Below are 56,145 nucleotides of genomic sequence, written 5' to 3' on the forward strand. Positions count from 1 at the left end.
GGCGCAGCCGTGTCGCGAGGTGGTCGATCTTGAAGCTCCGGTCGAGCAGTACCGCGTCGTCGGTCCCGTTCTGCAACAGCGTCAGGTGCTCCAGCATCTCCCCGATCAGGGCATGCTGACGTCGTGTCAACGTCTGGTGCATCGTCACCAGAACGGCCGCCTGCGATTCGTCGTGCACCCGCAGGAGAGAGGCAGCCCCCTGCACTTGCAGATTGCTGACCAGCTCCAGCACCTTGTTGAGCGGGTCGCCGCCCTCCCAGACAGGCTCTTGAGGCAGCGGAGGACGCTTCCCCCGGCACAGCTCCTCGGCCGCCCAGATGAGGCTCTTCTCCGTAGCCTGCAGAGCCTCCGCTACGCGATGCAGGTCGGCCTCGCGGCTGAGTTGCAGGGACGCCGCCACCGCGTGCACGCGCACACCACCCACGATCCCCGCGACGACCATGCTCCCCGCGAGACCAATGGCGATCTGCGCGAGGGTGAGGTGAAACGCCCAGGCGGAGAGGACGGTCGCGCAGGCCAGAACGATGACGCAGGCCAGCGGCAGGTACAGGGCGCCAGCGACCTCGTCGAGGAGGTTGCGGTCTATCCGGGCTCGGCGGCCTCGTCTGCGGCGGTGGTTGGCCGGGCGGGCAGATGGTTGGGGGGAAGGCATGGGGTCCTCGTAATCGGGTTCCAGCAGGGGGATGTGCGAGGCGACCGGTGCGGATCAGGTGAGGGGGAGGATGGCTTGCACGGTCTTGCCCACGACCTCGCCGTCGACGTCGCGCTTCACGTCCCAGCGCAGGCGCCCTCGGTAGTGCGCCACCCACCACAGCCCGGTCGGCCTGCCGTTGGGCTCTCCGGACAGGCTGGCCGCCTTCTCGAAGTCCGGGAACTCGGGATTCGCGTCGTCCACCTCGACGAGGAGCTCGCGGGTATCCCCAGTCACGATCAAGTGGAGCGAAACGCGGCCGTCGGGGAAGGGCTTCCCATGGCGTACGGCGTTGTCCACCAGCATGTCGGCTACGCGGGTCGCGATGTCCGCATTGCCGCGCCAGCGGCCCGTGCTGAGCCAGGGGCGAGCCCGAAGGCGTGCGTTGGGGCCCGCTCCTCCGTTGGCCAACAGCGCTGTACTCCACTCGAAGGCCGGCTTCTCCTCCTGTTGCAGGGGAAGCAGTGTGACGGTCGCTGTCTGCGGGTCCTCGCTGACCGTCGCGTCGGTCAGGGGTACCACTACGTAGTTGGTCAAGGTTTTGGGGTGCTGGATCGGCACCTTCACGGGACGCTCCCAAGTTCACGTTGTGCTCGGTCATGCACGCTCAGCGAGGGGTTGGTGATCTAGCGTTCACCCTGATCACGTGGCCTTGCCATGGCTTACTGCATGGCCTCTGCAGCACTTCCGGGTGGCGGTCGTGGCCTCGGGGTAGCTTTGAAGTGGCTTCTGTTTGGGACGTGTTGCTGTGAACCGGGTATGCGGGGTCCCCTTCGAAGGAAGGGATCGATCCGTGAGCCGCCCCGACGCGGCGCCGCAAGAGTTGGGGGCGGGATGAGAAGCGACCCGAGGACGCTGCTCGCGAAGCTGTGCGATCGGGCCAACCTCACCTACCGACGGTTCGATGAGAGGTTCAACGAGACCGGCGTCCGCCTCTTCGGGCACAGCCCCAACAATCCGACATGCGGGGAGACGCAGTTCCGGCGCTGGACCGGCGGCAAGCTCGTCGGGTTACCCGGACCGGAGACTTGCCAAATCCTTGAGGCGATGTGGCCGGGATATACGGCAGAGCAACTGTTCGCACCTCCGCCCGCGGACGATCCCCAGGCACCCGCGTTTGACCTTGAAGAGCGAGTTCAGATGACCGCACGTGAAGCCCATGACGGCGCCGATGCGACCGCCGCGGCGTCAATCTCTGACAACACCATCGACGAACTGCGTGACCAAGTGGTGAGCCTCGCCCGGTGCTACCACGCTATGCCAGCGGCGAAGGCGTACGAGGTGGCCGACGACCTCCGGCGAGAGGTCGAGCGGCAACGTGACCGGACGCAGATTCCGGTCCAGCAGCAGACCCTGATGATCCTGAACGGGCAGACGGCCGCTCTCCTCGCGGTAGCGGCGTTCGACCTGGGCTACTTCGCCAGCGCTCGTACGTTGGCTCGAACCGCAGCTGTGTACGGCGAGAGCACGCGATTCGTGCCCTTGCAGGCCTACGCCGACGGCACCTTGGCGTACATCGCTTACCACTCTGGCGAGCCCAATGAGGCTCTGGCAAAGGCCCAACGGGCGTTGTCGCACGGTGGACTTGGGGACATTGCTCAGCGTCGGCTGCACGCCATCGCGGCTCGCGCGTACGCCTACCTCGGCGACATCGTTTCTGCGCGTCAGGCCATCCAGCTCTCCGAAGAAGAGGGTCGGGACGTTCACGATGACCTGCATGACGCTGTGGGTGGCGAGTTCGGGTTCTCCTCAGAACGACTCGCCATGTCCAACAGCACAACCGCCTTGCTGATGGGCGATGCTGAGCAGGCCGAAGTAGAAGCCAGCCGGGCCCTGGCCCTCCTCGTTGAGAGGGCGCAGGGTGAGCAGTCCACCCATGTACGAGCCGGGGCGGCTGCCGACCTCGCCCAGGCCCGCCTCTTGTCCGACAACGTGGAAGGTGCGGCCGCCGCTCTGACGCCAATCTGGGAAGTGCCACCTGAGCAACGCAACACCGGGATTGTCGTGAGGACGGCGCGTATCGGAAGGCATCTTGCGCAGCCGCGGTACCACGGCTCACAGCTCCCAGCGGAACTGCGCGAACAAATCGAGGACTTCACACGATCCTCGCCGCCGTATCGGCTTGGCCCGACCGTCCCCCTCCTGGCTATCACTTCCTGATCATAGGGAGGCGAGGATCTTCGCTTCCTTCTCTGGGGCGATCCCGTGCTCGGCCCACCTCGGGTGGTCCACGGGACGCCCGTTCGCTGCAAGCCAGTCCCAGGTGTCGCGGATCGTTTCGGCGATTGGTCGGCAGCGTAGGCCCGCGGCGACCGCCCGACTGGAATCGACTTTCCAGACGCCGGCGTAGGTTCGCCACAGCGGCAGCTCGGTCCACTGCTTGACGTCGTGGTCGTTCAGGACGTCTTGGGCCGTCCACACCGGTCGTCCCGCGCCGCCGGTGACCGTCAGGCATGTGTTGATGAAGTGCTCGAAGGTGACGCCGTCCGGGTGTGTGATGTTGTAGCCGCCGCTGGTACTGCTCGCGACCTGGTCGAGGGCGAACGCCGCTACGTCGCGGACGTCGACCGGTTGGATCCGTTGCTCACCCGGTGCGGGGGCGAGGAATCGTCCGCCCCGCTTAGCTCGGGCCAGCCACCACGGGAGGCGTCCGACGTACTCCTCGGGACCCAGGATGACGCCGGGCCGGAGCAACACCGCGGCGTCACCGAAGGCCTCGGTCACGGCGCGCTCCCCGCCCGCCTTCTGGAAGCCGTATTTGGTCGGGCTGCCGTCTTCGCCCGTGTAGCCGTATGTCTCGTCCGCGTCCGGCGGGCAGTCCAGCAGCGGAGAATCATCGGCCAGAGGCTGGTGTGGCCAATCCTGGTAGACGGACACGGTGGAGATGTGCACCCAGCGGCGGGCCGCTCTGCGCAGAGCGGTGGCGGCCAGGAGGACGGTGCGAGGGGAGAAGTCGGAGCTGGACGTGTCGATCACAGCGTCCCAAGGCCCGAGCTGGGCAAGGGCTTGCAGGTCCTCGCGGACCGTACGGTCCCCATGTGCTGTCTCGACGCCTTCAACGTCCCGGCCTGAGCGCCCGCGGTTGAAGGTGGTCACCGACCACCCCCTCGCGAGCGCACCCTCCGCGATGTACTTACCCAAGAACCACGTGCCGCCGATGACGAGAATCCTCATGCCCCGATCCTGCCTTGTCGGTCGGAGGAGGGACAGGCTGCCCTGGCAGACGGTCCTCCTTAACCTCGCGCTTTCGTCAGTGGGTCTGTACGGGCCTTGATCAAATAGGTGGACAGTGCTGCTGACCTGACCCTATGAGGGCTGGGGCTTCCCCTCCCGGTTCGTGCGGCGCACTCTGCAGAGGGGAGCCGAGTCCGGGTCAGGAGGCCCGCGATGCAGGCTTACGTCGGGATCGATGTGCACCGCCGCCGGTCGCAGATCGCCGTCATGGACGATGGCGGCCGGACGGCGGTGAACCGGAACGTCCCCAACGGGCGCGAGACGGTGCTTCGACACCACGTGGGCTTGGGAGTTCGACAACGATATCGTCGATCGCGACTGGTTCCACGATGCCTGGTCGATCTTGACCGAACGGATCCGCAGGCTCCGTAAGCCCGAGCTCGATGCCCTGGACGATTGGTTCCGAGCGGCGACAGCACCGATCAAGCCGCTCGGTATGAGCCGAAATGTGATGGCCGAACAAGCTCGGTGGTGGCAGTTCCGCTACCCGCTGCTGGTGATTGGGGATCCGGCTGAACAGCTACCGCCGACATGCTCCCCTGCGCCCATCAACATCCAGTGACACCCACTGAGCGCCGGGACATCCGCCCCGGCGCCGGAGCCGTCACCGAGCCCTGGTGGAGGCACCCTGTCCATCGACGATCTCCGGTGGTAGAAGTGGGCAGCGGCGTGTACTTGGGGGAAACGGCGCACCGGGGGGGGTGCCCCTATGACTTTGGTCAAGGGGTAGTCGGGGTTGGTGGTTGGTAGAAGGTGCCGTCGCGGAGCATCGCGAAGAGCACGTCGGCTCGGCGTCGGGCGAGGCAGAGGAGCGCTTGGGTGTGGTGCTTTCCCTGGGCGATCTTCTTTTCGTAGTAGGTGCGGGAGGCGGGGTCGGCCAGGGCGGCGAACGCGGAGAGGAAGAAGGCCCGTTTGAGCTGCTTGTTTCCCCGTCTGGACGGCTGTTCGCCTCGGATGGAGGACCCAGAGCTGCGGGTGGCCGGGGCGAGGCCGGCGTAGGCGGCGAGGTGGGCGGCGGACGGGAAGGCGGTGCCGTCGCCGACATCGATGAGGATGCGGGCTCCGGTCCTGATGCCGATGCCGGGCATGGACGTCAGGACCTTGGAAAGAGGGTGGGCCTCCAGCAGTTCCTCGATCCGGTGGGCGAGGATTTTGCGCTGGTCGAGCACCGCCTGGAGTGAGTTGGCGAGGCTCGGCACGATCAGCGCGGCCGCGTCTGTGCCCGGGACGACGACGGTCTGCTCGTCCAGTGCGGTGAAGACGTCGTTGATCAGACGCTCGGCCATGCGGGGCGCCTTCGGGCGGATCAGGGCGATAAGTCGTCGGCGTCCGGCCTTGCGGATCTGGGCCGGCGAGCCGAACTGGTCCAGCATTCTGAGGACGGCCGGGTGCTGCATGCGCGGGCCGATGACTCGTTCCAGGTGCGGGTGGATCTGGGTGAACAGGCCGCGGAGCCGGTTGGAGAGGCGATTTGCCTCGGCGGCGAGGTCGTCGTCGAAGCCGACGATCATCTGGAGCTCGGCGATGGTCTCGTCGTCGAGGTCGACCGAGCGAAGCGTGTGCGGCATGGCCCGGGCCGCGTCGGCGATGATGAACGCGTCTTTCGCGTCGGTCTTGGCCTCGCCGGGATAGAGGTCGGCGATCCGCCGCATCGTTAATCCGGGCAGGTAGGCGACGTGGCAGCCCAGGTCCCGGGCGACTGCCAGCGGCAGGGCCCCGATGGAGGCCACCTGGTCGACGACCACGAGGACGGTGCCGTGTCTGGCCTGCAGCCTGGCGAAGACCTCGCGGAGCTTGGGTTCGCTGTTGGGTAGCCGTTTGTCGAAGGTCTTCTTCCCGGCCGGGGTGAGTGCGGTGGCGTGGTGTTCGCCCTTGCCGACGTCCAGTCCGAGGTAGACGTCGATGTCGCTGGTGTCGATCACGTCGTGGTTCCTTCGGTGCTGTTCACCCGGCCTGCCACGGCACTGATCGCCACATCCACATTACGAAGAGCCTCCCGACCTGCGGAAAGGTCGGTGGTCATGCCCCTAATCAGTGGTCTGTCAGCGCCTTCGGAGCTGGTGACACCACCCCCCGGGCCATGCACTCGACAAGGGGAGGTAGTCATGCCAACTCCGAAGGCCGGTAACCCCGTTGCGGGGCTACGAAGACGGTAATGGGGGGGGTAGGAGTGGACGCATTGCCGCAGGGCGGTGGCCAGAGGGGCGCGGACGGTGTGTCCGTGTCGCAGTATGTGCCGCCGCCGTCGGTCGTGCCGCACAACCAGTTCGACACCCGGACACCCCTGCAGCAGGTCTTCTACTGGACGCCGGAGCAGTGGGAGCAGTTCACCTGCGAGTGGGTCCGCATGCGCAAGGACGAGTTCGGCTACCTCGGCGTGGAGGTCCTGGGCGGGACTAACGACCGCGGTGCCGACGTCGTGGCCTTCATGAGCGAGCAGCGGCTGAGCGGTGTCTGGCATTGCTATCAGTGCAAGCACTACGCCGACGACCTCACGCTCGACGACGCGCTGCCTGAGATGATCAAACCGTTCGTGGCGGCGCTGGAGACGAGCCGGACGCTCCCCGCCCGGTACATCTTCGTAGCACCTAAGATCCATCCCCGGCTGAAGGACATGGTGCTGACCCCGACCGCGCTGAAGGAGCGGTTTCTCACGTACCTGGACGGGCGGACCAAGCCGGTCGCCGCGTTGTCCCCACAGACCCGGGCGGCCGTGCGGGCGTTAGTGGAGAGCACAGACTTCTCGCTGTTCTGGACCGTGAACCTGGACGAGGTCCTGGAGGTCTACAGCAAGTCGCCGCTGTTCGCCTCCCGCTTCAACCTGCCGCCCACCGGCAAGCCCCGCAAGCTCCTTCCCCCTCCCGAGCCCCAGGTCAACGAAGCGCGCTACCTCCAGCAGCTCCTGGACGTTTACCAGGAGAGGTTCGGCGAGGACATCGCCACCGTGCAGCACGCCTTCGAGTATCCCGATTCGGGAGAGCATCTTGGGCGGCAGAGAGTGGCGTTCTTCGACGCGGAAGCCCTACGCATGTATGCACGAGAGAGCATCGCGGGGGACACCTACGAGGAGCTACAGGACGACGTGCTGACCAACCTGATCGAGGTGGCCGCCATCGACTACGCCTCGGGGTGGGAGCGCCTCCAGCAGGTCCTCAAAGCCTCTGGGCAGATGGCCCTCACCGGATCGCCCCTGCTGCACCTATTCCGCAACAGCCAACGTCAGGGCATGTGCCACCAGCTGGCGAACGTCGACAAGCTGCACTGGTGCAAAGGAGGTTGCCGATGAACCCGCTCAACAGTCCGGTCGAAGTGGGGATGCGTACGTTGGTCCTCCTGGCCCACAGCCATCCTCACCCACTAGACCTCTCCTGGCTGGTGGTCCTGGACCACGCCATGCTGCACAGCAGTCAGTTCGACGGTCCGCCCAGCCTCCACCCCCGCCTGCCCGCCCAGCCGGGCGAGCTCGGCATGAAACGGCAGATGATGCAGGAAGGGCTGGAGGTGCTGCTGCGCGCCGGCCTGGCCACGGTGGAGGCGACCGAGGGCGGGCTCGTCTACCAAGTGACCCCGCGCGGCTCGGGGTTCGTCGGCATCCTTGAGGCTCCGTACGTCGGCGAACTGCGTCAGCGCGCGCAGTGGGCCGTGGAGCAGTTCGCCTCGGCCACGGACGCGGTGGCGGCCACACGCGACATCACGACCCGCTGGCACAACGAATTCACCACCGACATGCAGCACCTGGGGGTCGGCCGTGGCTAATTTCACCCTGACCCATCTGACGTACGCCGGTGCGGGCCTGCCGACGGCCAGCGTGGAGTTCGACCCCAAGTTCACGGTGATCTACGGCTCCTCCAACACGGGCAAGACCTTCCTGGTCGACTCCATCGACTACATGCTCGGCGGTCATGTCCGTCCCTCGATCCCGCGTGCTGAAGGATACGGACAGATCCTGCTCGGCCTGCTGCTTCCCGACGGCAGGCCTCTCACACTGGTCCGCAAGCCCGGCGGCAAGAGCATTCACGTGCACCAGGACGACCTGAGGGAGCTGTCCCACGCCACCCCCGACGCGATCGTCTCGGCCCGCAGGATCCGCAGCCGCCGTGACATCTCGCACTACCTGCTCAGCAAACTGGGACTGGACGACACCTACGTTCGCACCAACGAGGGCGGCAACACCGAACTGCTTAAGCTTGCCGACCTGACCCACCTCAGCGTGGTCACCGACACCCGCATGATCGATCCGAATCCGCCCTCGCAGCGCACCCGCGGCACCGCGGCCATGACCACCGCACGCTCGGTCATGAAACTGATGCTGACCGGAGAGGACGAGCCCCCGGCGACCAAACTCCCCAATGCTGCTCAACGGCGCGTTCAGCGGGGCAAGATCAACCTGATCGATTCGCTGGCACTGGACTTGCACGCCAAACTCTCCCGCGACCAGACCCCCGACGAGCTGCGAGATCAGCTGGCCCGGTTAGAGGACAGCCTCAACGACATGGCCCGCTCGCTGGCCGGCGAGTCCGAGCAGCAGGCCCGCGCCGTCGCCGCCCGTGCACACCTGGCCGAGACGGACGCCGAGCTGGAGGCACGCCTGGGTGAGGTACTCGACCTGCTGGGGCGATTCGACACCCTGCGTCAGCAGTACGAAACAGACCTCGCTCGTCTGGAGATGGTCAGCGAGGCGGGCAATCTGCTGGGCTACTTCCAGGTCGGCCGCTGCGTCTTCTGCGGGGCGGACCCCGAACACCAGCAGGCCCAGCACGGCCATCAGGAGACCACCCAGCTGCACGAGGCCGTGCTCGTCGAGTCCGCCAAAACGCACTCCCTCCTCGCAGACCTCCGGCTGACCATTGAAGGGCTGGAGAGCCAGCGCGATGAGCTGGCCGAACGCCGCACTGCCCTGAGAGAGCAGGCGGCCGAGGCAGACCGGGCCCTGGCGCAGATCGAAGCCCGACTGGCCCCTCTCCGCGAGGGGCTGGAGGACACTGTCGGCGAGCGGCTGCGCGTTGAACGCGACCTGGAACTGCGGGCCCGGCTCGATGAACTGGAAGAGCACCGCTCCCAGCTGGTAGCCCAGGGCGCCCTGCCGTCCAAGCGGCGGGAATCCCTGATCGCGGGCAGAATCCTGTCGTCGTTCGACGGGATCTTCCAACGCACCCTGGATTCCTGGCGGATCCCCGAGGTGGAAGGCGCCGGCTACGACCCCTACAGCGGGGACGTCAGTGCCGGCGGAACGGCGCGCGCCGGCCACGGCCGAGGCATGCGCGCTCTGTTGCACGCCGCATTCTCTATTGCCCTGGCCCGCTACTGCCAGGACCGCAGACTCCCACATCTCGGCTTCCTCGTCCTGGACTCGCCCCTGGTGACGTACAAAGAGCCGGACTTTGACGCCGACCGCATCCCCCCGAACGTGATCGACCATTTCTACCGCTCGTTCCTGGCCTTCCCCGGCCAGGCCATCGTCGTCGAGAACGCAACGCCGCCCTCAGACGTCCTCGAGCATGCACGGATCATCACTTTCAGCGGCAGCGGAGCCCGCCCCGGCTTTTTCCCGCGCGTCCCAGCACCGCCAACCGGACCTGAGACGCACCGAACCCGCAGGGAGTGAAGCGCCGGATGGCCCGGCATGCCGATACCGTGCTGACCGGGTGGCCCCGAGGTGGAGCGGCGGCATGTCAGGTGCCCTCAGCACTGTGAAGCTGTCACGGGCTTTCCGCCGACCACCACGCACGGAGAACAACGGGCAACCGTCGAGCGGCACACTCACGGTAACGGCCCTGGGGCTGGGGCCTCTCAGGCATCGGCTCTGAGAGCGTCGCCCCGCGGTTCGAATGTCCACGCCTCCGTATTCGCTCACGGCAGACGGGAATGATCCTCGAAAGACTGGAACTCGTTCTGGGGCTATGTCAACGTACAACACTCACGTAGGCAGGCCAATGAGTGGCTTGACGGTGGATTTGGCGAGGTGCTCATCCTATTTCGACTGGCCGTTCAATATCGCAACTTCAGCCCAGGCTGCCGGTCGTAGGTCGCCGATGCCCCTTGGGTCACGTGCGAGGCGCATGTTTGGCAGGCCGAGTATGAGTCTCGATGGGGTAATGCCACGGACGTGATTTCGAGTCGGCGCTGGGCAGGCGGTGGCGCAACATAGCCGACGATCGCCGGTTGGCCAAACCGGCGATCGTGAAGACCATTGAGTCGTTCGTGGCGGCTTTGCTTGGCCGGGGAGCCCAACGGACTCAGCGAGGCGGCAGGTAGATAGAAGGAGGGGAAGCGGGCGGCTACCACTGGCCGCTTCCCGTCGGTCTGCAGCCCCCGCTTCGCTGACTGCGGTGACACAGATGCTCCACGCTGCCTTGGCGGATGACGCGTGCCGTCCACCCCATGGGCGGAGTCGCAAGTGGAGCGCTGACAACCGTTGCACTCAACGCTTCCGTCCCACTCAATCGAGAAGACTTCGATGCCACGACCTCCCGCACTCAAACTTGCCGAAGTCCTCACAGAGATCCGCATGAGCCCGTCCGCGTTCTATCGCCTTCGGGCCCGAGGGCTGGCTCCTCGGATGATCAAGTTGCCGAATGGAGAACTGCGCTGCCATCGCGCCGATCTGGATGCGTGGTGGGATGCGTGTGAAAGGGATACGCCTGAATGGCGATGAGCTACAAGGTTCGATTCTGGGAGATACGCGAGCGGGCCGATCGTCGCTCGAGTTTCGAGGTCCGCTGGACGGTCAACGGCCGGGAGAACTCCGAGTCCTTCCGCACCAAGGGACTTGCGGAGAGTCGACGGTCCAAGCTGATGACCGCCGCTCGCGACGGCGAACCCTTCGATACCCAGTCCGGCCTGCCGGCCTCCGAGATCCGGGCTCTGAAGCAGCGTACGACGTGGTACGTCCTCGCTCGGGCATACGTTGAGCAGAGGTGGGGGCGGACCCCAGGGAACACCCGCCGCACGATCGCGGAAGCCCTGGCCACGATTACCCCCATGTTCGTCGAGGGGGGTGCTGTCTACCGGGAACCTCGCGTACTGCGTCGAGCCCTGTACTCGTGGGCCTTCAACAAGAACGCGTGGCAGGACGATCCCCGAGAAGAGTGGCAGGTCGCACTCAAGTGGCTGGAGCGCCACTCACTGCCTGTCAGCGAACTGGAGGAGCGGGACGTCTTGAGGCGGGGTCTCGACGGACTCTGCCGGAAACTTGATGGGACAGCAGCTGCCGCGAAGACCGTGAAGCGAAAGAGGGCAGCGGTCAACGAGGTGTTCGAGGAAGCAGTCGAACGCGGTTACTTCGCGCACAACCCGCTCAATGGCCTACGTTGGTCGGCGCCGGAAGTCGATGACGAAGTCGACCCCGACTGCGTGCCGAATCCTGCTCAGGTTGCTCGCCTGCTGTCTGCTGTGAAGGCCCTGCCCGGCCGTGGCCCTCACCTGTACGCCTTCTTCGGCTGCATGTATTACGCCAGCATGCGCCCGGCGGAGGTCATACACCTCCAGAAGTCACAGTGCCGGCTCCCGGCGACTGGGTGGGGACTTCTGAACCTGAAGGGCGGCGTTGTGACCGCAGGTAAGGAGTGGACAGACGACGGCGCTGTACACGAGATCCACTCTTTGAAGCGCCGGGCAGCCAAGGCCACGCGACCAGTCCCGATTCCTCCCGTCCTCGTCCGTATGTTGCGCGAACACATACGACAGTTCGGAGTTGCCCCCGACGGACGTGTGTTCCGCAACGGGGCGGGAAACTACATCGATGCCTCGGCGTACAACATCACCTGGGGGCGAGCACGCGAGGCCGCTCTTACTCTTGACGAGCAATCCCTCAACCTGGCGAAGCGCCCTTACGACCTGCGCCACGCCGGCATCTCGTTCTGGTTGGCCTCCGGCGTCGACCCAGCGGAGTGCGCGCGCCGAGCGGGCCAGAGCATCCAGGTCCTCTTCCGCTACTACGCCAAGTTCCTTGCCGAGACGAGGAATCACGCCAACCGGCTGATCGAGGACTCCATGCGGCGCTGGGAGAACCTGGCCGAAGACCCGGAGGGAGTCTTAGTGGAACCTTGGCCCGGAAATGCCCCGGAACTACTGGTCGAAGGTGGGATAGCGGTGGGAGATATCGGGAGTAAGGGCGTGTTTCGACTCGCCACCTAGTTGTGCTCCGAGAGGGGCGTCTGGCAGGCATATGCCCTGGTCAGGCGCCCCTTTTGTTGTGCCTAGAAGAAGCCCAGCTTCTTCGGGGAGTACGAGACGAGAAGGTTCTTCGTCTGCTGGTAGTGGTCCAGCATCATCTTGTGCGTCTCGCGGCCGATCCCGGACTGCTTGTAGCCGCCGAACGCGGCGTGTGCGGGGTAGGCGTGGTAGCAGTTCGTCCAGACGCGGCCCGCCTGGATCGCGCGGCCCGCACGGTAGGCCGTGTTGATGTCCCGGGTCCACACACCGGCTCCGAGGCCGTACAACGTGTCGTTCGCGATCTTGATGGCGTCGTCGAAGTCGTCGAAGGAGGTCACCGAGACTACCGGGCCGAAGATCTCCTCCTGGAAGATCCGCATGCGGTTGTCGCCCTCGAAGATGGTCGGTTGGACGTAGTAGCCGCCCTTCAACTCGCCGTCGTACTCGATGCGTTCGCCGCCGGTGAGGACCTTCGCACCTTCCTGCCTGCCGATGTCCAGGTAGGAGAGGATCTTCTCCAGCTGGTCGTTGGAGGCCTGGGCGCCGATCATCGTGTCGGTGTCGAGGGGGTGGCCCGGCTTGATCAGTTCGGTGCGGGCGACCGCCGCCTCGAGGAACTCGGCGTAGTGGCCGCGCTGGACCAGCGCCCGGGACGGGCAGGTGCACACCTCTCCCTGGTTGAGCGCGAACATGGTGAAGCCCTCGAGGGCCTTGTTGCGGAAGTCGTCGTTCTTCGCCCATACGTCGTCGAAGAAGATGTTGGGCGATTTGCCGCCGAGCTCCAGGGTGACCGGCTTGATGTTCTCGGAGGCGTACTGCATGATCAGCCGCCCCGTCGTGGTCTCGCCGGTGAACGCCACCTTCGCCACCCGCGGGCTGGACGCGAGCGGCTTGCCCGCCTCCACGCCGAAGCCGTTGACGATGTTCACCACGCCCGGCGGCAGCAGGTCGGCGATCAGGCTCATCCAGTAGTGGATGGAGGCCGGGGTCTGCTCGGCGGGCTTGATGACGACCGCGTTGCCCGCGGCGAGGGCGGGGGCGAGCTTCCACACCGCCATCAGGATGGGGAAGTTCCACGGGATGATCTGCGCGACCACGCCGAGCGGCTCATGGAAGTGGTACGCCACCGTGTCGTCGTCGACCTCGCCGAGCGAGCCCTCCTGCGCGCGGATCGCGCCCGCGAAGTAGCGGAAGTGGTCGATGGCGAGGGGGATGTCGGCGGCCAGTGTCTCGCGCACCGGCTTGCCGTTCTCCCAGCTCTCGGCGACCGCCAGCGGTTCGAGGTATGCCTCCATCCGATCGGCGATCTTCAGCAGGATGTCGGAGCGCTCGGTCACCGAGGTGCGGCCCCAGCCCGGTGCGGCCGCGTGCGCCGCGTCGAGCGCCCGCTCCACGTCCTCCGCCGTGCCGCGCGCGATCTCGGTGAACGGCTGCCCGTTCACCGGCGAGGGGTTCTCGAAGTACTGCCCGCGGGCCGGCGGTACGTACTCGCCCCCGATGAAGTGGTCGTAGCGCGCCTGGTAGGAGACGATCGCGCCCTCGGTGCCGGGCGCCGCGTAACGGGTCATGCTGGCCTGCCTCCTTCGAAGCGCTGCCCGCCGTTGGGCAGCTCTCGCGGGGAGGCTAGGGACGGGGACGTTGCAACTACGTTGCCGTGCGTCTGCGGAGTCGGCCGGTACCGTCGGCTCGACTCCAGTACCGCAAGACGGGCCCGGACCGCCGTCGCCGGCGTCCGGCCTGCGAGGGTGCTACGCCGGCGTGGCTCTCCGGCGGCCTGTGACGCCGGGCCAGTCGGCCGGTGCCGCCAACTCGCCCTCCAGCGCGGCGAGTCGGGCGCGGACGGCCGCTGTCGGGCGGACCGCCGCGAGCGCCCGCCAGACATCGAGGTCGTCCTCGCCCCACGGCGCGTGCGCCCAGTCCGCCAGCAGGTCTGGATCGCGGCGGGCGATCAACGCCGTGCGCAGGCCGTCGGCGAGGCGGTGCCTGAGCCGCACCACCGCCGGGGCCTGGGAACCCGGTAGCAACGGCCCCGCGTACGCGGCCGCGGCCGCCGTCACCGCACCGGTCTCCAGCCGCCGCTCCACGACGGCGACGTCGCACTCGACAGGAACCGTCAGCCGATACGGCCGCGATTCCAGCAGCCCCGGCCCGAGCACCCTGCGCAGCCGGGCCAGTTCGGCACGCAAGGTCACCGGCGTCACCGACTCGTCCTCGTACAGCGCGCACAGCAGCTCGTCGCCGGTCAGGCCCTCCGGGTGCCGGGCCAGCAGGACCAGGATCTCGCTGTGCCGGCGGCTGAGCCTGATCCTGCGCCCGCCGGTGAGGAGTTGGGCCTCGTCCCGGCCCAGTGCCGTCAGCTCGGGTGTGTCGGCGGCGGGCTGCTCCGGCACGAGCAGCGCCAACTGGGACTCGGCCGCCCGTGCGACCGCCTGCACGAAGCCCAGGCTGTGCGGGTGCGCCAGCCCGTCCCCACCGGTGATGTCCACGGCACCGAGCACCCGCCCGGTGCGCGGATCGTGCACCGGAGCCGCCGCGCACGTCCAGGGCTGCACGTGACGGATGAAGTGCTCGGCCGCGAAGACCTGCACGGGCCGGTCGACGGCGACCGCGGTTCCCGGCGCGTTGGTGCCCATCGCCGTCTCCGCCCACCGGGCACCCGGCACGAAGTTCATCCGGTCCGCGCGCCGCCGGGTCGTCGGATGGCCCTCGACCCACAGCAACCTGCCGTGCGCGTCGCACACCGCCAGCAGATGCTCGCCGTCGGCGGCGAAGCTCCCCAGCAGCTCACGGAACAGCGGCATCACCCGGGCCAGGGGATGCTCGGCCCGGTACGTGCCGAGGTCACCGTCCGCGAGCTCCACACTCGCCGTGCCGTCGGGCCCCACACCGGCCCGCGCGGAACGCCGCCACGACTCGGCCACCACCGCACGCACCGGGCCGGGCACCGTGCCCACTTCGGTGAATGTCTCGTGCGCGCGACGCAGCATCCGCGCGTGCTCGGCAGGGTCGGCCCCCGGCTCCAGGGCCACCCACGGATCGGTCAACTCGGCCTCCCCGACTGGCGATGCGGCTGGGGACATCGTCACTCCGGGTACGCGTGCGGACAACCGTTTCGACCGGGATCCCCCGAGCGGTGGCCGATTCGCCGTTGTGGCTCAGCGCCGCAGGGCCGCTGCGGTTTCCCGCAGTTGTGCGTGTATCCCGCGGTGTGTCTCGCGGCCGGGCAGCCACTGCTTGCGGAGCTTGGCCACGCACGTGTAGTTGGTGTCGCACACGTTGGCCAACGGCGACTCGACCGCCTGGGTCGCGAACTGGTACGCGTCCAGCTCGCTGAACCCGTAGTCGCGCACCAGCCACTGCACCAGGTCGAGCTGGGATATCCGGAAAGCGTCCTCCAACGGGCGTGCCGAGCCCGTCGAGATGATGTGCGTGTCCGACTCGATACGCGGCCACGGTGTGGCGATCCCCTTGAGCAGTTCGACGATCACCACGGTGTTCATCGCGCACTCGACGGCGACCCCGCAGGTCTCGCCCTCGCCCTGCCGCGCGTGCCCGTCGCCGAGGCTGAGCAGTGCGCCCTCCACGTTCACCCCGAGGTAGCAGGTGACGCCGGCCCGCATCTCGGGGGTGTCCATGTTGCCGCCGTGCGCGTCGGGCACCAGCGCCGAGCGGACCTCGAGATTGGCCGGGGCGACACCCACGGTGCCGTGCATCGGGTCGATGGGCAGCTCGGCCTCGATGTCGCTGTCGTGGGCCCGGAAAAGAGCCGTGCGGCGGGTGCGGTCGAGCTGCCAGATCCAGACGGTCTCGGGCAGCGGCGGCTGCAGCGTGGCCGTGGTGTGCGTGGAGGTGAGCGCGCCGAACAGCGGGACCGTGGTCGACGCCGCCCAGTCACGGGCCGGTTCGATGGACACGAAGTGCACGGCGACCGTGTCACCCGGTTCGGCGCCCTCGACGTGGAAGGGGCCGGTCTGCGGATTGAGGAACGGGAACTCGCACACCTCGGAGACCAGGTCCTTCTCCGAGCGCACCCGTCCGGCGAAGCAGTCCTCCGTGTACAGGTCGAGGACCGTGCCGGGCGCGATGCGCGCCACCGGTGGTGCGCCGCCGAACGTCCAGGCGTACTCGCCCGGTTCGGGCCGGACGGTCAGGATGCGGGGGTCGCTCATTGCTGTGCTGCTCCGTTCTGCGCAAGGCCGGTGGGGGAGGGGTCGTCGAGGTGGACGCGGGCGGTTTCGGCTATGCGCTCGGGATGCCGCCGCATCAGCACGACCAGCACGACGACCCCCGCGGCCATCCACACCCCGACGATGGGACCGGCGTAGGACACCGGTGCGGTCAGCTCGGTGACGAAGTCGAAGACGGGCAGGCCCGCCGCGGTCAGCAGCGCGGGCACGAACGCGACGATGCCGAGCACCGGCAGCAGCAGATGCCGTACCGGCTTGAGCAACTCCCGCCTGCGGCGCAGGAAATAGCCGGCGCAGGCGAGGTTCACGACGATGTAGACACCGATCACGACCGTGACGATGACCGTGGCGAGCAGGAGGAACGCCGTCACCGGGTCGTAGGCGAACCCCAGCCCCAGCACCGCACCGACTGCCACGACCGTCTGCACGGCGATCCCCGCGACGGGCGAGCGGTACTTCGGGTGGAGCGCCGCGAAGAGGTGGGGCAGGACGCGGATGCGGGCCAGGGCGAAGGCCGTCCGCGTCGAGACGTTGGCGCACGCGTTGGCGTTGGCGATCGTCGAGTTGACCACGGCCAGGAACACCAGCACCCAGAACAGACCGAACGACGCCCGCGCCACGCCCTCCCAGGACGCGTCGCCGGAGGCGCCGAACTTTGCGAACCGGTCCGGCCCGAAGTACACCGTCATGGCGTAGGTGGTGATCACGTAGAACAGGCCGATCGCCAGGGCCGCGCCGAGGACCGCGCGGTGCATCGTCCGGCGCGGGTCACGCGTCTCCTCGGCGAGCGGGGCCGCGGCCTCGAATCCGGCGAAGGCCAGCACCGTGTACACCGAGCCGGCGAAGATCCCGCCGATTCCCTCGTGCCCCTCGGCCGTGTGCGAAGTCCCGAACACCGACAGCGTGTTGTCCCCGCCCGCCTTGCCGATCAGCCAGACGGCGAACACCAGGAAGACGACGATCTCGAAGACGCCGAGGACCGTGCCGAAGCGGGCCGAGGCACGCACTCCGAAGTACCCCGCGGCCGCGATGATCGCAGCCCCCGCGAGCGCCCACGGCCACCAGAGATCCGCCGGATACGAGGACCACTCCTCATGCAGTGTGCCCGCCGTCGTGAAGCCCAGCTGCAGAAGCAGCAGCGGCGGGACCAGGGCCTCCACGAACACATAGCCCCAGCCGACGAGGAAGCCGACAGTCGGGTGCAGCCCCTGCGCCGCATACGTGGACACTGAGCCGGCGGCCGGCAGTTCCCGCGCCAGCTCGGCCACGCACGATGCGGTGAACAGACAGGCCACCAGCGCGACCAGCACCGCCAGCGGCAGACTGCCGCCCGCGAAGGCCGCACCGGACGGAATGGACGCGGCGACCGCCGCGGCCGGCGCCATCGCCGTGATGCTCTGGAACAGGACCTCGCGCAGTCCGATCGCGTCGCGCCTGAGACCTGTGCCGGTGAGACCTGCGTCCGCTTCCCCCGACATGTGAATCCCCCTCAATTCACGCCGATACGCAGCGCACCTCCCGACCGACCGACGGGTGCGCCTCGTGTGAATCACGGTACGGCGCTTGCGGGTTGGGCAGAAGAGTGCGCCGTGGTTCGGTGGACGAGGGCGCGGTTGTGGATATCTCGGCCACTCGTCCGAGTGAAAGCGGATGAAGAACGGGTGGTGCGGGGCCGGGCTCAGGCCCGTTCGGCGACCGCCGCGGGATCGTCCAGCACCGCCCGCACCACCGAGTGCGCCGCCCCCAACAGCGGCCCCTCGGGACCCAGCCGCGACACGCTCACCGGGCAGGCGGGGCCCGCGGTCCGTCGGTCCAACTCGGCCTCCAGCGAGGGCAGCAGCCAGGGCGCGAGCCCGGCCAGCGCGCCGCCCAGCACGACGCTCTCGGGGTCCAGCAGATTGACCGCCCCGGTCAGCGCGATGCCGAGCGCCGTCCCCGCGTCGCGCAGCGCACGCCGTACGTCCTCGTCGCCGTCGGCGGCCCGGCCCGCGAGCAGCCCGACCCGGTCCTCGCCCGGCTCCAGACCCGCGGCGCGCAGCACCGCTTCCTCACCGGCGTACTGCTCCAGACAGCCCCGGCCGCCGCACGGGCACGCGGGCCCCTCCGGCTGCACCGGGACATGCCCCAACTCGCCCGCGAAACCGCGCGTCCCGCGTAGCAGCCCGCCGGCCACGACGACCGCCGCGCCGATGCCGATCTCCGCCGACACGTGCAGGAAGTCGTGCGGAGTGCCGTCGGCCAGCCAGAGTTCGGCGAGCGCGCCGAAGTTGGCCTCGTTGTCGACGGTCAGGGCGAAGTCGTCGGGCAGCAGGGCCCCGAGGTCAGTGTCGTGCCAGTCCAGGTTGGGGGCGCGGACGACGGTGCGGGCGTCGCGCGCCACCAGGCCCGGTACGGCCACCGCGAGTCCCGCGGGCCACAGTCCCTCGCGCTCCGCCTCGGCGACGACCCGGCGCACTAGCTCGGTGAGCTCCTCGACCACCGGCCGCGGGGAGCGGCCGCGGTTCGCGCCGTGCCGTACGGCCCGGGAGCGCACCTGTCCGCGCAGGTCGACCGCGCAGACGGCGAGGTGGTCGACGCCGATCTCGGCACCGATCCCGGCGGGGCCGTGGCCGCTGACGGCCAGGGCCGAGCCGGGCCGCCCCACCCGGCCGGGCCGCTCGGGGCCCAGCTCCTCGAGCAGCCCGGTGCGTATGAGCTCGTCGACGAGGGTCGACACCGCGGCCCGGGTCAACCCGATGTGCGAGGCCACGGCGGCCCGGGAGAGCGGTCCCTCGGCGCTGACGGTGTGCATCACCCGGGCGAGATTGCGGCGGCGCATGCCCTGCTGGGTGTCGGGCAGCGCCCGTCCCGGGCCGGCCGGGTGGGCCTCGTGCAGCGGTGCGGTCATGCCTCCGTCAGTCCGTTCAGTCCGTTCCTCGCTCCAGCAGCGGGGCCGCGTCGGAGAGTACCCCGGCGATCCTGGCGAGCGTCGTCTCGTCCCGCTCCACGGCGTCCAGCACCGGGCCCGCGGCGGTGTTCCAGCGCCGGGCGACCGCGGCCGGGTCCTCGCCGGTCAGCAGGCCCGCCGCCTGCGCCGCGGCGCCGAGCGCGACCAGTTCCTTGGCCTCGGGGACCTGGACCGGGCGGCCCGACAGCCTTCGTACCGTCTGCTGCCAGGCGGTGCCCCGGGCGCCGCCGCCGATCAGCAGCAGCGGCGTCGAGCGGTCCGCGTCCTCGTCGAGGACCAGGTCGAGCGCGCCCAGCAGCGAGTGCACGGCACCGTCGTAGGCGGCCTGCAGGAGCTGGCCGGCGGTGGTGTCGTGGCGCAGCCCGTGCAGCAGGCCCGAGGCGCTCGGCAGGTTCGGGGTGCGTTCGCCGTCCAGGTAGGGCAGCAGCGTGACGCCGGTGACCGGGTCCACGGCCTCGCGGTCCAGACCCAGCAGGGTCGCGATGCGGTCGACGGCGAGCGTGCAGTTCAGGGTGCAGGCCAGCGGCAGCCAGTCCCCGTGGGCGTCGGCGAAGCCGGCCACCGTGCCGGTCGGGTCGGCGGGGCGCCGCTTGGAGACGGCGTACACCGTGCCCGAGGTGCCGAGGCTCAGCACCGGAGTGCCCGGACGCAGCCCCAGGCCCAGCGCGGCCGCGGCGTTGTCGCCGGTGCCGGGCGCGACCAGGGTGCCCTTGGAGAACGGCAGGTCGTGGCTGTCGCGCACGGTGCCCGCCACCTCGCCGGGCCGCACCACGCGGGGCAGCAGCGCCGGATCCAGCCCCACGTGCGCGAGCGTTTCCTCGTCGTACGACTCCGTCTGGGACGCCCACCAGCCCGTACCGGAGACATCGCCGCGGTCGGTCGTGCCCTGCCCGGTCAGGCGCTCGGTGAGGTAGTCGTGGGGCAGGCGCACGGCCTTGGTCGCGCGGATGGCCTCCGGTTCGTTCTCGGCGAGCCAGGCCCACTTCGTGACCGTGAAGGACGGTCCGGGCACGCTGCCGGTGCGCTCCGCCCAGCCCTTCGGGCCGCCCAGCTCCTCGATCAGACGGCGGGCCTGCGGCGCCGAGCGCACGTCGTTCCACAGCATGGCCGGGCGGACCGGTTCGCCCCGCTCGTCCAGGGTGACCAGGCCGTGCTGCTGGCCGCCGATCGACACCGCGGCGGCCTCGTGCGCCGCATCGCCGCACTGGCGCAGCGCCTCGCACAGCGCGTCCCACCACTGACGCGGGTCGCTCTCGCGGCCCGCTCCGGAGGAGACGGTGTGCGGCGCCTGGCCGCTCGCGACGACCTGACCGGTGGCCGCGTCGACGACAAGCGCCTTGGTGGACTGGGTGGACGTGTCCACGCCGACGACGAGCGGACCCTCGGCTGCTGACATCGGGCTCTCCCTTTTTCCGCGGCTCTGCGGTGCTCTGACCTGCTACTTCGAGGGTGCCCGAGCCATGGCGACCCGGACCTCACCCCTTCGGGGACATCTTGTCCCTTCCCAGGGACGCGACCGCATACTAATTTGTAAACCGCCATGACGAAATAGTCGCAAGCAAGCAAGGAGCCGCGGCATGAGCTACCAGCCCACCCCCGAGGACAGGTTCACCTTCGGCCTGTGGACCGTCGGCTGGCAGGGAAGGGACCCGTTCGGCGACGCCACGCGGCGTGCCCTCGACCCCGTCGAGACGGTGCAGCGCCTGAGCGAGCTCGGCGCCTACGGGGTCACCTTCCACGACGACGACCTGATCCCCTTCGGGTCCTCCGACAGTGAGCGCGAGTCGCACATCAAGCGTTTCCGCCAGGCCCTCGACACGACCGGCATGACCGTGCCGATGGCCACCACCAACCTCTTCACGCACCCCGTCTTCAAGGACGGCGCGTTCACCGCCAACGACCGCGACGTGCGCCGCTACGCGCTGCGCAAGACGATCCGCAACGTCGACCTCGCGGTCGAACTCGGCGCCAAGACCTACGTCGCCTGGGGCGGCCGCGAGGGCGCCGAGTCCGGCGGCGCCAAGGACGTACGCGTCGCCCTCGACCGCATGAAGGAGGCCTTCGACCTCCTCGGCGAGTACGTCACCTCCCAGGGCTACGACCTGAAGTTCGCCATCGAGCCCAAGCCGAACGAGCCGCGCGGCGACATCCTGCTGCCCACCGTCGGCCACGCGCTCGCGTTCATCGAGCGCCTGGAGCGCCCGGAGCTGTACGGCGTCAACCCCGAGGTCGGCCACGAGCAGATGGCCGGGCTGAACTTCCCGCACGGCATCGCGCAGGCCCTGTGGGCGGGCAAGCTCTTCCACATCGACCTCAACGGCCAGTCCGGCATCAAGTACGACCAGGACCTGCGCTTCGGCGCCGGCGACCTGCGCGCCGCGTTCTGGCTGGTCGACCTCCTGGAGAGCGCCGGCTACGACGGTCCGCGCCACTTCGACTTCAAGCCGCCGCGGACCGAGGACCTCGACGGCGTGTGGGCGTCGGCCGCGGGCTGCATGCGCAACTACCTGATCCTCAAGGAGCGCGCGGCCGCCTTCCGCGCCGACCCGGAGGTGCAGGAGGCCCTGGCCGCCTCGCGCCTGGACCAGCTCGCCCAGCCGACCGCCGCCGACGGCCTTGAGGCCCTCCTTGCGGACCGCAGTGCCTTCGAGGAGTTCGACGTCGAGGCGGCCGGAGCGCGCGGCATGGCCTTCGAGCGGCTCGACCAGCTGGCCATGGACCACCTGCTGGGCGCTCGCGGCTGAACGGCACGCGCACGCGTACGTGCTTGAAGCGACGTACGCGTGCGTGCCTGAGCGATCCCCGCGCGGAATGCTCCGGAATCGTGCGGTCCATGGCTTGGAGCCGTATCAACTTCCGTGCGGGGGTCGCGCCGTGCCCGATGTGAGGCGACTCTGGACGGTATGGCCATGCCGCCCGTACCGCCTCAGCCGCCCGGGCCGCCGGGTGACACGCCGCCTCCGGGCGGCGGTTTCGGACCGCCCTCCGACGGTTTCGGCCCCGCCTACGGGGCGGGAGAGGGCTATGGACCCGGGGGAGGGTACGGCCCCCCTCCGGGAAGCAACGAGCCGCCTACATACGGCGGTTGGCAGCCGCCGCCGGAACCACCCAGGAGGCGACGGAGCCCACTCTTCCTCGTGCTCGTCGTGATCGCGGCGCTGGTGGCCGTCGGCGTCGTGGTGCTGATGGCCACCTCCGGGAACGACGACTCGCCCGACAAGAAGTCGCCGGGCGAGAGCAGTGCGAGCTCCAAACCCTCGCCTTCGCTGAGCATCCCGACCGAACTGCCGAGCAAACTGCCCAGCAGACTGCCGTCGAAGCTGCCCAGCGAGTTGCCGAGCGACATCCCGAGCGAGATCGAGTCGCTGATCCCGTCCGGCATAGAACTGCCGTGAGACGAGATCAGATCCCGTGCGGCAGCCGCACGTAGGTCACCGTTGTCTCGATGCCGCTGTCGACCAGCCGGCCCTGCGTGTCGAACGCGCCCGCGCCGTCGGTCATCCCGAAGTCGTTGTCATTGATGAGGGCGAGCGTGTCGTGGTCCACGCGCGCGACGCCCTCGATCTTCCCGGGCACCCCCGCGACCTTGCCCAGGTCGACGACCAGCTTCTTGCCGAGCACCGGGACACCCGAGGCCGCCGGGTCCTCGAGCTGCTCCAGGGACGGCGACGTCGTGTCGTCGTCATAGGCACCACCGAGCATGTTCGCGTCCCGGTCCAGCTTCACCAGCTGCAGCCGCGCGGCCTTGTCGGTGCGCTCCTCGACCAGCAGCCGGTTGCCGCCCACGGCGACCACCGAGGAGATCTTCAGCTCGGAGGTGTCGTCCTCGCTCGGGTCCACCACGTTCACCGGGTCGAAGCGGTACGCGTACTCGGCGGTGACCGCCTTCTTCTTCGGCGAGAAGCGCAGCAGACGCGTGGTGCGCGAGGCCTCACCCGCGGCCGTGTCCGGCAGGGACAGCGGGCTCTGCAGCGCCATCACCAGGTCGCCGCCGGGCAGTTGGGCGAGACCCTCGAAACCGCGGTTGATCTTCCGATGCAGCAGGACGGACGGCAGCGCCTCCACCACCGGGTAGTCCGCGCCGGTCAGGTTCAGCCCCTTGGGCACGTAGCGGGTGAGCACCTTCCCGCGCGCGGAGACGTGCACGAGCGAGGGCCCGTACTCGTCGACGAGCCAGAAACTCCCGTCGGCGGCCCGCACGATGCCCTCGGTGTCCAGCCCGTTCGCGTTGTACGACAGCGGGGTCTTCGCGTCGTAGGAGTACGGCGCCTCGTCACGCCCCGCCTGGTTCGACAGGCCGGTGACGGCCTTCCCGGAGGACGTGGTGATCGGAATCGCGTCCAGCACCTTCACGGTGTCGCCGGACACCCGGACCTTCACGATCGCCGGATCGAAGCCCGGCACCGGGAACGTACGGCGCTTCGTCCCGTCCACCTTGATCTGCCCGTTGGGCCCCCGGTCGGTGATGGTCCAGAACTCGCCCTTGCGGCCGGCCGAGTAGATGTCGCTGCCGATGCCGCCGAGGTCGATGCCCCGGTCGTTGTCCACGGTCCCCGGCAGCAGCCCGTTGCTGAACGTGCCGAGCGGGATGTCCCCGAGCGTCGCCGTCCGCACGACATGCGCGTCCTGCGACTGCGCACCCGCGGCCGGACCCGCCGCCACGAGGGCCGCGATCACGGCGAGCGGGGCTCCTGCTGCGACAGAACGTCGGACGCGGCGCCGACCGGTGGCGAGCGGGGACATCGGGCCTCCTGAGGGGCAAGTTCGTTGACAGCGGCCAGATTTGGGCCCTGCGGCGAACGCTCCACGACCGCCGGGTGAACACGGGGCGTCGTCTGTTCGAGCACACGGACTTGCGCGTCGACCGTGCCGGAAATCCGCTCGCGAAGACCGGCGGCCGCTGGCTACGTTCTCCGGGCGTGGACATCGAAGACCCCAAGGACGTCGTCCGGCGCGGGTACGACGCCGTCTCCCGGCTCTACGACGAGGCGTACGGCGCAGACACCAAGTACGCCTCCGTGCTGGGGGAGTTGTGCGGGCGGCTGCCGCCCGGGGCCGCGGTGCTGGACGTCGGATGCGGCAGCGGCGTGCCGGTCGCGCGAACCCTCGCGGCCGCCGGCCACCGGGTCACCGGCGTCGACATCAGCGAGGTGCAGATCCGCAGGGCTCGGGAGCGGGTGCCGCAGGCGGAGTTCATCCGCGCCGACGTCACTGCCCTCGCCTTCGCCGCCGCCTCCTTCGACGCGGTCGTCTCCTTCTACGCCCTCATCCACATTCCGCTGGCCGAGCAGCCGCCCTTGCTGCGCAGGATCGCCGGATGGCTGCGGCCGGGCGGCTCGTTCGTGGCCACCACCGGACACGGCGCGTGGACCGGAAGCGAGGACGACTGGCTCGGCGGCGGGGCCCCGATGTGGTGGAGCCACGCCGACGCCGCCACCAACCGCGCCTGGATCACCGAGGCCGGACTGACGGTGGAACGTGAGGACTACCTGCCGGAAGGAGCCGGTGGACACGCCCTGTTCTGGGCCCGGCGCCCATCGGAGCCGACGTGATCCGCCCGGCTCAGTCGTCCCTACCTTGTTGATCGGGATGAGCGAGCCATTCGTAGGGTTGGTTCACCCAGGGGCGCTGGGTGTGGCTTTCAGTCGTCTGCCGTGGTTGTGGCTTCCGTGGATTGGCCGCCCGGCGCCCCACGACGACTCGGCTGCTCATTAGGAATTGCGGCACTGATCGCTCAGTAGGGACTCGACAGCGAGGTCGTCCGTGGTATCTGTACGAACACGACCTGCGGAGAAGCACGTGACAGCGATCTGGGCCGGTATCGACGCCGGGAAGACCCATCATCACTGCGTGGTGATCGACGACACCGGCAAGCGGCTGCTGTCCCGACGCGTCGCCAATGACGAGACCGAACTGCTCAAGCTCCTGGGCGACGTGCTCGACCTGGGCGACGACGCCGTGTGGGGCATTGACCTGGCGGACGGCGGGGCCGCCTTGGTCATTGCGGTGCTGCTCAATCACGGCCAGCAGCTCCTCCACATCCCCGGGCGGACGGTCAACAGGGCCTCCGAGGGCTACCGGGGCGACGGCAAGACCGACGCCAAGGACGCGGCGGTCATCGCTGACCAGGCGCGTATCCGACGGGATCTCACCCCGTTGCGGCCCGGCGACGAGCTGGTGTCCGAGCTGAAGGTCCTCACCCGCCACCGCCGTGACCTCAGCGACGACCGCACCCGGACCATCAACCGGCTCCGCGGCCACCTCACCGAGATCTTTCCCGGCCTGGAACGCGAACTCGACCCGGGCAACGTCGGCCCCCTGGTACTCCTGACCGGGTACCAGACCCCGGCCGCCATCCGCCGGGCCGGCCGGCGGCGTCTGGCCACCTGGCTGCGCAACCGGAAGGTCCGCAGCGCCGACGAACTGGCCGCCAGGGCCGTCCAGGCCGCCGAAGCCCAGCACACATCCGTCCCCGGCGAGGACATGACCGCCCACGTGGTGCACTCCCTGGCCAGGGAGGTGATGGCCCTCAACGAGAAGATCGCCGAGACCGACAAGCTCATCGAGGGCCGGTTTCGCCGACACCGCAACTCCGAGGTGATCGCGAGCATGCCTGGCATCGGTTCTCTGCTGGGCGCCGAGTTCCTGGCCGCCACAGGCGGCGACATGGACGCCTTCGCCAGCGCGGACCGGCTGGCCGCCTTCGCCGGCGTCTCCCCGACGCCGCGTGACTCCGGGAAGATCAGCGGCAACCTGCACCGCCCCACGCGCTACAGTCGACGCCTCCAACGCGTCTTCTACACCTCCGCGTTGATTAGCATCCGCTGCTGCGACGAATCCCGCCGCTTCTACGACCGCAAGCGCGCCGAAGGCAAACGACACAGCCAGGCCGTCATGGCGCTCGCCCGACGCCGAGTCAACGTCCTGTGGGCCCTCCTTCGTGACGGACGGTGTTACAACCCCATACCGCCCGTCACTCCGGCCACTCGACAACTCCATTAGGAATCCTCGTCTCCAGCCTCCGTCTCCAACGAGGCCAGAGCCGTCGCCGGGTCCGGGGACGGGCCTGCGGCGGGCACCCAGCGCCCCCGCTCCTTCCGATACGGCCACCAGCGACCGTCACGCGCCAGGCGCAGCTGGGCGGGTGCGCCGACGACCGTCCACCGGTTGCCCCTGGCCCGCAGCGGCGGCTGTTCGTCCTCGTCCCAGGCCGACTCCAGAGCGGCACGCGCGCGTGCGAGCGTTTCGCCCGAGACAGACCACTCCTCCTCCAGCACGGACAGTGCGGCCACGCCCCCGAGGTGCCACGCGCGCGTGGCCCGCGCCAGCCCCTCCCGGTCCCGTCCCGAACCGTCGGCCAGCCGATCCTCGACAGCCCTCTCGGGCATGCCCGCGGCGAGTCGGACCGCGTCCTGAGAGAGCGTCAACTCCGGTTCAAGAGCTTGCTGTTCCACATCGGGACGGAGAGCGCGGGCGAGCAGACCGTGTGCTTCTGCGGCCGTCTGCGCGGCCAGATACCGGACGGCGACCGGATCGACGCCCGGCGCGGGCGGGGCCTCGGTGTCCAGGGACGGCGGCACACCGGGTGACGTGGGCAGCTCGAGTAGGGCAGGCAGCGGCGGCAGGATGTCGCCGGCCGCGTACGCCTCGGCGGCATCCACCCCTTCCGGCTCGGCATGTTCCTCGGCGGGCGCGGCGGTGCGGGCCTGGAGGTCGTCCAGCAGGGCGCGTTCGCCCCGTCCGCGCATCAGCAGCAGGACGAAGGGATCCTGGTCCAGCAGCCTCGCCACCTGGTAGCACAGGGCCGCCGTGTGCCCGCAGTGGTCCCAGGCGCCGCAGTCGCACTCCGGCTCCAGATCGCCCATGCCCGGCAGCAGTTCGATGCCTGTGGCCGCCGCGTCCTCGACGAGATGCGGCGGCATGTCGCGGTCCAGCAGCGCCGCGACATGCCCGGCCCGCTCGACCGCCATGTCCAGGAAGCGGTTCCACTCTTCGTCGCCCAGCCCCTCCAGCAGGACGTCGGCCCGGTGTGCCGTGCGGTCACGGCTCTGGACCACGGCCGTGATGCGTCCGGGGCGCACGGTCACCGCGCCGACCGCTCCAGCGCGTGCGAGCCTGCGGCCCGCCTTGAGCTGCTTCGAGTCCAGCGCCGTGTCCTCCAGCGCCTTCAACCAGGCCTGCCCCCACCACGTTTGCGCGAAGCCCTGCCCGCGCGCGGGCGGCATGGCGGCGAACGTGCGCTCCGTGTCCGCGTCGTGCCGGTTCATCGTGTGCCCCCTCGAAGTTCCACCAGATCGGCCAGCTCCGCGTCCGTCAGCTCCGTCAGTGCTCCCTCGCCGGAGCCCAGAACCGCGTCGGCCAGCTCTCTCTTGCGGTCGAGCAGGGCGGCGATGCGGTCCTCGACGGTGCCTTCGGCGATCAGCCGGTGCACCTGCACGGGCCGGGTCTGGCCGATGCGGTACGCGCGGTCGGTGGCCTGCGCCTCGACGGCGGGGTTCCACCAGCGGTCGTAGTGCACGACGTGCTCTGCCCGGGTGAGGTTCAGACCCGTGCCCGCGGCCTTCAACGACAGGAGGAAGACGGGGACCTCACCGTCCTGGAAGCGCCCCACCATCGCCTCGCGCTCGGCGACGGGCGTCCCGCCGTGCAGGAACTGAGAGTTGACGCCACGCGCCGCCAGGTGCCGTTCGACGAGCCGAGCCATGCGCACGTACTGGGTGAAGACCAGAACGCTCGCCCCCTCGGAGAGGATGGTGTCGAGCAGCTCGTCCAGCAGCTCCAGTTTCCCGGAGCGGCCGGCGATCGTCGGCCGCTCCTCCTTGAGGTACTGCGCCGGGTGGTTGCAGATCTGCTTCAGCCCGGTCAGCAGCTTCACGATCAGCCCGCGCCGCGCCATGTTGTCGGCGCCCGAGATCTCCGGGAGCGTCTCGCGCACCACCGCCTCGTACAGGGCCGCCTGCTCCCTGGTCAGCGACACCGCACGGTCGGTCTCCGTCTTCGGCGGCAGTTCCGGCGCGATCCCCGGGTCCGACTTGCGGCGACGCAGCAGGAACGGCCGTACCAGCCGCGCGAGTCGCTCTGCCGCGGCCGGATCCTGACCGCTCTCGACGGCGCGCGCGTACCGGGTCCGGAAGGTGCCGAGCCGGCCAAGCAGCCCCGGGGTCGTCCAGTCGAGGATCGCCCACAGCTCCGACAGGTTGTTCTCCACCGGGGTCCCGGTGAGCGCCACGCGTGCGCGTGCGCCGATGGAACGAAGCTGACGCGCGGTCGCCGAGTACGAGTTCTTCACGTGCTGCGCCTCGTCAGCCACGACCATGCCCCACTGCGCCTCGGCCAGCCGTTGCGCGTCGAGGCGCATCGTCCCGTACGTGGTGAGCACGAACTCCCCGTCGGTCAGGGCCTCCAGGCTGCGCCGGGCCCCGTGGAAGCGGCGCACGGGCGTGCCCGGAGCGAACCGCTCGATCTCGCGCTGCCAGTTGCCCATCAGGGACGTCGGGCAGACCACAAGGGTGGGACCGGCCGTCGAGGTGTCGCTCTGCCGGTGCAGATGCAGCGCGATCAGCGTGATCGTCTTGCCGAGTCCCATGTCGTCGGCAAGACAGCAGCCCAGGCCCAGCGACGTCATCCGGGCCAGCCAACTCAGGCCACGCCGCTGGTAGTCGCGCAGCGTGGCAGCGAGCGCGGCGGGCTGGCCGACCGGCTCCTGCGCCTCGGGCTCCGCGAGCCGCTCCCGCAGGGCCGCCAGCCATCCCGTGGGGTCCACGTCGACCCGGCGGCCGTCGACCTCCGTGGAGCCCGTCAGAGCGGCACCCAGCGCGTCGATGGGCGTGACCTTGCGGTCCTGCTGGGCGCGGGCGCGGCGCACCTCCTGGGGATCGACCAGCACCCACTGGTCGCGCAACCGCACGACGGGGCGGTCGGCCTCGGCAAGCCGGTCGAGTTCCTCGCGCGTGAGCCGCTGATCGCCCAGTGCGAACCGCCAGTTGAACGCGAGCAGCGCGTCGGCGGACAGGAACGACGGCGCGCCCGACGAGAGCGGGCCGGCCTCCTGCGCGTCGTCCGGTGGGCCGATCACCGCGCGGGCGGTCAGCTTCCGGGCGAGTTCCCTGGGCCAGTGCACGTCGACCCCGGCGACGGAGAGGGCTCGGGCTCCCTCTCCGAGGAGTTCGGTGATCTCCTCGTCGGCGAGTTCGACGACGTCCGGCACACTTGCCGACAGCAGGGGCGTCAGCGGCGGCCACGCCCGGGCCGCACGGCGCAGCGCGAGCAGGGCGTCCATCCGCGCGCGCGGACCGAAGCGCCGGGCGCCTGCGGCCTCGGCCCAGATGGTGGCGGCGTCCGCCACGAGCGCCGGATCGCTCACCGCGTGCACCTGCAGCACGGCCCGGAACGACACCGCGGCGTCGTCCTGCGTCAGGTCGGCGAGGCCGGGCGCCTCGATCCGCAGCGAGAGCCGTACGCCCGCGTCGTGGCCCGCGGCGACATCGGCCGCCCACGCACGCTGCTCGGGCAGATACTGCGGCTCGCGCGCCGCGTAGGCGGGCCCGCCCGTCACGAGAGAGGCCGCGGGAGAGCGGGGCAGGGCGTCGGCGACCGAGTCCAGGAAGGCCCGCAGCAGCCGCTCCTGGTCGGGCAGCCGCAGCGGCTCTACGCCCGCCACCGGCACGGCGTGCGCCTCGGGCGGCATCGCTGCGGCCAGTCGGCGCACGCGGTCGATGTCCTCCGGGGCCAAGGGGCCGACGCGCCAGGCGTCGTGGTCGCCGGGGGACAGGCCGGGCAGCAGCAGCCCGCGCGCCACCAGCTGCAGTGCCAGCACTGCGGCCGTACCCCAGAAGACCGCCCCTCGGTGCGCGTACGCATCGGCACGCGCACGCGTGAGGGCCGGCAACGCCGCTCGCACCGGCAGCAGCACGGCGGACACTTCGACGAGCTCGACACCCTCGGCGCCGGGCAGGACGACGGCCAGGTCCTCGACGGACCCGGCCGCGACGCTCGCAGGAGCGCCGCCATCGGGCCGCCAGAAAGCGACCCGACCGGTGCGGGGCGGGTCACCGGGCACGAAAACGGCGCAGCAGCGGGTCAGTTCGGAGATCTCGGACGGTGTTGCCGCGGGGATCCTCTGCACAGCGAAGCCGCATTCCTCAAATTTGACTACTGGGGTTGGGGTCGCCGAGGGTACAGCAAGCCGACGGGCTGCGCGGACTCCCCGAAGGCGCGGACTGCCCGAGCCACCCGGAACGGCCGGATCGTCTCGCTCCGGGGTGTCGTCAACCCCCCTGCTCGCCACGGGCTGACCCCCGCCCGTACTCGGGGGGTGGCGTCATGGTCGCCGCGGGTCATTGGTTCGTACGTTTTCTCAGGTCAGCCCGTTGCCCGAGAGAGCCGGAGACCGGACATGCCCGAGGCCACCACAGCCGTCGCCGAACCCTTCCCGGCAGCGCGCGACACACCACCCGCCGGAAGCGAGTTCGCGCCTCTCCTGCGTACGGTCAGGGGTCAGGGCCTCCTGGAACGCCGCACCTGGTACGGGCTCGGCATCGCCACCAACGCCCTCGCCCTGGCCGGCATCGTCACGGGCGTCATCCTCACCGGCAACACCTGGTGGTCATTGCTCCTGGCCCCGCTGCTCGCCGTGTTCTGCGCCCGCACGGCCTTCATAGGCCACGACGCGGGCCATTCCCAGATCACCGGAGACAGGACGGCCGCCCGCGTCATCGGCCTGATCCACGGCAACCTGCTGCTGGGCATGAGCTACGCCTGGTGGAACGACAAGCACAATCGCCACCACGCCAACCCCAACCACATCGACAAGGACCCGGACGTCGTCGCCGACGTCCTCGTCTTCACCGGTGAACAGGCCAGGGAACGGTCGGGCTTCCGGCGCTGGCTGACCCGCAACCAGGCCTGGCTCTTCTTCCCGCTCACCCTCCTCGAAGGCGTCGCCCTGAAGGTCCACGGCTTCCGGGACCTGCGTCGCCAACCGCCCCGGGAGCGTGCCGTGGAGGGCCTGCTCCTCGTGACCCATGTCGTCGCCTACGCGACGTTGCTGCTCACCTCGCTGTCCCCGGGCAAGGCGCTCGCGTTCGCCGCCATCCACCAGGCCCTCTTCGGACTGCACCTGGGAATGGCCTTCGCCCCCAACCACAAGGGCATGGAGATGCCCGATCCGAACGGGGAACGGTGGGGCCATCTGCGCCGGCAGGTGCTCACCTCGCGCAACATCCGCGGCGGCGCCCTGACGGACTGGTTCCTCGGCGGTCTCAACTACCAGATCGAGCACCACCTCTTCCCCAGCATGCCCCGCCCCCATCTGCGGCTCGCCCAGCCCCTGGTGCGCGCCCACTGCCGGGAGTTGGGTATTCCCTATGCGGAGACCGGGCTCGTCGACTCCTATCGACAGGCCCTGAGCCATCTGCACAGGGTGGGAGAGCCCCTCAGGGCGCAATGACGAGGGAGACTTCTCAGGGACGAGTCGGGGTCGCACCTCAGGGACGTCTCAGGGTCGCGGTTCGGAACTGCGGGAAACGCGGGACCGTTTTCAGGACAGAGAGCGGCAGTGGCCGCGAAGGAGGCGACGGAATGTCGAAGAACGCGAAGATCGCCGCAGGAGGTGTGGCGGCCGGGATCATCCTGCTGATCTGGCTGCCCTGGTGGGCGTCTCTCCTGATAGTCCTGGGAGTGCCGGCCGCCGCCTACCTCACGCTGGACCCCTCGCAGCGGCGCAGGCTGCGCCGCGTCACCCGCAAGGAGCTCGGTCGCTGAGGCACTACCGCACGGGATCGGCCGGGTCGGCCAGCGCGCAGGAGTCGACCACCTTGCCGTCCGCGGGCCGTGCGACGGTGTGGTCCGCGGGCGGCCGGGCGCCCTGCTCCACCCAGGAGACGAGCGCGTCGAACGCCGAGCGGTAGCAGGGCAGGATCGGCCGCAGCCGGTCCGGGTAGGTGTCGTACAGCCCGTCGACGTGCGTGCCGCCCTGGATCGTGTAGTAGCGGTGCAGACGGCCCCGTCCGCTCGCATCGACCATGCGCGCGTACACGTCCGAGTCGGCGGCCTTGGGCAGCAGCGCGTCCAGGTCGCCGTGCAGCGTGATCAGCGGTCTGCCGATGCGCCCGGTGAGCGACACCCTGGCCACGGCGCGATGGACGGACGCGGGACGCGAGGCGTAGTCGTACGCCGCGTCGGAGGCACAGGGCGCAAGGATCTGGTCCGCGGTGCTGCCCACGGTCGGGCCGGGACAGCCGGGGTCGTAGGAAGGGTCGAACTCGGCGCGGTAGATCTTCTGCGTGACACCCCAGTAGGCCTTCTCGTGGTACGGCCACAGGAACTCCGACCCCCGCGCGAAGCCCACCGCGTACATGTCCTCGTCCCCTGCCGAGCCCAGCATCCGTGCCACCGCGGTGGGCAGGGAGGTGAGCAGGTTGGGGCCGTTCGCGGTCCACAGCGCGCCCTCCCAGTCCACGCCGCCGTCGTACAGCTCCGGGTGGTTCTCCAGCTGCCAGCGGGTGAGATAGCCGCCGTTGGAGATGCCGGTCATGTACGTCCGGCGTGGGGTGTGCCCGTAGCGCTGGGCCACCGCACGTCTGGCCGCCAGGGTCAGCTGAGTGGTCCGTGCGTTCCACTCGGCGACCGCGTCACCGGGGCGGGTTCCGTCGCGGTAGAAGTCGGCACCGCTGTTGCCCTTGTCGGTCGCCGCGTAGGCGTAGCCCTCGGCCAGGACCTGGTCGGAGATCGCCGTGTCCGTGGCGTACTGCTTACGGGTTCCGGGCGCGCCGGTGACCACCAGGCCGCCGTTCCAGTGGTCGGGCAGCCGGATCACGAACTGCGCGTCGTGCCGCCAGCCGTGCGTGGTGTTGAAGTGCGAGGAGTCCGGGAAGTAGCCGTCGATCTGCACCCCGGGCACCCCGGACGGCGTGCGGGTGCCCCTTGCCGTCAGCCCCGCCTGGTCGGCCATGTCGGTGTACGGCGTCCCGGCGAGCCCGGTCGTGGTCAGGTCGGGCAGACAGGCGCTCTGCTGGAAGGCCGCGCCCGGCACATGGACCCGCGCCTGGCGAGTGCAGTGATCCTCGCCGACTACCGTGGCCCCGGCGGGAGTCGGCCAGGTCAGAGCCGCCGCCACCAGCGTGACGGCAGCGAGCGGAACACCGCGGGACGGACGCATGACGGCCTCCAGGGCAGGACGAGGGGGGCGCCCGCGGAAGGACCGAGCGCCGACGGCTGCCTCATGGTGCGGGCCCGCCCGCACGGCATCCATGGGTCCGGCGCACATGGAATGAGGGCAGCGAATGGGTGCTCAGAACAGGAGGTCCTCGGTCAGCTGTGTGGGGCGGCAGATGGACAGCACGGCTTGAGTCTCTCCCTGCGGGAGGGTCCAGGGTCGTGGCCGAGAGCGCCCTGGCTGCTTACGGCAAGGAGCTCGCGAACGAGCGAGGGCGGAGGCGGCCGAGGTCATCGCCTTCCCACACCACAGGAGCAAACCATGCAGGAGATCAAGGAATTCGCCGAGGAGTACTTCGCTGCGGCGGTCGACCCCGACCGCGAGCGCTACTTCGCACTCTTCGGCGACGCCGTCGTCGTACACGACGACGGCCGCAGCTACCACGGGCTCAAGGCGGTGCGCCGCTGGCGCAACGAGGTCCCTTCCGTGCGCTACGACCTGCGCGAGGTCACCGGTACGGCCACGGCGGGTCAAGCCGTGGCGGAGGTCTCCGGCGACTTCCCCGGCAGCCCGGTCACCCTCCGCTTCACCTTCGAACGCGACGTACGGGGGAAGATCACCCTGCTGGACATCACACCCTGAAACCGGGTCCTTGACCGGTCCGGGCCTGCGTCGAGGAGGACGAGGAGGACATCGTGGCTGACCGACTCACGATCGGGGAGTTCTCCCGGATCACGCACCTGAGCATCCGCATGCTGCGCCGCTACCACGAGCAGGATCTTCTCGTCCCCGTAGAGGTCGACCCGGCCACGGGCTACCGCTACTACGCACCCGCGCAGGTCCGGCCCGCGCTGACCATCAGGCGGTTCCGCGAACTCGACCTACCACTGGCGGATCTCCGGCGCTTTCTCGAGGCCGAGTCCGCCGGCAAGGGCGAGGCGGGCCATGACGCGGCACAACAGGTCGTCGCCGCCCACCTCCGCCGGCTCGAAGACCGGCTCGGCCGCACCCAGCGTGCGGTTCAGGTGCTCCGGGAACTCCTCGACCCAGAGGCCGAACGGACGGTGAGCCTCGAGGTCCTTTCCCCGCAACGCGTCCTCGCCGTGTCCCTCGACGTCCCGCCCGGAGCCGACCTGAGCTGGTACGACGACGCGATGCGCGCCCTGGACGCAGCAGCCGGCCATCGTCCGGTGCTCCCGCCGGGCGGCCGGTACGAACACCGGCTTTTCACCGAGGGCCACGGTCGTGCCACCGTCTACCTCCCGGCCGAGGCGTCGCTGCCACCGGGAGCACCGGCCATCGTGAGGGAGCTCCAGCTGCCCCGGCGAACCGCCGTCGTTGCCACCCATTCCGGTCCGCACGACGATCTCGACCTCACCTATGGTGCAGTGGGTTCCTTCGCCGCCCAGAACGGTCTGCGTTCCCATGACCTCGTCGAGGAGGTCTACCTCGTGGGGCCGCGCGACACCGACCAGCCCGATCGCTGGCGCACTCTCGTTGCATGGCTGCTTGCCTCCGACACGGGTCCGTATCCCGTCGACACGCACGTCTGAAGGCATGTCCTTCTACGGTCGCAACCGCGATGCCCGGCGCCCGCGCAGTACCAAGGCCTCCCGCTGCGTCCGGCCGCGTTTCGTGTGCGCCCTTGGGCCGATTGGCTCAGGAACGGGGCGCCTGGACCGTGCGGGTGGCCGCCGGCCGATGGAGGATCGGTGGGGCGACGGCCTCGGGACGGGCCGCCCGGCACCCCCCACCGTGTGAAGAGGTCTGGCCATGAAACTGCTCGACGACCCGCTGTTCCGCGCTCTCGCCGACCGGGTACCGGAGGTGTTGAAAGACAACGTCCTCGGCGTCGTGGCGAGTGCGACGTGAGTGCCGCTCCGCGCGGGGACGCGCCGGGCGGCGGCAGATACGGCGAGACCGTGTTCCCTCCCGGACAGGCGGGCGAGGGCGAGCGCATCGACTTCGGCGCCCTCGCCTACGACGACATCACCATGGCACGGCTGCGGGCACTCGGAGTCGGGCCGGGGTGGCGGTGCCTCGACGTGGGTGCCGGCACGGGCACCGTCTCCCGTCGGCTGCTGGACGAGGCCGGGGTGGCGAGCGTGCTCGCCGTCGACCGCGACGTACGTTTCCTCGACGCGCGGCCCGTCCCGGGGCTCGACGTGCTGGAAGCCGACATCACCGCCCCGGGCTCCGTCCCCGGCCGGTTTCGGCTCGTTCACGCGCGCTTCGTGCTGATGCACCTGCCGGAGCGCGACCGCCTGATCGCGCAACTTGCCGAACTCGTCGCGCCCGGCGGTGTGCTGGTGCTCAGCGACGCGGTCGACCTGACGAGTGAGCGGACGCCCGGCACGCCGTACAGCGTGGTGATGCGGGCCATGTGGCAGGGACTGCGGGACACCATCGGCACCGATGTCTCCTGGGTGCCCTTGTACCCGCAACTGCTGCGTGGGGCGGGACTCGAGTCCGTCGCTGCCGAGATCCATGTGCCGCCGCTGCTGCCGGGCAGTCCCATCAGCCGCTTCTGGGCGGACACGTGGGAGCGGAGCAGAGCGGCGATGCTCGCCACCGGCCTGGTCGACGACGCGGCCGTCGACACGGCGGTCCGGTACCTGGACTCCGACGAATGCGCCGCCCTGTCGGCCGGCATGCTCACCGCCTGGGGACGGAAGCGTGCGGCGGGCCGATGAGGCTGCATGAGCAGTCACCCTCCGGAGTTCATCCCGCCACGGTGACGTCGGGCAGGACGTCGGCCCGTTCTTCAGCGCCTGTTTCGCATTTCGTGGGCCTGGCCGCCGACCTCGACGGCCACCGTGCAGGCGGCGGTCTCCTGAACGGCCCGGCCTGCGCCGCTGGGTAGGGTCGGTGCGTGGACCGCCGCAGCAGGGAGCCGGACGACGTGTTCGCCAGGGAAGCGCGGGGAGAGCTGTCGCCCCGGGCGGCCCGGGCGCTGTGGTGGGGGTCGGCCGGTCTGGTGCTCGGCGTCCTTGGCACCTCGGTGCTCGTCGTCGGCGCGGGGCACGGCTGGCGACTGCCCGTGGCCGTGGCCCTGGTCCTTGTGCAGGTCTGTGCCCTGAGGTGGCTGGCGCGCGCCCCGGTCGCCGTACTGGCAGTGACCGCGGCGACGGGGCTCGCGGTGTGGGCGTTGCTGCCCGCGGTGACCTTGACGGGGGCGGTGCTCGCGGCGCAGGTCGCGTTGTGCGTGCTGTCGGCCACCAGGCCGCGGCGGGTGTCTGTGGGGGCGCTCGCCGCGATGTGCCTGCCGGCGCCGTCGGCGTTCGCGGCGGGCGGCCCGGCGGGCCTGGCGGTCTATGTGCTGACGGTGGTCCTGGCGTGGACCGCGGGGCAGTGGCGCAGGGCGCAGCAGGCACGGACGAGGGCGGAGATGCGCCGGGCCGTGGTGGAGGAGCGCGCACGGATCGCGCGCGAGGTCCACGACGTCGTGGCGCACACGCTGTCGGTGATGGTCATTCAGGCGGGCGCCGCCGACGACGTGTTCACCCAGCAGCCCGAACAGGCCCGCCAGGCGTTGCAGGCCATCGAGACGGGCGCCCGCTCGGCGCTCGGCGAACTGCGCCTGCTGCTGCGGGCGTTCCGGCCCGATGCGGAGGAGGAGGCCGCGGAGCAGCGGGAGCCGGGACCCTCGCTCGCGCGCCTGGACGAGCTGGCCGACACCGTGCGCGCGACCGGGATGACCGTGCACGTGCACCGCGAGGGCGCCACCGACGGGCTGCCGGCCGCGGTGGACCTGGCGGCGTACCGGATCGTCCAGGAGGCCCTCACCAACACACTGCGCCACGCGGTCGGCGCCGACGAGGTGAGCGTGCGCGTGACGGTCGAAGGGGAATGCGTGAAGGTCACGGTGGTCGACAACGGGCGTACGCCGCAGGGCGGTTCGGTCGTGGCAGGAGCGGGACGCGGCCTTGTGGGGATGAAGGAGCGCGCACGGCTGGTGGGAGGCAGCCTGCGCGCCGGTCCGCTGCCCGGGGGCGGGTTCGAGGTGGCGGCGCAGCTGCCGGTGGAGCGCGCGTCATGACACTGCGCGTGGTGGTGGCCGACGACCAGGCCCTGGTCCGTACCGGATTCCGCCTGATCATCGACGCCCGGGACGACCTCGAGGTGGTCGGCGAGGCGTCCGACGGCCGGGAGGCGGTACGGCTGACGCGGGAACTGGCGCCCGACGTGGTGCTGATGGACGTACGCATGCCCGTCGTGGACGGCATCGAGGCGACCCGGCAGATCGTGGAGTTCGGCAGTCGGGCCCGGGTGCTCGTGCTGACCACCTGGGACGTGGACGCGCACGTGGTCGCCGCCCTGCGGGCCGGGGCGAGCGGTTTCCTGCTGAAGGACATGCGCCCCGCCGAACTCGTCGACGCGATCCGCCTCACCGCGCGCGGCGACGCGCTGCTGGCGCCGACCGTGCTGAGCCGTGTCCTCGACCGGTTCCTGCGCACCACACCCGACCCGACGCCGCCGCCCTCCCTGCAGGAGCTGTCCGGCCGCGAGCGGGAGGTGCTCACCCTGATCGGGCAGGCGCTGTCGAACGCGGAGATCGCCGAGCGGCTGCGCCTGTCGGAGGCCACCGTCAAGAACCATGTCACCGCGGTGCTGCGCAAACTGGGCCTGCGCGACCGCGTCCAGGCCGTAGTCGCCGCCTACGACCACGGCCTCGTGCAGCCGCGCCGCCCCTGACGGCGGCCTCCTCCTGAAGGAGGAGGCCGGGCCGGAGCCCTCCTGTGTTCCCAGTCCCGGTCCATTCCCGTGGCCGATCCGCGGCCGTGCCACCCGGCCATAGCGTCGATGTGTGATCGACGACCTGGCCTGCCTCATGTATCTGCTCGCCCACGACGACGCGGCCGAAGGCCCCTACGACCGTTCCCGGACCCAGCTGCTGGTCCGTGCCGCCGCCCTGGCCGACCTTGCGTTGCGCGGCCGGCTGGGGGAGGACCGCGGCACGGTCACCGTGACCGGCACAGAACCGACCGGCGACCCGGTCCTGGACGGCGTTCTGCGCGACGCCGCCGCAGGGCGTGGCTGGAAGCAGCTCGTGCGCCGCCACCGCAAGCGGACCCTCACGGAGGTGGAGGACCGGCTCGCCGCGGCGGGGATCCTCACCGTGAAGGCACCCCGCAGCCGCTTCGGCACACGGCGATCGACCATGACGGACCGCGCCGTGCCCGCCGTACTCCGCGCCCGCGTGTCCGAGGCGCTGCAGGGGGACGGCCCCGTGTGGGAGATCCCCGCCGCCGACGCCGCGCTGCTGGCGCTGGCCGCGGCGGGCGGCATTCGCTCGGTCGTGTCACGCCAGGACCGGAAGACCTTCCGGGCCCGTATCGACGCCTGCACGGGATCTTTCGGAGCCCTGGCGCCCGGCCTGGAGAAAGAGGTACGCGCCCTGCCGACGACCATGATCGCCGCACAGGGCGGCATGGGCGGCACCTGAACGAACGGGGAGACGATGACCACGCACCGCATCCTGACCACCCTGGGCTGCGCCCTGACCGCCGTCCTCGCGACGGCCTGGTCCGCGGCACCACCGACCCAGCCCACCACCACCGCACAGTCCGCCCGGCCCGCCGCCACGACAGTCCGCACCCACGACGGCCCGGTGCGAGGCTCGGCCCACGACGGCTACCGCGCCTTCGAGGGCATCCCCTACGCGGCGCCCCCGGTCGGCAGGCTGCGCTGGGCGCCGCCCCACCGCACGGCCCCCTGGTCCGGGGTGCGGGACGCGACCCGGCCGGCGAGCGCCTGTCCGCAGCCGGCCGGCGAGGTGCCCGGCGGCAGCACCGGCGAGGACTGCCTTCACCTCAACGTCACGACGCCCGAGGGCGCGGGACCGGCACGCCCCCGGCCGGTGATCGTGTGGGTGCACGGTGGCGGCTTCACCACCGGAGCGGGCAGCTCGTACGACGCCCACCGCATGGCCACCCGCGGCGACGTCGTGGTCGTCACCGTCAACTACCGCCTCGGGGTCCTCGGTTTCCTCGCGCACAGTGGGCTGCCCGGCTCCGGCACCTTCGGTCTGGCCGACCAGCAGGCGGCGCTGCGCTGGGTCCGCGCCGAGATCGGCGCCTTCGGCGGCGACGCGCACAACGTGACGCTGGCCGGCGAGTCGGCGGGCGGCTACAGCGTCTGCGCCCAGCTCGCCTCACCCGCCGCCGCGGGGCTCTTCGACCGGGCGATCATCGAGAGCGGCCCGTGCACCGGCCGCCCCGACCGGCCGTTCGCCCCGGCCTCCGTCCCTCTGTCCACGGCTCGCGCCGCGGGCGCGGACTTGGCGGCGAAGGTCGGCTGCGGCTCGGCCCGGGACGTGCCGGCCTGTCTGCGGCGCGTGGGCGTCTCCCGGCTGCTCGCGGCCCAGGACACCGATCAACAGCCCGCTTACGCAACCCCGTTGCTGCCCAGTGACCCCGCGGCGGCAATCGCCGCCGGCCGCTTCCACCGCGTCCCGGTGCTCATCGGCAACAACCACGACGAGGGCAACGGCTGGGCCGCCGGGATCGTCCAGGCCGGCAACCCCGTCACCCCCGACACCTGGCCCGACGTCGCGGCCACCTTCTTCCCAGCCCCGGGGCAGGCAAAGGCGATCGTCCGCGAATACCCGGTCCACCGCACCGACGGCGGCCCGGTGTTCGGCGCGGTCATCGGCGACGCGAATTTCGCCTGCCCGACGGCACGCACCGACGCCCTGCTCGCCCCCCATGTGCCCGTCTGGCGCTACGAGTTCGCCGACGAGCACGCCCCGCCGCTCACCCCGGGCACGCCGCCGTTCCCGCTCGGCGCACCGCACGCGAGCGAACTGCCCTACCTGTTCGACCTGGGCGGCCGCCCCCGCGACCTGACCGCGGCACAGCACCGGCTGGCCGACACCATGATCGACTACTGGACCCGCTTCGCCCGCACCGCCGACCCGAACGGCCCGTCGTCGCCGCACTGGCCCCGGCAGACGGTGCTGTCCCTGGCGCCGGACCACATCGCCCCCACCCGCACGACGCAGTCCCGCCACCACTGCGCGTTCTGGAACGCCCTCGGGTGACCACGGAAACGACCACCGTGAGGGTCCACCGAACCGGCCGGCGGCCGTACTCGTGGGCCGGAGGCAGATCCGTGCACGATCGATGAGATCGGCGCCGCGGTCCGGTCGTACCGAGCGACGACCCCAGCGCGAAGGGAACTGCGACATGAAACTGACGACCGTCACGAACGTCTCCGTCGACGGAGTGACGCAGGGACATCGACAGATCGATGCAGGGCCCCGGCGCGAAGCCGACGCGCCGGGCGAGGATGGCAGCGGCGCATTCGAGCGCTTCGGATGGGCCCCGCCACTGCTCGACGACGAGGCCTCGACCTTCATCAGCGAGGCCTTCCAGCGCGCCGACGCGTTCCTGTTCGGTCGGCGGACCTACGAGATCTTCGCCGGCTCCTGGGGAGCAGGCATGGATCCGGGAAACCCCGTCGGAGAGGCGTTGAACGCGCGGCCCAAGTACGTCGCCTCGACCACGCTCACCGACCCGCAATGGGCGGACACGACCGTCCTGTCCGGCGATGTCGCGGGCGCCATCGGCGAACTGAGGGCCAAGCCGGGCGGTGAGCTGCAAGTGTGGGGCAGCGGCACCCTGATCCACTGGTTGCTCGACCACCGGCTGGTCGACGAGATCGTACTGCTCACCTATCCCGTGGTCGTCGGCCAGGGCACGCGGCTCTTCCCCACCACCGGCCCGGACCTGGGACTCGAACTGGTCGACCTGCAGTCGACTCCGAAGGGGCTGACGATCCAGACCTACCGCACCACCGGTCGCCCGCAGTACGAGACGGCCACGATCTGAAGCATGCAGAAGTCCGGGCCGGCTCACCGACCAGGCCCGCCGACATGGCGGGCCTGGTCGTGTCACCGCCGCGAAGTGCGGCCCGTACGGACTCAGCTGGGCCGTACGGCCATCTTGTCGAGCGCCTCCAGCAGACCCGGCAGTTCCGGCCCCCGGCCCACCGGCAGTACCTCGCCGGGCTCCGCGTCGAGCAGCACGAAGGCGATGTCGTCGGTCCTGGCCACGAGCGACCAGCCGGGACCGTCGGCCCGCAGGGTCCGCGCATCGCCCGGAGCGAAGGACGACCGGACGCGGCCGAGGGGCGGCGGCGTTTCCACGTACGCGCGCGCCTCGGCGAGTACACGACGGATCCCGATGTGGCCCTTGGGCGCGTCCGCCTGCTCGCCCGTCCCGCTGTCGTCGGCCTGCTCGCTCGCCTCGGCCGCCTCCGCGCCCTCGGCGGCCTCCGAGGTCCCGCCCGGAGTCGGGAAGGAGGAGTCGTCGAGCTGCTCCCGCCACAGCGCCCACTGCAGCGCGATCTCGTCGGCACCCAGGCGCCGCTGAGCCGGGCCCCAGATGGTGGTGTCCGGCGGCGCCAGCGGGGGACGGTCCGCGACCTCGGGGCCGGGATCGTGCGGCGCGGGCACGCCCGGCGCCGCGACGGCGACCGCGAGGGGCCACCCCGGCAGAGCGGCCACGACCGAGTGCTCGTCGGGCGACAGGTCGTACTCCATCCCGCAGTCCCAGGACGCGATGGCGACGGCGACCAGGGAGACGTCGTCGACCACGACGGTCCATCGGGCACCGCCGCCGTCCTGGCCGAGCACCAGGCCGTACCCGTCGGCGAGCGGTGCGAGGCCGAGCGCGGCGCAGGCCTCCGGATAGTCGTCGCCCAGCACGCTCGGGAACTTCGCCGGCGTCAGCAGTACCGCCGTGAGCACATAAAGCGCGTCGTCCTCGGCGGCGACGGCGTCCTCGTCCGTCCCGGCCATCCCAGCCTCCCAATTGCTATGTCCAACGGCGCGCACCATAGTGCGCCCAGAGACCGCTTGTCACGACTCCCAAGCACACCCGGAGCTGCAGTTTTCCGCCTGGACGGGGCGAATCGACCGCGCGCCGCCCGTTGTGTCAGGCCGCCGGGAGCCCCAGGAGCGTGCGTGCGACGGTTCGCGGCGACTCGTCGCGCTCCCGCGCGAGGGCGATGACGGCGCGGCAGGCCAGCTCGTTGACCCCGAAGGACAGCGCCTCCGGCGACACCCAGCCCGCCGCCTCCTCGATCTGGTCCTGGTCGTCCTCCGCGCACGCCGAGACGTACGCGGCAGCGGCTTCGAAAAGATTGTGTGTACGTTTGTCCCGGCCGTCGCTCACCTCCGCGCGCACGGCGTTGAGGAATCTGGCACAGGACTTGCGCACCCTGCCCAACATGCTGACCACCTTCCCCCTGCGTGGTTACCGTGGCTGATCGCTCATGTCCTGCTACTCAACGTAGAGTTGGAGACCGGGCGGCAGAAGGGGGACGCAACGGTGAAGCGATTCGAGCGGCTCGAACAGATCCGCCGGATGGACCCGCACAAGGACGCTTCCGAGATCTACCGGCTCAGCTCGGCCTACGAGTTCCCGTGGGACTTCACCCGCTCCCTCGAGCTGGCCCTCTACCGCACCTACGCCGTGCCCAGCATCGGACGGCTGCTCGCCGAGACGGCGGAGCTCACGCAGCGCACGCAGAAGCGTTACGACGACACGGTGCTGCTGCTCGACGCGATCGTCGAGCACGGCTTCGGCAGCGAACAGGCCTGCACGGCGATCCGCCGCGTCAACCAGATGCACCGCAGCTACGACATCAGCAACGACGACCTGCGCTATGTGCTGTGCACGTTCGTGGTGATGCCCAAGCGGTGGATCGACGCCTACGGCTGGCGCAGGCTCTCGCGCCACGAGACCGTCGCCTCCGCCGTCCACTACCGCACCCTGGGCCGGCACATGGCCATCAAGGACCTGCCTGAGTCCTACGAGGAGTTCGAGGCCTGCCTCGACGCCTACGAACAGGCCCACTTCGGCTGGGACGAGGGGGCCCGCAGGGTCTCCGACGCCACCCTCGCGCTGATGGCGTCCTGGTACCCGCGCCCGCTCGCACCGCTCCTGCGCACCTCGACCCTCTCCCTGCTCGACGACCACCTCCTGCGGGCCTTCCGCTACCCGCCCCCGAACGCCTTCACGCGCGCGTGCGTCCGTCGTGCGGTACGCGCGCGTGGCCGCGCCGTCCGCCTGCTGCCGCCCCGGCGCGGACCGCACCACGCGCGGCAGAACTGGGAGATCAAGGGCTACCCGAACGGCTACGAGCTGGACCGGCTGGGCACCTGGCCGACTCCCGGGATACGGGGGTGCCCCGTGCGGCCCTCGGGCGGATCAGCCGTCGAGTGAGCCGATGGTGTCCCGCAGCCAGGTGAGTTCGGCCCGGGACGTGGCGCGCGCGATGGTCAGCAGCCCGCGGCGGAAGGGGTCGTCCAGCTCCTCGGCACGCAACGGCCGGTCACCCTCGTAGAAGAAGCTCGCCGGTTCCTCCAGGAAGGCCAGCCGACGCCGGAGCACGGCCGCCTGCGCGGTGGCGTCGTCGAGGTGGCGCAGGAAGGCCAGCACCGTGAACCAGCGGTTCTCGTCGGTGATGTCGCGCTGCGCGGGTTCGGCGAGCCGGTGGCGCAGTTCCTGTCTGCCCTGCTCGGTGAGTGTCAGGACGTGGCGGGGGGCCGCCACGGCCCCGGGCTCCGTGGCGCGCGCGAGCAGGCCCGCCTTCTCCAGCCGCTTGATCGCCGGATAGAGGGTGCTCTCGGCGACGGGTTTCACGTGTCCCGTCAGCGCGGTGATGCGTTTGCGCAGCTCGTAGCCGTGCAGTGGGGCGTCGTAGAGGAATCCGAGGATGGCCAGCTCCAGCATGGCCGCATTCTCTCGCATCGCCGCTGTACAGCGATCTCTCTATACCTCGGCTTCTCTATACCTCGGAGTCGATGTATTCTCGCCGGGTGCCGAGGGACGGCCGAGCGGTCATGGGGAGGACGCGATGAAGCAAGCCGAGTTCGACGGCAAGGGAAGCTGCATTCGCTGGACGGAGACGCCGGGAGCGGAACCTGCGCGCGTGTATGTGCACGGCCTGGGCTCCGTCTCGGCCGTGTACCACGCGCACATCGCGGCCCGGCCCGAACTCGCGGGCCGGCGCAGCCTGTTCGTCGACCTGCCCGGGCACGGCATCAGCGACCGCCCCGAACACTTCGGCTACACGTTGGAGGAGCACGCCGACGCACTGGCCGCCGCCCTGGACGCGGCGGGCCTGAGCGGTACTGAGTTGATCGCGCACAGCATGGGCGGCGCCGTCGCCGTCGTGCTCGCCCACCGGCGGCCGGACCTGGTCTCCCGACTGGTCCTCACGGAGGCCAACCTCGACGCCTTCCCGCCGTCCACCGCGGGCAGCAGCGGCATCGCCTCGTACGAGGAGGACGCGTTTGTCGACGGCGCCTACGCGCGCGTACTGGAAAAAGTGGGCCCCTTGTGGGCGGCGACCATGCGGCTGGCCGACCCGCGCGCCCTGCACCGCACGGCTGTCGGCCTGAGGCGTGGATCGGAGCCCGTCATGCGCGGCATCCTCCATGAACTGCCGATCGAGCGCGTGTACCTGCAGGGCGAGCTGAGCGGTGAACTCGCGGGCAGAGAAGCCCTGGAGGCGTCGGGCGTGCGCGTGGTGACGGTGGCCGGTGCGGGACACAACGTCATGTTCGACAACCCTGACGCCTTCGTGGCGGCGGTCGTGGGCCGGGGCTGAGCGGTCAGCCTTCCCGCACGGCCAGCGCCAGGAACCGGGTGTCCTCGTCGATGTAGGACGTCATCCGCCACCCCGAACCGGCCAGCAGCGGGCGGAGGTTGGGCTCCGCGCGCAGGTCCTCCGGAGTGATCTGCCTGCCCTGGCGTGCTGCGAGCGCCGCCCGGCCGATGGGGTGGAACAGCGCGAGCGTACCGCCGGGGCGCACCACGCGGGCCAACTCCCGCAGGTTCTCGGCCGGTTGTGGCAGGTGCGCGATGAGGCCGGCGGCGAACACGGCGTCCAGCGACCGCGACCGCAGCGGCAGCGCGGCCACGTTGGCGAGCAGCAACCGCCCGTCCCGGTCCCTGCCCGCCCGTACGGCGGCCTCAAGCATGGCCGGGGTCAGATCGGCACCGATGACCACTCCCGAGGGCCCCACGGCGCCGCGCAGCGGCGTCAGGGCCCGCCCGGTGCCGCAGCCCGCGTCCAGCACACGGTCGCCCTCGCGCAGCCCGAGGTCGGCGACGGCGGCCGCGTAGGCCGGGCCGTCGTCGGGGAACCGGCTGTCCCAGTCGGCGGCGCGGGCGCCGAAGAACTCCTGGACGTGTGTGTGGTCGTCGCTCATGTTCCGCATGATCCCTCACCGTCAGGGATGACGCCGCAGTGCACACGTTCGAGCGTGATGTGGTCGTCGAGGTGCATCTCCGGGTCATATTCCAACACGTTTCGAAATGCGCCCCTGTTGTGCGCCCCTGCCCGGACTAGCGTCCCGGGGCCATGGGACATCTGGACCACGCCGCCTTCGGCTGGCTGACCCCCGTGCTGTCGTATGTGATGGCCTGCATCGGCGCCGCGCTGGGGCTGCGCTGCACCGTCCGCGCGCTCGGCGCCACCGGCCGCTCGCGCCGCAACTGGCTCATCACCGCCGCCTCGGCGATCGGCACCGGCATCTGGACCATGCACTTCGTGGCCATGCTGGGCTTCAGCGTCAGCGGCACCGACATCCGCTACGACGTGCCGCTGACCATCGTCAGCCTGCTCGTCGCCATGATCGTCGTCTGCGTCGGCGTCTTCGCCGTCGGCTACAGCCGCGACCGCGTCCGCGCGCTCTTCCTCGGCGGCCTGACCACCGGGCTCGGCGTCGCCAGCATGCACTACCTGGGCATGGCGGCGGTCCGGCTGCACGGCCACGTCGCCTACGACCCGGTCCTGGTCGGACTGTCGGTCCTGATCGCGGTCGTGGCGGCGACGGCGGCACTGTGGGCCGCGCTCAACATCAAGTCACCCGTCGCCGTCACCGTCGCCTCGCTCATCATGGGGGCCGCGGTGAGCAGCATGCACTACACCGCGATGTTCGCGGTGAGCGTCCGCGTCACACCCTCGGACACGGCCCTGCCCGGTGCCACGGCGATGCAGTTCATCTTCCCCCTCGCCGTGGGCCTCGGCTCCTACCTGTTCCTGACCTCGGCGTTCGTCGCGCTGTCGCCGACGACCGGGGAGCGCGAGGCGTCCGCCTCGGCCCAGCGGCCGGTCGAGCCCGTCGCCCCCTAGCGACGCGTCCTCCGGCACGTCCCCGAACCACTCCCGAGCGAGGAGGCCATGCGTACACCCCGTAGGACCCCCAGCCCCGGCGCCGAGACGCCGCCCCCGCCTCCCGTGCGCGGCCGTCGCGCCCATGCCGGACCGCCGGCCGACGAGGTCCCGGACGAGTCCGCCGGCCCGGTGCAGGACGACGCACCCGAACCCGGGGGCCGCTGGCAGATACGCCCACGCACCGTACGAGCCAAGATCGTCTGCCTGCTGATGGTGCCGGTCGTCTCGCTGCTGGCCCTGTGGGCCTACGCCACCGTCAGCACCGCCCAGGACGTCGCCCGGCTGCGACAGTTGCAGCGCGTGGACGCCCAGATCCGCACGCCCGTTGCAACAGCCGTCGCCGCCCTGCAGGCCGAGCGCGCGGCCGCGGTGCGCTACGCGAGTGCCCCGTCGGCCGGGCAGAGCGGCGACTACAAGAAGCTCGCCGACCGCACCGACCGGGCGGTGGCCGAGCTGCGGCTGGGCGACGACAACACCGTGGCCGACAGCGAGGAACTGCCCTCCGGAGTGGCCCGCCGGCTCGAGACCTTCGTCGCCGGCGCCGAGCAACTGCGCTCGCTGCGCACCGCGGTGCTCGACCGTCGCGCCGACTGGGACGACGCCTACGGGCAGTACACGAAGACCATCGCAGGCGCCTTCGCGGTGGGCGGCGCGCTCACCGGCATCCAGGACGCCGACCTCGGATCCGACGCGCGCGTGCTGCTCGAATTCTCCCGCGCGGGCGAGGCGTTGGCCCAGGAGGACACCGTGCTGGCCGGCGCGCGAGTGGCCGACGGCCTCAGCGGTGAGCGGCTGCGCCTGTTCACCGGCGCAGTCGAAACGCGCCGTGCACTCACCGACTCGGCCGTCGCCGATCTGAGCGGTCCGGAGCGCAGCGCCTGGCGCAAGCTCGCCGCCTCGAGCGCCTACGTCACCCTGGGTGCCGCGGAGGACCAGGTCCTCGCCGGCACCCCGGGCCCCCTCAAGGCCGCTCCGGAAGCCACCTGGAACAAGGCACACACGCGCGTGCAGGACGGCATGCGGACCATCGAACAGGACGCCGGACGCGGTGTCGCGGACCGGGCCGACCCCTTCACCCGCGGCCTGCTCACCCCGGCCGGCGCCGCGGTGCTCCTCGGTCTCGCCGCCGTCGCCGCCTCGCTCGTCATCTCCGTACGCATCGGACGCGGCCTCGTGGTCGAGCTGGTGAGCCTGCGCAACAGCGCCCTGGAGATCGCCCGACGCAACCTCCCCGAAGCCATGCGCAAGCTGCGCGCCGGCGAGGAGATCGACATCCAGGCCGAAGCCCCACCCGGACCGCCCGCCGAGGACGAGGCCGGGCAGGTCGCCGAGGCCCTGGGCACCGTGCACCGCGCCGCCCTGCGGGCCGCCGTCGAGCGCGCCGAACTCGCCAGCGGTATCTCCGGGGTCTTCGTCAACCTCGCCCGCCGCAGCCAGGTCCTCGTCCACCGCCAACTGAGCCTGCTCGACAGCATGGAGCGCCGCTCCGACGACCCGAACGAGCTCAGCGACCTGTTCCGGCTCGACCACCTCACCACCCGTATGCGGCGCCACGCCGAGAGCCTGATCATCCTGTCCGGAGCGGCACCCGGCCGGGCCTGGCGCATGCCGGTCTCGCTGACGAACGTGGTGCGCGCGGCCGTGTCCGAGGTCGAGGACTACGCGCGCGTGGAGGTGCGGCAGCTCCCCGAGGCGCTGGTCATCGGCTCGGCCGTCGCGGACCTCACCCACCTCCTGGCCGAGATCGTCGAGAACGCGGCACAGTTCTCGCCCCCGCACACGCGCGTGCGCATCGTCGGTGAACCGGTGGGCAACGGCTACGTCATCGAGGTCGAGGACCGGGGCCTCGGCATGGGCAAGGAGACCCTCGTCGAGGCCAACCGCCGCATCGAGCAGTCCGAGGCGCTCGACCTCTTCGACAGCGACCGGCTCGGCCTGTTCGTGGTCAGCAGGCTCGCGGCCCGCCATGCCATCAAGGTGCACCTGCGCACCTCGCCCTACGGCGGCACCACCGCGGTCGTCCTGCTGCCCACCGCCCTGCTGCACGGCGGCGCGGCGGAACGTTCCCCCGGCAAGGCCGCGAGCACCGAGCGGCAGGTGGAACGCGAGCACGCGCGCGTGCCCGGCGCCGCCCCGCACCAGGAGCCCGTACCGGCAGCGGCCGAACGGCCCGCGCTGGTGGCCCCCGCGCCGGCCGCGGTCGAGGCGACTTCCGAAACCCCGCCCCCCGGAGTCACCACCTTGCGCCTGCACCGTCCCCCCGAGGACACCGAAGAGTCGGACGACCTGCCCCGCCGCGTACGCCAGGCAAGTCTCGCCCCCCAACTGCGCGAGCAGCGCCCCGAAGAGCCGGCCCAGCCGCCCGCACCCCGCCACGACGACGAGCGCACACCGGAGGCCGTACGCGATCGCATGGCGGCCTACCGCGCCGGCTGGGTGCGCGGCGGCGGCAGGCAACCCGGCCGCGCCGCCGGACCCGATTCCGCAGCGCGCAGCGACAGCAGCGAAGGAGACCGCGCATGATCCAGGACCCGAGCACCAGGGCCACCGTGGGGGTCCCCCCGCTCGAGCGAAGCCGAGAGCGGGGGAGGTCCGGCGAACTCGACTGGCTGCTGGACGACTTGGTGCTGCGCGTGCGCGAAGTGCGGCACGCCGTGGTGCTGTCCAACGACGGCCTGGCGGTGGGCGCGTCGACCGACCTGCGCCGCGAGGACGCCGAACACCTCGCCGCGGTCGCCTCCGGCTTCCACAGCCTGGCCAAGGGCGCCGGCCGGCACTTCGGCGCCGGCGGCGTACGCCAGACGATGGTCGAGATGGACGACGGGTTCCTGTTCGTGGCCGCCGCCGGCGACGGCTCCTGCCTCGCCGTTCTCACCGCCGTGACCGCCGACATCGGCCTGGTCGCCTACGAGATGGCACGGCTGGTCAAACGTGTCGGCGAGCACCTGTACACGCCGACGCGCGTCAGCGCGCCGCCGCCCGCCGCCCGATGAGGCCAGAAGGCGGTCCGCGCGGATGAACGAGGACAGGACCGGCGCCCCGAACGAGCCAGGCAGCCAGTGGTACGACGGCGAGGCCGGGCCCCTGGTGCGCCCGTACGCCATGACGGGCGGCCGCACCAGGCCCGGCCCCAGCGGGGTCCGCTTCGATCTGATCGCCCTCGTCACCCTGGACGCGGGCGCGCCCGGGGCCGACGACGACACCGCGCTCGGCCCGGAACACCGGGCGCTGATCGAACTGTGCCGCACCGAGACCCAGTCGGTCGCGGAGCTGGCCGCGGGCGCCGATCTGCCCGTGGGCGTGGTCCGGGTGCTGCTCGGCGATCTGCTGGAGCTCGGCTGCGTCACGGTCAGCCGTCCGGTGCCGCCCGCGCAGCTTCCTGACGAACGGATTCTGCGCGAGGTGATCGAGGGGCTACGGGCGCTGTAGATGAAAGTTCACAACCATCCGGTCCCATACGGTCCCGATTTGCTCACCCATCCGGACGCCAAAAGGGAACGAGTCGTTCGCATCGGGCGAATAACGGTCCAATCCCTTGGAGAAGGGGCGCAGTTGTCATGATGCTGGTTTGCCGGTACTCCCGAGAGAAGTGATCGATGGTCTCCGAGCACTCCGATGCCCAGGGCGGCGAGTCGGCCGCGCTGGCGTTGAAGATACTGGTCGCCGGCGGATTCGGCGTGGGCAAGACCACCCTGGTGGGCGCGGTCAGCGAGATCAGGCCGCTGCGCACCGAGGAACTGCTCAGCGAGGCCGGTCAGTTGGTGGACGACACGGACGGAGTGGACCAGAAGGTCACGACGACCGTCGCCATGGACTTCGGACGCATCACCATCCGCTCCGGCCTCTCCCTGTACCTCTTCGGCACACCGGGCCAGGACCGCTTCTGGTTCCTGTGGGACGAGCTGTCCCAGGGCGCCCTGGGCGCCGTGGTCCTCGCGGACACCCGGCGGCTGGAGGACTGCTTCCCCGCGGTGGACTACTTCGAGCACCGGCACATCCCGTTCGTGGTGGCCGTCAACTGCTTTGCGGGTGCCCGCGCCTACGGAGCCCAGGACGTCTCGCGCGCCCTCGACCTCGACCGGGGAACGCCGGTGGTGCTGTGCGACGCCCGTGACCGCGACTCCGGGAAGGAGGTGCTGATCCGGCTCGTCGAGTACGCCGGGCGGATGCACACCGCCCGGCTTCTCGACTCGGTCGGCTGACGGGTTGCCGACGGGCCGCCACGGTCAGTTCGCGACGCCCTTCTCCGCCAGCACCTTGTCGATCGCGATGCGTACGAGGAGTTCCCCCGCCACGCCGTTGCGCTCACCGAACTCCTCGGCCCGGTCCTCGCCCATGTACCGCGCCCCGATGCGGGCGGCCCAGTGCCGCAGCTCCCCGAGGTCCTCCGAGATGCGGGCACGGCCCTGCAGCACGACGAAGTCGAAGGGCGGCCGGTCGTCGTCCACGCACAGGGCGGCCCGCCCGTCACGGGTCAGATTCCGCCCCTTCACGCTGGTCTTCGCGGTGTTGAACACCACGTCGTCGCCGTCGAGCACGAACCAGATCGGCGTCACATGGGGACTGCCGTCGGCCCGGACGGTCGACAGCTTCGCGGTGCGGGTGCCGTGCGAGACGAACGCCCGCCATTCCTCATCGGTCATCTTCTGCGCCATGCCCCTATCCTCCTTGCCCGTGCGCCGGTGGGTGGGGAAGGCTGGCGGGAGATCCTCCGGCCAGGGGGAGTCGTCACACGGGGAGACCGGAAACATGGCGCAGAACCAGGGACTTGGCTGGCTGTTGGACGACCTGACCGAGCGCGTCGAACATGTGCGGCACGCGTTGGTGCTGTCCAACGACGGGCTGGTCACGGGCGCGAGCACGGGACTGCGGCGCGAGGACGCCGAGCATCTCGCCGCCGTGTCGTCCGGACTGCACAGCCTGGCCAAGGGCTCGGGACGCCACTTCGGCGCGGGCAGAGTACGCCAGACGATGGTCGAGTTCGACGACGCGGTGCTGTTCGTGACCGCGGCCGGCACCAGCAGCTGCCTGTGCGTGCTCAGCGCTGCGGAGGCCGACATCGGCCAGATCGCCTACGAGATGACCCTGCTCGTCAACCGGGTCGGCGAGAACCTCGACGTGGAGGCCCGCCACCCCGAGCGCACTCCGCTCGCAGACATCTGACCTGCACGTTTGGCCCCTCCCGTGGAGTTATCCACAGGCCTGCCACGAGATCCGCCGAAACGGCTACGGTTTTTTTCCGAGGCCGCGCGGACCGCGCCGGCCGCCTACTCCACGGGGGAGACCAGCCATGTCGGGGAACACCGTCGCCACACCGCACAGCCCCTCCTGCACGCCGAGCCGCGCGGCCCGTGAACTGGGGCTCAAGCGAGGGGAGTTCGACCTCGCAGTGAGCCTCGGCCGGATCCGGACCGTGCCCGACGAAGGGGGCGGGGGCCCGCGTGTCAGCCGCGCCGAACTCGACCGGCTGCGCAGCGAGGAGGGCTTTCCCGAGGTGCTGCAAGAGCGCGTCCGGACCGTGGGCACCAAGGAGGGTGCCGAGCTGCTGGAGGTGCCGCCCGGCAGGTTCACCCGCCTCGCCCGGCTCGGCGTCGTCGTACCGGTGAGGTTCTACCTGAATCGGTATCGGGCCGTGGTCTGGCTGTATCTGGCCGAGGAGCTACGGCAGTTCGCGGCCGACGAGAACAACGGCCCTCTGCTCAGCGGCCGCACACCATCCACACTCCGGGAACAGTTGCAGGAGGGCCTGGACCTGCGGCCCCGCAACTGGCGGGGACGGCATGTCGGGTTCCTGGTGCGGCAGCTGGGCGGGCATCCATGGGCGCACGCGGCTGCCGTGGCGTCCGTGCTGGACCCCATCCAGGTCGCGGAAGTCGTCCAGGACCCTTACGAGCGGCTCCACTTGAGCCGGTTCCAGCCCAAGCCGATCAGCTACGGTGCACCGGGATCGCTCGCCGCACAGCTCACCGAGAACATCACGCGGGCGGACGACCCCGACGAGGTCGGCTGGCTGCGCGCCGACCTTGCCGAGGCGGTCAGCGAGGCGCGCAGGTGCCATCCCGCACCGCGCCCGGCGCCACAGCCGACTGCTGCGACGCCGGAACCGGCCGCACCGACACCGGTTGCGGAACACGAGGCTGCCGCCCCCGAGGAACCGGCACGCCCGCGTGGCCTGCTGGGCCGTCTGCGGCGCCGGAACCCGTGACCTACAGGGCCCGGAACAGACCCTCCTGGACCACGGACACGAGCAGCCGTCCCTCCACGTCGTAGATCCGCCCACGGGCAAGACCCCGGCCGCCGATCGCGATCGGTGACTCCTGGTCGTACAGGAACCACTCGTCCGCGCGGAACGGCCGGTGGAACCACATGGCGTGGTCCAGTGACGCGATGTCGAAGCTGCGCGGTCCCCACAGGGGTTGGACCGGGATGCGGACGGCGTCCAGGAGGGTCATGTCGCTGGCGTAGGTCAGCGCGCAGGTGTGCACGACCGGGTCGTCGCCGAGCGGCCCGACCGCGCGCATCCACACGGCACTGCGCGGCTCGGCGTCCTTGACCTCCTCGGGGGTCCAGCGCAGCCGGTCCACGTAGCGGATGTCGAAGGGCTGTCGGCGCGCCATCCGTTCCAACTGCTCGGGCAGCGCGCCGTGATGCTCCCGGATCTCCTCGGTGACCGTAGGCAGGGACTCCGGGCCAGGGACCTTGCGGGCGGGCGGCAGCTGGTGCTCGAAGGGTCCTTCCTCAGGCTTGTGAAAGGAGGCGGTGAGATTGAAGATCGTGCGGCCCTGCTGCACGGCGGTGACCCGGCGGGTCGTGAACGACCTGCCGTCCCGCACCCGTTCGACCTGGTACACGATGGGCACGCCCGGGCGGCCCGGGCGCAGGAAGTACGCGTGCAGCGAGTGCACCGGACGCTCGCCGTCCGTGGTGCGGGCGGCGGCGACCAGCGCCTGGCCCGCCACCTGCCCGCCGAAGACCCGCTGCAGGGACTCGTGCGGGCTGCGGCCACGGAAGATGTTGACCTCGATCTGCTCCAGGTCGAGCAGGTCGACGAGTCTCTCGGCCGGGTTCGTCATGCGTGGGTTGCTCCTTGGCTCACGGCTGGCCGACGGCTCACAGCTGACCGACGTCGGTGACGCGCACGATGGCGCGGCCCTCGGCGTCGGAGGCCTCGAGATCGATCTCCGCGCTGATGCCCCAGTCATGGTCGTCGTTCGGGTCGTCGAAGATCTGCCGGACGCGCCAGACGCCGTCCTTGGGCGCCTCCTCGATCACGAGCAGCTTGGGGCCGCGCGCGTCGGGGCCGGTGCCGAGGTCGTCGTACTCGTCCCAGTACTTGTCCATCGCCTCGCCCCATGCGTCGGCGTCCCAGCCGGCGTCGGCGTCCATCTCGCCCAGTTCCTCGACCTGGTCGAGGGCGGCGAGTTCGACGCGGCGGAACATGGCGTTGCGGACCAGGACGCGGAAGGCGCGGGCGTTGGAGGTGACCGGCTTGACCTCGTCGGCCTTCTCCTGGGCCTCCTCGGCGGTCATCTCCTCCGGGTTGGCGAGCTGTTCCCACTCGTCCAGCAGGCTGGAGTCGACCTGGCGGACCATCTCGCCGAGCCACTCGATCAGGTCCTGCAGGTCCTCGGACTTCAGGTCGTCCGGGATGTTGTGGTCGAGGGCCTTGTAGGCGCTGGCGAGGTAGCGCAGCACGATGCCCTCGGTGCGGGCCAGCTCGTAGTGGGACACCAACTCCGTGAAGGACAGCGCCCGTTCGTACATGTCGCGGATGACGGACTTCGGCGACAGCGGATGGTCGCCCACCCAGGGGTGGCTCTTGCGGTACGTGTTGTACGCGTGGAAGAGCAGCTCCTCCAGGGGCTTGGGGTAGCTGATGTCCTGGAGGCGCTCCATGCGCTCCTCGTACTCGACGCCGTCCGCCTTCATCGCGGCCACGGCCTCGCCCTTGGCCTTGTTCAGCTGGGCGACGAGGATCTGCCGCGGGTCGTCCAGCGTCGACTCGACGACGGACACCATGTCCAGGGCGTAGGACGGGGATTCCGGGTCGAGGAGCTCGAACGCGGCGAGCGCAAACGTGGACAGCGGCTGGTTGAGGGCGAAGTCCTGCTGCAGGTCCACGGTGAGACGGACGATGCGGCCGGTGGCGTCCGGCTCGTCGAGCTTCTCGACGATGCCGCCGTCCAGCAGCGAGCGGTAGATGGCGATCGCGCGGCGGATGTGCCGCAGCTGTGCCTTGCGCGGCTCGTGGTTGTCCTCCAGCAGATGCCGCATCGCCTCGAAGGCGTTGCCGGGACGGGCGATCACCGACAGCAGCATCGTGTGCGTCACCCGGAAGCGGGACGTCAGCGGCTCCGGGTCGGAGGCGATGAGCTTCTCGAAGGTGTTCTCCGTCCAGCCGACGAAGCCCTCCGGAGCCTTCTTGCGGACCACCTTGCGGCGCTTCTTCGGGTCGTCGCCCGCCTTGGCGAGCGCCTTCTCGTTCTCGACGACGTGCTCCGGCGCCTGGGCGACGACGAAGCCGGCGGTGTCGAAGCCGGCACGTCCGGCGCGGCCGGCGATCTGGTGGAACTCACGGTTGCGCAGCGTGCGGACACGGTTGCCGTCGTACTTGGTCAGGGCCGTGAACAGCACCGTGCGGATGGGAACGTTGACGCCCACACCGAGCGTGTCCGTGCCGCAGATGACCTTCAGCAGACCGGCCTGCGCGAGCTTCTCCACCAGGCGGCGGTACTTGGGCAGCATGCCGGCGTGATGGACGCCGATGCCGTGCCGTACGTAACGGGACAGGTTGCGGCCGAACTTGGTGGTGAAGCGGAAGTTGCCGATCAGCTCGGCGATCTGCTCCTTCTCCTCCTTCGAGCACATGTTGATGCTCATCAGCGCCTGCGCTCGCTCCACGGCCTGCGCCTGCGTGAAGTGCACGATGTACACCGGTGCCTGCCTGGTCTGGAGGAGCTCGGTCAGCGTCTCCGTGAGCGGGGTGAACCTGTACTCGTAGGAGAGCGGCACCGGACGGGTCGCCGAGCGGACCACGGCCGTCGGGCGGCCGGTCCGGCGGGTGAGGTCCTTCTCGAACATCGAGACGTCGCCGAGCGTGGCCGACATCAGAATGAACTGCGCCTGCGGCAGCTCCAGGATCGGGATCTGCCAGGCCCAGCCGCGGTCCCCCTCCGCGTAGAAGTGGAACTCGTCCATCACGACCTGGCCGACGTCCGCCTGCTTGCCGTCCCGCAACGCGATCGACGCCAGCACCTCGGCGGTGCAGCAGATGACCGGGGCGTCGGCGTTGACCGACGCGTCGCCGGTGAGCATGCCGACGTTCTCGGTGCCGAAGATCTTGCACAGCTCGAAGAACTTCTCCGAGACCAGCGCCTTGATCGGGGCCGTGTAGAAGGTGACCTCGTCACGGGCCAGGGCGGCGAAGTGTGCAGCCGCCGCGATCATGCTCTTGCCGGAGCCGGTGGGCGTCGACACGATCACGTTCGCGCCGGAGACCACCTCGATCAGCGCCTCCTCCTGGTGGGGATAGAGCGTGAGACCGCGCTCCTCGGCCCACGACTCGAAGGCTTCGTAGAGGGCG

At 70.4% G+C, this 56,145-nt stretch carries 50 protein-coding genes (2 of these 50 running past the window's edge); 29 read left to right on the forward strand and 21 right to left on the reverse strand.

Features of this window, described 5'->3' with window-relative positions; genetic code table 11:
- Together ACFY1L_RS36430 and ACFY1L_RS36435 are read right to left on the reverse strand one after the other, a co-directional pair.
- Nucleotides 1-652: the 5' portion of an ATP-binding protein gene (locus ACFY1L_RS36430; RefSeq protein ID WP_388834025.1), read on the reverse strand. The gene continues 821 nt to the left of window position 1, outside the view; 652 of the gene's 1,473 nt are visible here — the first part of the coding sequence; the start codon lies at nt 650-652; its stop codon lies off the left edge, out of view.
- 54 nt (nt 653-706) lie between these two features.
- Nucleotides 707-1,228, reverse strand: a complete 522-nt coding sequence (locus ACFY1L_RS36435) for a hypothetical protein (protein ID WP_388834028.1) — start codon at nt 1,226-1,228, stop codon at nt 707-709.
- Nucleotides 1,229-1,525: 297 nt separating this feature from the next.
- Here ACFY1L_RS36435 and ACFY1L_RS36440 point away from each other — a divergent pair, with 297 nt between their 5' ends.
- The gene (locus ACFY1L_RS36440; protein ID WP_388834031.1) at nt 1,526-2,851 is read left to right on the forward strand and encodes a DNA-binding protein; all 1,326 of its coding nucleotides are present in this window, start codon (nt 1,526-1,528) and stop codon (nt 2,849-2,851) included.
- Here the strand turns inward: ACFY1L_RS36440 and ACFY1L_RS36445 are convergent, their stop codons facing one another.
- Together ACFY1L_RS36445 and ACFY1L_RS36450 are read right to left on the reverse strand one after the other, a co-directional pair.
- Entirely contained in the window at nt 2,852-3,865 is a 1,014-nt protein-coding gene (locus ACFY1L_RS36445) for an NAD-dependent epimerase/dehydratase family protein (protein ID WP_388834034.1), read from the reverse strand.
- A gap of 779 nt (nt 3,866-4,644) precedes the next feature.
- On the reverse strand, nt 4,645-5,847 hold the full coding sequence (locus ACFY1L_RS36450) for an IS110 family transposase (protein WP_388834037.1): 1,203 nt from the start codon (nt 5,845-5,847) through the stop codon (nt 4,645-4,647).
- A gap of 299 nt (nt 5,848-6,146) precedes the next feature.
- Here ACFY1L_RS36450 and ACFY1L_RS36455 point away from each other — a divergent pair, with 299 nt between their 5' ends.
- The 5 genes from ACFY1L_RS36455 to ACFY1L_RS36475 all read left to right on the forward strand — a co-directional run bounded on the left by ACFY1L_RS36455 (nt 6,147) and on the right by ACFY1L_RS36475 (nt 12,061).
- Complete coding sequence (locus ACFY1L_RS36455) at nt 6,147-7,211, forward strand: ABC-three component system protein (RefSeq protein WP_388834040.1); 1,065 nt, start codon at nt 6,147-6,149, stop codon at nt 7,209-7,211.
- Nucleotides 7,208-7,681 carry an ABC-three component system middle component 2 gene (locus tag ACFY1L_RS36460; protein ID WP_388834043.1) on the forward strand — a complete coding sequence of 158 codons (474 nt, stop codon included), beginning with the start codon at nt 7,208-7,210 and terminating at the stop codon, nt 7,679-7,681. Before ACFY1L_RS36455 ends, ACFY1L_RS36460 begins: the two co-directional genes overlap by 4 nt.
- Before the next feature lie 76 nt (nt 7,682-7,757).
- A complete protein-coding gene (locus ACFY1L_RS36465; protein WP_388834046.1) occupies nt 7,758-9,530 on the forward strand; it encodes a hypothetical protein in 1,773 nt (590 codons plus the stop codon).
- An 852-nt stretch (nt 9,531-10,382) separates the two neighbouring features.
- A complete protein-coding gene (locus ACFY1L_RS36470) occupies nt 10,383-10,580 on the forward strand; it encodes a helix-turn-helix transcriptional regulator (RefSeq protein ID WP_388834049.1) in 198 nt (65 codons plus the stop codon).
- A complete protein-coding gene (locus ACFY1L_RS36475) occupies nt 10,571-12,061 on the forward strand; it encodes a tyrosine-type recombinase/integrase (RefSeq protein ID WP_388834052.1) in 1,491 nt (496 codons plus the stop codon). Before ACFY1L_RS36470 ends, ACFY1L_RS36475 begins: the two co-directional genes overlap by 10 nt.
- Nucleotides 12,062-12,123: 62 nt before the next feature.
- On the opposite strand, the gene ACFY1L_RS36480 is transcribed toward ACFY1L_RS36475, so the two are convergent.
- From ACFY1L_RS36480 to xylB, 6 genes are all read right to left on the reverse strand, one after another.
- Complete coding sequence (locus ACFY1L_RS36480) at nt 12,124-13,647, reverse strand: aldehyde dehydrogenase family protein (RefSeq protein WP_388834054.1); 1,524 nt, start codon at nt 13,645-13,647, stop codon at nt 12,124-12,126.
- A gap of 180 nt (nt 13,648-13,827) precedes the next feature.
- Entirely contained in the window at nt 13,828-15,123 is a 1,296-nt protein-coding gene (locus tag ACFY1L_RS36485) for a GAF domain-containing protein (protein WP_388834057.1), read from the reverse strand.
- Nucleotides 15,124-15,234: 111 nt separating this feature from the next.
- Nucleotides 15,235-16,248 carry an acetamidase/formamidase family protein gene (locus tag ACFY1L_RS36490; protein ID WP_388834060.1) on the reverse strand — a complete coding sequence of 338 codons (1,014 nt, stop codon included), beginning with the start codon at nt 16,246-16,248 and terminating at the stop codon, nt 15,235-15,237.
- Nucleotides 16,245-17,744 (reverse strand): APC family permease, encoded by a 1,500-nt coding sequence (locus tag ACFY1L_RS36495; RefSeq protein WP_388834063.1) that lies wholly within the window; start codon nt 17,742-17,744, stop codon nt 16,245-16,247. Before ACFY1L_RS36495 ends, ACFY1L_RS36490 begins: the two co-directional genes overlap by 4 nt.
- Before the next feature lie 200 nt (nt 17,745-17,944).
- Nucleotides 17,945-19,153 carry an ROK family protein gene (locus ACFY1L_RS36500; protein ID WP_388834066.1) on the reverse strand — a complete coding sequence of 403 codons (1,209 nt, stop codon included), beginning with the start codon at nt 19,151-19,153 and terminating at the stop codon, nt 17,945-17,947.
- A 16-nt stretch (nt 19,154-19,169) separates the two neighbouring features.
- On the reverse strand, nt 19,170-20,609 hold the full coding sequence (gene xylB / locus ACFY1L_RS36505; protein ID WP_388834068.1) for a xylulokinase: 1,440 nt from the start codon (nt 20,607-20,609) through the stop codon (nt 19,170-19,172).
- Between the two features lie 181 nt (nt 20,610-20,790).
- On the opposite strand from xylB, the gene xylA reads away from it, so the two are divergent.
- Entirely contained in the window at nt 20,791-21,957 is a 1,167-nt protein-coding gene (gene xylA / locus ACFY1L_RS36510; protein ID WP_388834071.1) for a xylose isomerase, read from the forward strand.
- A 393-nt stretch (nt 21,958-22,350) separates the two neighbouring features.
- Complete coding sequence (locus tag ACFY1L_RS36515) at nt 22,351-22,608, forward strand: hypothetical protein (RefSeq protein ID WP_388834074.1); 258 nt, start codon at nt 22,351-22,353, stop codon at nt 22,606-22,608.
- 7 nt (nt 22,609-22,615) lie between these two features.
- Here the strand turns inward: ACFY1L_RS36515 and ACFY1L_RS36520 are convergent, their stop codons facing one another.
- Nucleotides 22,616-23,956: an esterase-like activity of phytase family protein gene (locus ACFY1L_RS36520; protein WP_388834077.1), complete on the reverse strand. Its 1,341-nt coding sequence runs from the start codon at nt 23,954-23,956 to the stop codon at nt 22,616-22,618.
- A gap of 176 nt (nt 23,957-24,132) precedes the next feature.
- Here ACFY1L_RS36520 and ACFY1L_RS36525 point away from each other — a divergent pair, with 176 nt between their 5' ends.
- Together ACFY1L_RS36525 and ACFY1L_RS36530 are read left to right on the forward strand one after the other, a co-directional pair.
- Nucleotides 24,133-24,765 carry a class I SAM-dependent methyltransferase gene (locus ACFY1L_RS36525; protein ID WP_388834080.1) on the forward strand — a complete coding sequence of 211 codons (633 nt, stop codon included), beginning with the start codon at nt 24,133-24,135 and terminating at the stop codon, nt 24,763-24,765.
- Nucleotides 24,766-25,012: 247 nt separating this feature from the next.
- On the forward strand, nt 25,013-26,215 hold the full coding sequence (locus ACFY1L_RS36530) for an IS110 family transposase (RefSeq protein ID WP_388834083.1): 1,203 nt from the start codon (nt 25,013-25,015) through the stop codon (nt 26,213-26,215).
- Here ACFY1L_RS36530 and ACFY1L_RS36535 read toward each other — a convergent pair.
- Nucleotides 26,212-27,480 (reverse strand): SWF or SNF family helicase, encoded by a 1,269-nt coding sequence (locus ACFY1L_RS36535; protein ID WP_388834086.1) that lies wholly within the window; start codon nt 27,478-27,480, stop codon nt 26,212-26,214. The genes ACFY1L_RS36530 and ACFY1L_RS36535 overlap by 4 nt on opposite strands.
- Entirely contained in the window at nt 27,477-30,338 is a 2,862-nt protein-coding gene (locus ACFY1L_RS36540) for an SNF2-related protein (RefSeq protein WP_388834089.1), read from the reverse strand. The genes ACFY1L_RS36535 and ACFY1L_RS36540 overlap by 4 nt, the downstream gene beginning before the upstream one ends.
- A 270-nt stretch (nt 30,339-30,608) precedes the next feature.
- Between ACFY1L_RS36540 and ACFY1L_RS36545 the strand changes: the two genes are divergently transcribed.
- Together ACFY1L_RS36545 and ACFY1L_RS36550 are read left to right on the forward strand one after the other, a co-directional pair.
- Complete coding sequence (locus ACFY1L_RS36545; protein ID WP_388834092.1) at nt 30,609-31,661, forward strand: fatty acid desaturase family protein; 1,053 nt, start codon at nt 30,609-30,611, stop codon at nt 31,659-31,661.
- Nucleotides 31,662-31,792: 131 nt separating this feature from the next.
- Complete coding sequence (locus tag ACFY1L_RS36550) at nt 31,793-31,975, forward strand: hypothetical protein (RefSeq protein WP_388834094.1); 183 nt, start codon at nt 31,793-31,795, stop codon at nt 31,973-31,975.
- A 4-nt stretch (nt 31,976-31,979) separates the two neighbouring features.
- On the opposite strand, the gene ACFY1L_RS36555 is transcribed toward ACFY1L_RS36550, so the two are convergent.
- Nucleotides 31,980-33,371 (reverse strand): tannase/feruloyl esterase family alpha/beta hydrolase, encoded by a 1,392-nt coding sequence (locus tag ACFY1L_RS36555; protein ID WP_388834097.1) that lies wholly within the window; start codon nt 33,369-33,371, stop codon nt 31,980-31,982.
- A 318-nt stretch (nt 33,372-33,689) separates the two neighbouring features.
- Between ACFY1L_RS36555 and ACFY1L_RS36560 the strand changes: the two genes are divergently transcribed.
- The 8 genes from ACFY1L_RS36560 to ACFY1L_RS36595 all read left to right on the forward strand — a co-directional run bounded on the left by ACFY1L_RS36560 (nt 33,690) and on the right by ACFY1L_RS36595 (nt 41,200).
- A complete protein-coding gene (locus ACFY1L_RS36560; protein WP_388834100.1) occupies nt 33,690-34,010 on the forward strand; it encodes a nuclear transport factor 2 family protein in 321 nt (106 codons plus the stop codon).
- A gap of 53 nt (nt 34,011-34,063) precedes the next feature.
- Nucleotides 34,064-34,921, forward strand: a complete 858-nt coding sequence (locus ACFY1L_RS36565; RefSeq protein ID WP_388834103.1) for a MerR family transcriptional regulator — start codon at nt 34,064-34,066, stop codon at nt 34,919-34,921.
- 315 nt (nt 34,922-35,236) lie between these two features.
- The gene (locus ACFY1L_RS36570) at nt 35,237-36,061 is read left to right on the forward strand and encodes a class I SAM-dependent methyltransferase (protein WP_388834106.1); all 825 of its coding nucleotides are present in this window, start codon (nt 35,237-35,239) and stop codon (nt 36,059-36,061) included.
- 179 nt (nt 36,062-36,240) lie between these two features.
- Complete coding sequence (locus ACFY1L_RS36575) at nt 36,241-37,407, forward strand: sensor histidine kinase (RefSeq protein ID WP_388834109.1); 1,167 nt, start codon at nt 36,241-36,243, stop codon at nt 37,405-37,407.
- The gene (locus ACFY1L_RS36580) at nt 37,404-38,063 is read left to right on the forward strand and encodes a response regulator (RefSeq protein ID WP_388834112.1); all 660 of its coding nucleotides are present in this window, start codon (nt 37,404-37,406) and stop codon (nt 38,061-38,063) included. The genes ACFY1L_RS36575 and ACFY1L_RS36580 overlap by 4 nt, the downstream gene beginning before the upstream one ends.
- A gap of 112 nt (nt 38,064-38,175) precedes the next feature.
- A complete protein-coding gene (locus ACFY1L_RS36585) occupies nt 38,176-38,814 on the forward strand; it encodes a GPP34 family phosphoprotein (protein ID WP_388834115.1) in 639 nt (212 codons plus the stop codon).
- Nucleotides 38,815-38,829: 15 nt separating this feature from the next.
- Complete coding sequence (locus tag ACFY1L_RS36590) at nt 38,830-40,410, forward strand: carboxylesterase/lipase family protein (protein ID WP_388834118.1); 1,581 nt, start codon at nt 38,830-38,832, stop codon at nt 40,408-40,410.
- A gap of 145 nt (nt 40,411-40,555) precedes the next feature.
- On the forward strand, nt 40,556-41,200 hold the full coding sequence (locus ACFY1L_RS36595; protein ID WP_388834121.1) for a dihydrofolate reductase family protein: 645 nt from the start codon (nt 40,556-40,558) through the stop codon (nt 41,198-41,200).
- 92 nt (nt 41,201-41,292) lie between these two features.
- Here ACFY1L_RS36595 and ACFY1L_RS36600 read toward each other — a convergent pair whose 3' ends face one another.
- Both ACFY1L_RS36600 and ACFY1L_RS36605 read right to left on the reverse strand, forming a co-directional pair.
- Nucleotides 41,293-42,171 carry a hypothetical protein gene (locus ACFY1L_RS36600; protein WP_388834124.1) on the reverse strand — a complete coding sequence of 293 codons (879 nt, stop codon included), beginning with the start codon at nt 42,169-42,171 and terminating at the stop codon, nt 41,293-41,295.
- A gap of 136 nt (nt 42,172-42,307) precedes the next feature.
- Nucleotides 42,308-42,604 carry a hypothetical protein gene (locus ACFY1L_RS36605; protein ID WP_388834127.1) on the reverse strand — a complete coding sequence of 99 codons (297 nt, stop codon included), beginning with the start codon at nt 42,602-42,604 and terminating at the stop codon, nt 42,308-42,310.
- A gap of 99 nt (nt 42,605-42,703) precedes the next feature.
- Between ACFY1L_RS36605 and ACFY1L_RS36610 the strand changes: the two genes are divergently transcribed.
- Nucleotides 42,704-43,600, forward strand: coding sequence for an oxygenase MpaB family protein (locus tag ACFY1L_RS36610; RefSeq protein ID WP_388834130.1), 897 nt, complete (start codon nt 42,704-42,706; stop codon nt 43,598-43,600).
- Here ACFY1L_RS36610 and ACFY1L_RS36615 read toward each other — a convergent pair.
- Nucleotides 43,586-44,110 (reverse strand): PadR family transcriptional regulator, encoded by a 525-nt coding sequence (locus ACFY1L_RS36615; protein WP_388834137.1) that lies wholly within the window; start codon nt 44,108-44,110, stop codon nt 43,586-43,588. The two genes, ACFY1L_RS36610 and ACFY1L_RS36615, sit on opposite strands and share 15 nt — an antisense overlap.
- 124 nt (nt 44,111-44,234) lie before the next feature.
- Between ACFY1L_RS36615 and ACFY1L_RS36620 the strand changes: the two genes are divergently transcribed.
- Nucleotides 44,235-44,990: an alpha/beta fold hydrolase gene (locus ACFY1L_RS36620; RefSeq protein ID WP_388834144.1), complete on the forward strand. Its 756-nt coding sequence runs from the start codon at nt 44,235-44,237 to the stop codon at nt 44,988-44,990.
- A gap of 4 nt (nt 44,991-44,994) precedes the next feature.
- Here the strand turns inward: ACFY1L_RS36620 and ACFY1L_RS36625 are convergent, their stop codons facing one another.
- Nucleotides 44,995-45,594 carry a class I SAM-dependent methyltransferase gene (locus ACFY1L_RS36625; protein ID WP_388834150.1) on the reverse strand — a complete coding sequence of 200 codons (600 nt, stop codon included), beginning with the start codon at nt 45,592-45,594 and terminating at the stop codon, nt 44,995-44,997.
- Nucleotides 45,595-45,746: 152 nt separating this feature from the next.
- On the opposite strand from ACFY1L_RS36625, the gene ACFY1L_RS36630 reads away from it, so the two are divergent.
- From ACFY1L_RS36630 to ACFY1L_RS36650, 5 genes are all read left to right on the forward strand, one after another.
- On the forward strand, nt 45,747-46,520 hold the full coding sequence (locus ACFY1L_RS36630; protein ID WP_388834156.1) for an MHYT domain-containing protein: 774 nt from the start codon (nt 45,747-45,749) through the stop codon (nt 46,518-46,520).
- Between the two features lie 48 nt (nt 46,521-46,568).
- Entirely contained in the window at nt 46,569-49,085 is a 2,517-nt protein-coding gene (locus ACFY1L_RS36635) for a nitrate- and nitrite sensing domain-containing protein (protein WP_388834163.1), read from the forward strand.
- A complete protein-coding gene (locus ACFY1L_RS36640; protein ID WP_388834169.1) occupies nt 49,082-49,555 on the forward strand; it encodes a roadblock/LC7 domain-containing protein in 474 nt (157 codons plus the stop codon). Before ACFY1L_RS36635 ends, ACFY1L_RS36640 begins: the two co-directional genes overlap by 4 nt.
- 22 nt (nt 49,556-49,577) lie before the next feature.
- Complete coding sequence (locus ACFY1L_RS36645; RefSeq protein WP_388834172.1) at nt 49,578-49,991, forward strand: DUF742 domain-containing protein; 414 nt, start codon at nt 49,578-49,580, stop codon at nt 49,989-49,991.
- Nucleotides 49,992-50,158: 167 nt separating this feature from the next.
- On the forward strand, nt 50,159-50,764 hold the full coding sequence (locus tag ACFY1L_RS36650) for an ATP/GTP-binding protein (RefSeq protein WP_388834175.1): 606 nt from the start codon (nt 50,159-50,161) through the stop codon (nt 50,762-50,764).
- A 24-nt stretch (nt 50,765-50,788) separates the two neighbouring features.
- On the opposite strand, the gene ACFY1L_RS36655 is transcribed toward ACFY1L_RS36650, so the two are convergent.
- Nucleotides 50,789-51,217, reverse strand: a complete 429-nt coding sequence (locus ACFY1L_RS36655; RefSeq protein ID WP_388834179.1) for a PPOX class F420-dependent oxidoreductase — start codon at nt 51,215-51,217, stop codon at nt 50,789-50,791.
- A 94-nt stretch (nt 51,218-51,311) separates the two neighbouring features.
- Here ACFY1L_RS36655 and ACFY1L_RS36660 point away from each other — a divergent pair, with 94 nt between their 5' ends.
- Together ACFY1L_RS36660 and ACFY1L_RS36665 are read left to right on the forward strand one after the other, a co-directional pair.
- The gene (locus ACFY1L_RS36660; RefSeq protein ID WP_388834182.1) at nt 51,312-51,725 is read left to right on the forward strand and encodes a roadblock/LC7 domain-containing protein; all 414 of its coding nucleotides are present in this window, start codon (nt 51,312-51,314) and stop codon (nt 51,723-51,725) included.
- A gap of 127 nt (nt 51,726-51,852) precedes the next feature.
- Entirely contained in the window at nt 51,853-52,767 is a 915-nt protein-coding gene (locus ACFY1L_RS36665) for a DUF6397 family protein (RefSeq protein WP_388834184.1), read from the forward strand.
- 1 nt (nt 52,768) lies between these two features.
- Here ACFY1L_RS36665 and ACFY1L_RS36670 read toward each other — a convergent pair whose 3' ends face one another.
- Nucleotides 52,769-53,635: an acyl-CoA thioesterase gene (locus ACFY1L_RS36670; RefSeq protein WP_388834187.1), complete on the reverse strand. Its 867-nt coding sequence runs from the start codon at nt 53,633-53,635 to the stop codon at nt 52,769-52,771.
- Between the two features lie 37 nt (nt 53,636-53,672).
- Nucleotides 53,673-56,145 carry the 3' portion of a DEAD/DEAH box helicase gene (locus ACFY1L_RS36675; RefSeq protein WP_388834190.1) on the reverse strand. 41 nt of this gene lie beyond the right edge of the window, so 2,473 of the gene's 2,514 nt are visible here — the last part of the coding sequence; its start codon lies off the right edge, out of view; the stop codon is at nt 53,673-53,675.

This window comes from Streptomyces sp. NPDC001663 (assembly GCF_042893105.1).
Taxonomy (GTDB): Bacteria; Actinomycetota; Actinomycetes; order Streptomycetales; family Streptomycetaceae; genus Streptomyces.

Excerpts from the sequence above, each read along its gene's own strand:
- ACFY1L_RS36440 (WP_388834031.1), top strand. The coding sequence starts at position 1,526 with ATGAGAAGCGACCCGAGGACGCTGCTCGCGAAGCTGTGCGATCGGGCC.
- ACFY1L_RS36445 (WP_388834034.1), bottom strand. The coding sequence starts at position 3,865 with ATGAGGATTCTCGTCATCGGCGGCACGTGGTTCTTGGGTAAGTACATC.
- ACFY1L_RS36460 (WP_388834043.1), top strand. The coding sequence starts at position 7,208 with ATGAACCCGCTCAACAGTCCGGTCGAAGTGGGGATGCGTACGTTGGTC.
- ACFY1L_RS36470 (WP_388834049.1), top strand. The coding sequence starts at position 10,383 with ATGCCACGACCTCCCGCACTCAAACTTGCCGAAGTCCTCACAGAGATC.
- ACFY1L_RS36475 (WP_388834052.1), top strand. The coding sequence starts at position 10,571 with ATGGCGATGAGCTACAAGGTTCGATTCTGGGAGATACGCGAGCGGGCC.
- ACFY1L_RS36480 (WP_388834054.1), bottom strand. The coding sequence starts at position 13,647 with ATGACCCGTTACGCGGCGCCCGGCACCGAGGGCGCGATCGTCTCCTAC.
- ACFY1L_RS36490 (WP_388834060.1), bottom strand. The coding sequence starts at position 16,248 with ATGAGCGACCCCCGCATCCTGACCGTCCGGCCCGAACCGGGCGAGTAC.
- ACFY1L_RS36495 (WP_388834063.1), bottom strand. The coding sequence starts at position 17,744 with ATGTCGGGGGAAGCGGACGCAGGTCTCACCGGCACAGGTCTCAGGCGC.
- ACFY1L_RS36500 (WP_388834066.1), bottom strand. The coding sequence starts at position 19,153 with ATGACCGCACCGCTGCACGAGGCCCACCCGGCCGGCCCGGGACGGGCG.
- xylB (WP_388834068.1), bottom strand. The coding sequence starts at position 20,609 with ATGTCAGCAGCCGAGGGTCCGCTCGTCGTCGGCGTGGACACGTCCACC.
- xylA (WP_388834071.1), top strand. The coding sequence starts at position 20,791 with ATGAGCTACCAGCCCACCCCCGAGGACAGGTTCACCTTCGGCCTGTGG.
- ACFY1L_RS36520 (WP_388834077.1), bottom strand. The coding sequence starts at position 23,956 with ATGTCCCCGCTCGCCACCGGTCGGCGCCGCGTCCGACGTTCTGTCGCA.
- ACFY1L_RS36535 (WP_388834086.1), bottom strand. The coding sequence starts at position 27,480 with ATGAACCGGCACGACGCGGACACGGAGCGCACGTTCGCCGCCATGCCG.
- ACFY1L_RS36545 (WP_388834092.1), top strand. The coding sequence starts at position 30,609 with ATGCCCGAGGCCACCACAGCCGTCGCCGAACCCTTCCCGGCAGCGCGC.
- ACFY1L_RS36550 (WP_388834094.1), top strand. The coding sequence starts at position 31,793 with ATGTCGAAGAACGCGAAGATCGCCGCAGGAGGTGTGGCGGCCGGGATC.
- ACFY1L_RS36555 (WP_388834097.1), bottom strand. The coding sequence starts at position 33,371 with ATGCGTCCGTCCCGCGGTGTTCCGCTCGCTGCCGTCACGCTGGTGGCG.
- ACFY1L_RS36560 (WP_388834100.1), top strand. The coding sequence starts at position 33,690 with ATGCAGGAGATCAAGGAATTCGCCGAGGAGTACTTCGCTGCGGCGGTC.
- ACFY1L_RS36580 (WP_388834112.1), top strand. The coding sequence starts at position 37,404 with ATGACACTGCGCGTGGTGGTGGCCGACGACCAGGCCCTGGTCCGTACC.
- ACFY1L_RS36590 (WP_388834118.1), top strand. The coding sequence starts at position 38,830 with ATGACCACGCACCGCATCCTGACCACCCTGGGCTGCGCCCTGACCGCC.
- ACFY1L_RS36595 (WP_388834121.1), top strand. The coding sequence starts at position 40,556 with ATGAAACTGACGACCGTCACGAACGTCTCCGTCGACGGAGTGACGCAG.
- ACFY1L_RS36600 (WP_388834124.1), bottom strand. The coding sequence starts at position 42,171 with ATGGCCGGGACGGACGAGGACGCCGTCGCCGCCGAGGACGACGCGCTT.
- ACFY1L_RS36605 (WP_388834127.1), bottom strand. The coding sequence starts at position 42,604 with ATGTTGGGCAGGGTGCGCAAGTCCTGTGCCAGATTCCTCAACGCCGTG.
- ACFY1L_RS36615 (WP_388834137.1), bottom strand. The coding sequence starts at position 44,110 with ATGCTGGAGCTGGCCATCCTCGGATTCCTCTACGACGCCCCACTGCAC.
- ACFY1L_RS36620 (WP_388834144.1), top strand. The coding sequence starts at position 44,235 with ATGAAGCAAGCCGAGTTCGACGGCAAGGGAAGCTGCATTCGCTGGACG.
- ACFY1L_RS36625 (WP_388834150.1), bottom strand. The coding sequence starts at position 45,594 with ATGAGCGACGACCACACACACGTCCAGGAGTTCTTCGGCGCCCGCGCC.
- ACFY1L_RS36630 (WP_388834156.1), top strand. The coding sequence starts at position 45,747 with ATGGGACATCTGGACCACGCCGCCTTCGGCTGGCTGACCCCCGTGCTG.
- ACFY1L_RS36635 (WP_388834163.1), top strand. The coding sequence starts at position 46,569 with ATGCGTACACCCCGTAGGACCCCCAGCCCCGGCGCCGAGACGCCGCCC.
- ACFY1L_RS36640 (WP_388834169.1), top strand. The coding sequence starts at position 49,082 with ATGATCCAGGACCCGAGCACCAGGGCCACCGTGGGGGTCCCCCCGCTC.
- ACFY1L_RS36645 (WP_388834172.1), top strand. The coding sequence starts at position 49,578 with ATGAACGAGGACAGGACCGGCGCCCCGAACGAGCCAGGCAGCCAGTGG.
- ACFY1L_RS36650 (WP_388834175.1), top strand. The coding sequence starts at position 50,159 with ATGGTCTCCGAGCACTCCGATGCCCAGGGCGGCGAGTCGGCCGCGCTG.
- ACFY1L_RS36655 (WP_388834179.1), bottom strand. The coding sequence starts at position 51,217 with ATGGCGCAGAAGATGACCGATGAGGAATGGCGGGCGTTCGTCTCGCAC.
- ACFY1L_RS36660 (WP_388834182.1), top strand. The coding sequence starts at position 51,312 with ATGGCGCAGAACCAGGGACTTGGCTGGCTGTTGGACGACCTGACCGAG.
- ACFY1L_RS36665 (WP_388834184.1), top strand. The coding sequence starts at position 51,853 with ATGTCGGGGAACACCGTCGCCACACCGCACAGCCCCTCCTGCACGCCG.
- ACFY1L_RS36670 (WP_388834187.1), bottom strand. The coding sequence starts at position 53,635 with ATGACGAACCCGGCCGAGAGACTCGTCGACCTGCTCGACCTGGAGCAG.